This window comes from Dactylosporangium sp. NPDC005572 (genome assembly GCF_040605515.1).
In the GTDB taxonomy this organism is placed as follows: Bacteria; Actinomycetota; Actinomycetes; order Mycobacteriales; family Micromonosporaceae; genus Dactylosporangium.
This window is the reverse complement of record NZ_JBEXCY010000033.1, coordinates 1-56281: the sequence shown is the minus strand read 5'-3', so window position 1 is coordinate 56281 and position 56281 is coordinate 1. Positions and strand designations below refer to the sequence as shown.

Here is a 56281-nt window from a genome sequence, read left to right as displayed (position 1 = left end):
AGCCGGGGCCACCTTCGGTGCGAAGTTTCTCGCCCCGCGGATCGCCGCAGACGTCGACGCGGCGCTGATCGGCGAGCCGTCCGGCTGGACGCGGGACTGGGAGGGCATCCACCTGGTGTCCCGCGGCCTGTGCTGCTTCAAGGTGCGGGTGCGCGGCACCCAGATGCACAGCAGCCTCTCAGACCGCATGCCGTCGGTGAACGCCAACGTCGAAATGGCGCGCCTGATCCTGCAGCTGCGTGACGATTTTGCCGCAGCGCCCATCGCACAGCCACGCGACGGGATCCGCCCGACCGCCAACATCGCGGTCACGACCAGCGGTGGCGTCTTCTACGGCGTCGTACCGGGCGAGGCGGCGTTCGGCTGCGACCTGCGCATCGTGCCGGGCACGTCGGAGGCCGAGATCCGCGCATTCCTCGGCGACTGGGCGCAACGGATGACCGACGCCGGCCCAGCCCAGGTCTCCATCGAGTACGACGACGTGCTGAGCTGGATACCGAGTGCCTCCCTGGCCGCGAACCATCCACTGGCCGCGTCCGCCGTCGCGGCGACCCGTACCGTGCTGGGCACCGACGTCCCGCTGTCGAGCTTCCCCGGCACGACGGATGCGCCCTGGTTCGAGGGTGCAGGCGTGCCGACCCTGCCGTCGCTCGGCCCCGGCATCCTGACGTACGCCCACGGTCCCAACGAGTTCGTGAGCCGGGAGGCGATCCACGAGGCCGCCAGAATCTACGCGCACATCGTGCTCAGCTACTGCGGCGTCGCGCGGTGAGCCTCCTCGCCGACGCCCACGTACATTTCTTCGCGACCGGATACCCGGGCGACGGACGGTCCCCGGTTCCCGGGGCAGGTCAGGAGGTCGCCGCCTACGAACGGATCCGCACCAGCGCGGCCGTGAGCGACGTCCTGGTCGTCGGGTTCGAAGGGGCGGCCTTCGCGACCGGCAACAACGACTACATCCGGACCCTCGCAATCGAGCGCGACTGGATGCACACAACCGCCTACGTCGCGGCCGGAGGACGTCCGTCAGCGGCCATGGCCCGAGCCGTGTTCGCGGCGGGTCACATCGGGATCTCGATCTACGCCGCCGACATCCTGGCGGGCCGGATGATCCGTGACTGGCCGACCGAGTTCTGGGCCGAGTGCGACCGGTCGGGCGCCGTCGTGTCCATCAACGCGGTGCCGGAGGCGGTCGAGCAGCTGACCGGCCTGCCGAGCATGGCACCGAACTGCGCCTTCCTCTTCGCCCACCTCGGCCTGCCGGGGCGGTACGCGTTCGCGCCGACTGCGGAGGTGGCAAGGACGCGCCTGGAGCCGTTGCTCCGGCTCGCCGAGCATCCGAACTGCTTCGTGAAGATCTCGGGGTTGTACGCCGTCAGCGATCCCCGCACCGCCTATCCGCACGACGCGGCAACGCCGTTCGTCACCGCCTGCCTGCGGGACTTCGGCGCCGGCCGCTGCCTCTGGGGCTCCGACTTCGCGCCGGCGCTCGAGTACATCAGCTTTGAACAATGTCGCGACCTGCGGCAGTTGGGAAGCCTCGCTGCAGCTGACCGGCAACTGGTGATGGGTGACAACCTTCGGCGCCTGGTTGCGACGAGGCGGCGGTGAGCTCGCGTCCGCTGGCAGGCGCGTCGAGGAGGAGGAGAAATGCAGGAGTTCGATGGCCTGGCTGCCATCGTGACCGGCGGGGCATCCGGGATCGGGCTCGCCACCGCACGGATGCTGGCTGAGCGGGGCGCCCGAGTCGCGGTGCTGGATCTCAACGTCGACGGCATCGGCCCGGAGTTCCTCGCGTTGCAGTGCGACGTGGCCGACGACGCGGGGGTCACCGCGGCGGTCGCGGCGGCCGAACGGGGTCTGGGCCGGCTCGATGTCGTGATCAACAATGCCGGCATCGGCGCCCAGGGCGCGGTCGAGACCAACGACCTCGACGAGTGGCGGCGCGTCCTCGACGTCAACCTGCTCGGTGTGGTCCGCGTGGCCCGGGCCGGCCTGCCGGCCCTGCGCCGCTCACCGGCGGCGTCAATGGTCATCACCTCGTCGATGGCGGCCACGGTCGGCCTGCCACAGCGGGCGCTCTACAGCGCGACCAAGGGCGCCCTGCTCTCACTCACCCTGGCGATGGCCGCCGACCACGTACATGAGGGGATCCGGGTCAACTGCGTGGCTCCCGGCACCGCGGACACGCCCTGGGTCCAGCGCCTGCTGGCCCGGGCGGCCGATCCGGTCGCCGAACTCGCCGCGCTGGGGGCCCGGCAACCCATCGGCCGGTTGGTCAGCGCGCCGGAGGTGGCTGAGGCCATCTGCTACCTGGCCGGCCCGCGCTCCGCGTCGACCACCGGCACGGTGCTGCCCGTCGACGGTGGCGCCCAGAGCCTCCGCCTGCCGCCTCGGCACTGACCGAGGTGAATGGCCTGCCGAGCGACGCCCAGCCGGACCAGCCGCCCGCCCCCGTCTGCCGACGGTGTCAGAGGGTGCCCTCGCGGTTCATCCCGAACAGCTCCAGCCGGCCGTCGTCGTTGCGCTCCACTGCCACCGAGTGCAGCTCGCCGTCCAGCTGCGACCACGCGCCTGGCACGGCCGGCACGAGCGGACCGTAGGTGAACCGGGCGAGCCCGAGCGCCGTTGCGGCACCGAGCCCGCGGCGAATTCCGGACCGGCGATCACCGCACAGGGCGTAGGTGCCGGTCGAGGAATTTCAGCAGCAGACGCGCCAGCTGTACCCGATGGCCGGACAGTGCGTGGTCGGCGGGCAGGACGTCGTGTTCCAGTTGGTTCTCCGGGTGTGCGAGGTAGGCGTCGACGAGTGGTCGGTGGTGCACCTCGACCGGGGTGACGATGTGGTCCTCACCAGCGCCGACGAGCAGCACCGGGCGGTTGGCCAGCGACGCCGCGAGCCCGGTCAATGCCCAGGCCTGTCCGGCCGCCTCGATCTCCGCGACGAGCGCTTTCCCGCTGGTACCCCGTAGTGGCAGCAGTTCGCCGTCGAACATGTCGATGTAAGCCTCGCGTGCGACCGGATCGGCATGGCCGGCTCTGTCCACGACGCTGAGGTCGAACCCGGCGACCGAGGCGACCGCGACGATGGACGGGTCAGCGGCGGCGCTCATCAGGGCGGCGAACCCGCCGAGACTGTGGCCGATCAGGCACAGCCGGTCCGGGGCCAGCCGGTGGGCGCCCACGAGGGAGCCGTCGCGAACGGCGGCCAGCACTCGGCCGACGTCCTCCAGGACATGCCCCCACGACCAGGAACCGCCGACCCCCCACGATCCGCGGTAGTGGAACACCAGGGCGGCGTACCCCGCCCGCCGGAACGCCTGCGCCAGGTCGAAGTTGCGCTCGTTGCCAGGAAAGCCGTGCAGCATGATCACGATCGGATGCGGGCCGGGGCCGGCCGGAACGTGCAGGAGTCCCAGTAAGGTCTCACCACCGCTGTCGATGGCCAGCGCGGGCGTACTGGCGGGCGGGCGCAGGGCCTCGGCGGGATCGGTCACGAGCGGATCGAGGGACGTCGTCACGTCGTTGCCTCCAGTCGCTATTCGGCAGATCGAACCGATCGGTTCGATCGCGACACGGTAGCACGACATCGAACCGTTCGGTACCATCTCCCCGTGCCCGTGCCCGTGCCCGTGCCCGTGCCCGTGCCCGTGACGAAAGGCAGCCCTCTGCCCACGCCGACGTCGTGTGCTTTGACGCCGGATTGTCACTACGTCTGGAGGTGGACGCATGCGTCAGGTACTCGTCACAAACGTCACTCAGTACGCCGGCCCCGGCACTGTCCCGGTGTTGATTCGCGCCGGGTATCGGGTTGTCTGCCATGATCCGTCGTTCACCGATGAGGCAGCCCGCACCCGTTACGCGGCCACCTACCCGGGCGTGCACTGCGCTTCCTCGCTTCCGGGCGTTCGACATTCACCACAGGCGAGGTGATCGGCTTCACCGGTGGCTGGCCGTAAACCGTCGCTTTCCGCGCTTGAGCGCCAGCACGGGCAACCACACGACACTTCGGTACGTGACGATGCAGTGGCGAGGGCCAGGAACGCTTCGCGACGACATCATTTCGTGAATCGCATGTCCCACGCTGACGGTTCCCTCCGGACCCGGGGTCCCTGGCGTCACCATGAGCGTGGAGGAACGACATGACTGACGACGCGTGGGTACCGTCGGAGCCGGATGACGGGCGGCCAGGGTTCGACGAGTTCGTCCGGACCCGGACGGCGGCGCTGTGGCGCACCGCGTACCTGATGACCGGGGACCGGCACCATGCCGAGGACCTGTTGCAGATCGCGCTCGAGCGAGCCGCGGTGCGCTGGAACAAGCTCGACCGGCCTGAGGCGTACGTGCGCCGGGTGCTCTACACCCAGTCGGTTTCCTGGTGGCGCGGGCGGCAGCGGCGGGTCAAAGAGGTGCTGGTCGACGTCGTGCCCGAGTCGGCCGGTCCTCCCGGCGAGCCGGAGGTCCGGATCATGCTCGCGCAGGCGTTGCGTCGGCTGACTCCGAAACAGCGTGCGGTGCTGGTGCTGCGCTACTACGAGGACTACTCCGAGGAGGACACGGCCCGGCTGATGCGCGTGGCCGTCGGCACCGTGAAGAGCCAAACCCGGCACGCGCTGCGCCGCCTGCGCGAACTCGCCCCCGAACTGACCGGCCTGCTGGGCGACCCGGCCGGGCCCGAATCCCTGAATCCCAGGCCACACGAGGACCGAAACGACGACGCGGTGGTGACCCGATGACCCAGCTCGGACAGGAACTACGTGCTATCGCCGAGCGCCAACCCCCACCGACGATTCCCTCCGGCTTCTTCCACCGGGCCCGCCGACGCGCTCGGCGGCGCCGGTTGGCCGCCGTCGGCTTGGCCATGACGGCCGCAGCCGGTGTGGGCCTGGTGATCGTGACGGATGGTTACGCACAGCGGGAGCCGCTGCCCCACAGCGTCTCGGCACCGACGAAGCCGCTGTACGACCTGGTCGGCGCGGGTGCGGATGGCCCACTGGGCTGGCTGATACTCGCGGTCGTGCTCGTCCTGCTCTGCGTGCTGTGGCGGGAAGCGCCGCGCGTTGTCCTCGTCCGCCGGCTCGTGGCGGCGGCGTTGATCGGTGCGCTGCTCGTACTCGCCGCGCCGCCGGGCGTGGCGTTGTGGGGGGAGCCCCACGGCCGGATCGGGCTGCCCGACCGGCTGGCTGAACCGCGGTCCTGGACCTGGGCCGCTGATCTGCAGCAGTCGCCGCCCGGCCGGGTCGCGCTGGTCTTCAGTGGTCCGGCGACCCACGGCAACATCGAGGAGGGCCGGCTGGCGCTGCTGGCCGCTGACGGCGACCGTTACCGGGTGTTCGATGTGTTCACTGACTACCTGGAGCCCATCGGCGCGGAGAACGGTGAGGTCAACAGGAATCGGGCGCTCTCACCGGACGGGCGCTACCTGGCGAGCGGATATGGGGTCTACGACCTCAGCACCGGCCGGCGTGCCGCAGGCGTGCTGGCTGAGGCACCGGCCGGGTGGTCCGCCGACGGTCAGCGGATCGTCCGCAGCGTGCACGACCCGATGGACGGCTCGTTGCGGTCCGGCTGGCAGGTCTGGGATCTGCGGTCGGGCGCCATGCTCCGCGAGATCGCGGCCGAGCAGCCGGACCGCGGCGTAGGCGGCGTCGCGCTGTCGCCGGCCGGCGACCGGATCGCCGTCGAGCAGGGCGACCGCATCGTGATCTACCCGACCGAGGGAGGGACGCCGACATCCTGGCCGCGCGGGGACTGGCGCATCGGCGACAGCGCCGCCTGGAGCCGCGACGGCCGCCTGCTGGCCATGATCCGTCGAACCCAATGCGCGGGCTGTACGGCGCCGCTGCAGATCAGGTTCGTCGATGCCGAGACCGGAGAGACGGTCGACGGTGGGGAGTTCTCGCTGCCCGCCGATGTTGAGGTAGCGGTGCAGGGCTGGCGGGCACCGGACCAGCTGGTTGTCCAGGTCGGCGGGGCGGTGGAGGTGTTCACGCGCGGCACGCCGACACCGGCCCGGCTGCTTGACCTGCCGGCTGGTGTCACCCACATCGAGATCGCCACGGATCGGCTCACCGACCCCGTCCGCCGCGCGGGTCCGCCTACCTACGGCCCGCCAAACAACTTCCTATGGCTGCTGCTCGCGCCCGCGGCGCTGGTGGTGCTGCTGATGCTGGGCATACGGTGGTTGGCGCGCTTCCGGGCCGGGGACGGAGGTCCTGCTGGCGGTCGATGACATCGCCCACCGCTGGCCAATCGTCATCGACGGGTCTGCCCGATGAGCACGCCGACGAATCCGGCCGACCCTTCGGCGCCGCGTGGGTCGGCCGCCGGCCGACAGTCAACCGGCTTGCAGGGCGTCCCGGACCTGCGGGCTCGGCGGCGAGGTGACGGCCGGCGGTCGCCCGCGGACCGCGTCCCAGGCCGCCTTGCCGCTGGCGAAGTAGTCCCGCACCGCCTTGCTGGCCAGCAGGGTGGCGGCGCAGCCGCCGCAGCGAGCGGTCACGCCGTCGGTGTCGATGCCCACCTGCCGGCACAGCGTCACCGCGCGGGACAGGTGGTAGGCCTGGGTGACCACCAGGGCCCGGGTGACGCCGTAGACGTCCCGCGCCCGCACGCACGTGTCGTAGGTGTCCAGGCCGTACGGGTCGGCCACAATGCGGCGCGGATCGATGCCGAGGCCGGTCAGGTACGCGATCATCACCGCCGGCTCGTCGCCGGACTCGCCGCCGCCGTCGCCGGACACCAGGATCACCCGGGCGCGGCCACCGTCCACCAGCGCGGCGGCGGTGTCCAGCCGGCCGGCCAGGCGTGGCGCGGGCGTACGCCGGTCCGCCGCGACCTCGCCGCCGAGCACGATGACGACGTCCGCGGCCGGCGCATCCGCCTCGTCGTGCACGTGACCGCGCGCGGCGAGCTGGGTCCACAGCCATGGCCCGCTGGTGAGCAGCAGCGCGGCGGCCGCGCCGAGCACCACCCGCCGGCGCCACGAGCGCACCGGTTTCGCCTTCTCCTGCGCGTCCGTCATGCGGAACACCCTATTCGCCCCGTAATCAGGCCGCTTTCGCTGCCGCCTACTTCAGGACGCGGAATCGAAGATGCGTGACGTGCGGTGATCCGAGGAGTGCGGTTCGTTCCAGCTCGATGTGGTTGGAGCCCAGGTGGTCGAACAGCCGGGCACCCGCGCCGAGCAGGACGGGTACCAGCTGGATCTGCACCTCGTCGACGAGCCCGGCCCTGATGAACTGTTGTGCGGTGCGTGCACCGCCCATGACGAGGACGTCCTTGTCCCCGGCTGACGCTCGCGCCAGCTCAAGCGCACGTTCGACCCCGTCGGTGACGAAGGTGAACGCTGCGCTTTTCATGACCAGTTGTTCGCGGGGCTCATGGGTGAGCACGAAGCAGGGCACCGGGAACGGGGTGTCCGCCCACAGGTCGACGCCCACGTCGAAGGTTCGCCGTCCCACTACGACCGCCCCAGTCGCTGCGAACAGCTCCCGCGCCACCTGGGCGTCGACCCCGGTCGGTGACGTGGCGTCGGCGGCCACGGCCCGATCGGAGTCGCTGTCGAACAACCATTCGTGGAGCCGCTCGCCGCCGTCGCCCATGGGCCGCTCGACACTGATGTCGGGTCCGGCGCTGAAGCCGTCCAGTGACAGACTCACGCTGAGCACAACGTTTCCCATCAGGTTGTTCATAAACCGGACCGTAGAACGAGGACCGGTCCAGCGGTAAGGTCCAGTTCCGTGCCGATCGAGTGGGCCGGTTCGGGACCGTCTCACGCGATCGCGCGGAGGGTGCTCAGGCCGCGTCGTGGAAGACGAGGGCGAGCGTGTGCCGCTCGCCGGAGCGGATCGCGGAGACCCCGTGCCGCACCGGTGCCGCCGACCAGCCGCGGGCGGAGCGGACGGGGCGGTCGCGGGTGGTGAAGACATACCCGTGACCGTGCGGCAGGAGGGTGGCCGTGCCGCGGGACTGCGCCCGGGGCCGCTGCTCCAGCAGGAGGAACTCGCCGCCGGTGTGGTCAACTCCGGGCTCGTTGAGATTGATCACGACCTGGAGGGGGAAGACGAGGTCACCGTAGAGGTCGCGGTGCAGTGCGTTCCAGTCATGCTCGCCGTAGCGGAGCAGAATCGCCGTCGGCTTGGTCTGCCCGGCGTCGTGGCACATCTGCAGCCACTCGTCGAGGGTGTCCGGCCAAGGGGCGGGCCGGCCGAGCCGGGTCCACCAGTCACGGGCGATCGGCAGCAACCTCGGGTACAGAGCCTGCTTCAGCGCCTCGATCGGCTCGGGGTACGGTGCCGCGAAGTACCGGTACTGCCCTTCGCCGAAGCGGTGCCGGCCCATGTTGATCGTGCTGCGGAACAGCTCGTCGCGGTTGTACAGTTCGCGGATCCCTTTCGCCTCCTCGGGGGCGAGGAACTGCGGGAGCAGGGCGCCGCCGTACTCGTCGATCTCGGCCGCAACGGCGGCCCAGTCCGCGGATTCGACGCGTTCCCGCCAGGGGTTCGCGGGGGGCTTCGCCATGGTGGTCATGCTGCGACCTCGAGCTCAAGCAGGATGGCCTTGGCATCGACCCCGCCGACGTAGCCGCCGAGCGATCCGTCGGCGCGCAGCACCCGGTGACAGGGAACGACGACGGGCAGCGGGTTGGTCGCGCACGCGGTGCCGACGGCGCGCACGGCCCTGGGGTTGCCGACAAGCTCGGCGACCTCCCGGTAGCTGCGGGTCTGGCCGTATCCGATCTCCGGGAGGTACCGCTGGACGAGCTGCCGGAAGCCGCGCGAGAGGGACAGATCGAGCGCCAGGTCGAAAACCTTCCGGCGGCGGTCGAAGTACTCATCGAGCTCGCGCGCCGCGTCGTCGAGTCGCTTCGGTGCGCGCAGGATGCGGAGGCTGACCTTCTCGGCCAGGTTCTCCAGCACGCGGTCGTGGTCCTCGCGGGCGTAGGCGACGCGGATCAGGCCCTTCGTGGTCGCTGCGAGCAGCAGCTTCCCGACCGGGCTGTCGACGGTCGTGTACGCGACGTCGACGAGACCCTCGGCGTGCGCCTCGTGCTCGAGTCGGGCGTGCAGCCTTGCCAGGGTCTCGGGGTCGATGGGCGCCGACAGGGCGGTGAGGGCGTCATCGTTGCGGACGTCGCTCATTGGACTGCTCCTTTCGTGTTCGCGCCCGGGTAGTGCTTCCTGAGGGTCTTGAGTCCGTCGGCGGCGGCTCTTCGTGCCGCGTCGACGGTTCCGCCGAGGATCGCCGCGATCTCCGCATGTGACATGCCGGCGAGGTACCGAAAGGTGATCGCCTGCCGTTGCTTGCCGGGGAGACGGCCGACGAACTCCCAGAGATCGGTGTCGTCGGTGCCCGGGACTCCGATCGAGGTCGGCGCTTCCGGCAATGTCTCCACCGGCAGCGGGTCCCGCTTCGCGGCCCGCTGGACATCGATCGCCTTGCGGCGGGCGATGGTCACGAGCCAGGCCTCGACGTTCGCGGTCTCCGGAAGGTCCGGGTAGGCGCGCAACGCGGCGAGGAAGGTCTCCGACCATGCGTCGTCCGCGTCCTGCACCCCCAGGAGCGCACGGCAGACGCGCAGCACGGTGACGCTGTGCTGCGCGACCACTGATTCGAACGGCTGTTTCATGTTCATCCCAGGTGAAGACGGCGAAGGCGAGATTCGCTAGAACAATCGTCCGGCGCGCACCTGAGCGGGCTCCTCAAGCTCCAGCAGCGCCTGCTTCCGCTTGAGCCCGCCGGCGTAGCCGGTGAGGTTCCCATTCGCACCGACGACGCGGTGACACGGCACGAAGATGCACAGCGGGTTCGCGCCGACCGCCTGGCCGACGCGGTAGGCCAGGGACTTGTCGCCGAGCCGCTCCGCGATCTGTCCGTAGGTGGCGGTCTCACCGAACGGGATCTCGGCGACGATGCTCCACACGGCGCGCTGGAACGCGTCACCCGAGGCGTCGAACGGAAGGTCGAACGCGCGTCGGCCGCCGGCCAGGTAGTCGATCAGCTGTCCAGCTGCCTCGGCCAGTAGCGCATCCGCGGCCGTCGTCACTTCCTGCCCGAACGTCTCCTGCGCGGGCCGGCGGATGTGATGGCGGAAGTACAGGCCGGTGATCGCGTCGCCGCTCGCGACGATCGTGACCGATCCGAGAGTCGTTTCCACCAGTATGTGTCGCGTACTCATCGCGGTTCCTTTCTCTCTACGCCCTGTAGACGTCAGATCGGAGCCGAACGTGAGACGGCAGTTTCGACAGATAACCCGACGCCGAATGCCGCTGACGGGCGATAAGGCAATATTCGGTCGGTTCCAGGTCGAGATGACCCAAACGCCCTCAGGTGTGAGCCGTCATGCGGCCGAGACCTGGAAGGCTCCGGCCGGTAAACGATTCGGCCGCCGCGGCAACAGTAATGTGTGCTCCCATCCAACCTGTTGTCCGCGCGGCTGAGTCGGCGCCGGTTCGTCGGCGGCGCAGCGGTCGCCGGCGTGGCGCTGGCCGCCGGCTGCGCTCACGAAGATGACGACACCTTCGGCGCGGTCGGGCCGGCAGAGCAGTTCACGCCGCCGACGGCCAAGCTGTCCGGCACGCTGCGGATCCTTGCGTGGAGCCACTTCGTGCCGACGTACGACCGCTGGTTCGACGGCTTCGTCCGCCGGTGGGCCGGCCAGGTCGGCGTCGACGTCACCGTCGACCACATCGACCTGGGCCAGATCACGACCCGCGTAGCGGCCGAGATCTACGCCGGCCGGGGGCACGACCTCATCCAGTACGTGGCGCCGCTGCCGCAGTTCGAACCGGCGGTGCTGGACCTCACCGACCTCGTCCGGGAGGCCAACCGGCGGTGGGGTCCGCAGCTGGAACTGTGCCGGCGGTCGAGCTTCAACCCGGCGACGAACCGGTACTTCGCCTACGCGCCGGGCTGGGTGCCGGATCCCGGGAACTACCGGCGCTCGATGTGGTCGAAGATCGGCCTGCCCGACGGCCCTTCGAGCTGGGACGAACTGCTGCGCGGCGGGGCCGAGATCCGCCGCGCCACCGGCGTCCAGCTCGGGCTCGGCATGTCACAGGAGCTCGACTCGAACATGGTCGGCCGCTCCCTGCTGTGGTCGTTCGGGTCGTCCGTTCAGGACGCCGAGGGGCGGGTCACGCTCGACACGCCCGAGGCCGTGGCGGCGGTGGAGTTCATGACCCGGCTGTACCGCCAGGCCATGACCGACGAGGTCTTCTCGTGGATCCCCACGTCCAACAACCAGGGGCTGGTCGCCGGCCGGTTGTCGTACATCAGCAACTCGATCTCGGCCTGGCGTACCGCGCAGCGCTCCACGCCGGCGATCGCGGCCGACATCGACTTCCTTCCGGCGTTGGCCGGCCCGGCGGGTGCCGTGGCCGCGCACCACCTCGTGCACAACTGGGTCATCCCGAAGTACGCCACCGGGGCCGCCGCCGGACAGGAGTTCCTGTTGCACTACACCGCGAACTTCGCCGCCGCCACCTACTCGTCGATGCTGTACGACCTGTGCGCCTGGCCCAGCCGTACCCCGGAGCTCGCGACCTGGCTGCAGCGCGACCCGTTCCGCGCCGACCCGCCCGGCAAGCTCGGGCTGCTCGTCGACGCCGCACGGTGGAGCGCCGACCTGGGCCACCCGGGTACCGCCAACGCCGCCGTCGGTGACGTCGCCGGTAGCTTCGTCATCCCCGACATGTTCGCCCGCGCGGCGCGCGGCGAGGTCAGCGCCGCGGTCGCGGTCGCCGACGCCGCGGCGCAGGTCCGGTCCATCTACGCCAGGTGGCGGGCCCGGGGGCTGGTGGCCTGATGGGACACCACCTCTTCCCGCCGCGCGGGCGCCGCGGTCGCGATCGCGATCGCGCGCTGGCATCGCTGTTCGTCGTCCCGACCGTCGCCTACGTCGCCGCCCTGATCCTCGGGCCGATGGTTTTGGCCGTCGCGTTCGCCGTCTCGGACGTGACCGTCGCCGACCCGACCTTCGACTGGGCCGGCCTGGCCGGCATCGAACGCGCGCTGGCCGACCCGGTGTTCTGGCAGGCGTTGCTCAACACGTGCGTCATCACCTCGTTGACCACGTCGCTGGCGGTGGTCGGCGGGAACGTGGTGGCCCGGCTGATGCTGGCGCGGGTGTACGGACGCTGGCTGGTGCGGCTGTGCGTGCTGCTGCCCTGGGTCACCCCGGTCACCGTGTCATCGGTCGCGTGGTTGTGGATGCTCGACTCGGTCTACTCGCCGCTGGACTGGGCCGGTCGGCAGCTCGGCCTGCTCGGCGTGGGAGAGAGCGTCAACTGGCTCGGCCGGCCGTCGACGGCCATGGCATCGGTCGTGGCGGTGCAGGCATGGCGGCTCACGCCGCTCACCGCCGTCATCATCATGGCCGGGCTCGTGTCGATCCCCCGCAACATCTACGAGGCCGCGCGCGTCGACGGCGCCGGCCGCTGGCTGCGGGCCCGGTTCATGACGGTACCGCTGACCGCCCCGATCGTCGCGGTCGCGGGCCTGTTCTGTGCGGTGTTCACCTTCAGCGACATGGCGGTGGTCCGGGTGCTGACCAACGGCGGCCCGACCCACTCCACGGAGGTGCTTGCCACGCTGGCGTTCCGCCGGGGCATCGACGGCGGTGACGTCGCCCAGGGCGCCGCGGTGGCCCTGTTCCTGCTGCCCGTACTGCTGGCCGCGACGCTGACGATCCTCGGCCTGGTGCGCCGGATGGTGGCCCGGTGATCCCCGCGCGGCGCGCCGAGCGGGCGCGGCGGCGGCAACGGCTGGGTGGTGTGGCCGTGCACGCGGCGGCCTACGCGGCCGCGTTGCTGGGCGCAGGCCCGTTCCTGTGGAGCATGATCACCGCCGTGAAGCTCAACCGGGACCTGTACGACCCGGCGCACAGTCCCTTGTGGTTCAACGCCCCGCCGACCGCCGACCACCTTGCGTACCTGTGGCGGCACACGGCCTTCCCGACGTTCGCCTGGAACACCCTGTGGATCGGCGCGGCAGTGGTCGTGGCCACCCTCCTGCTCGCCACGCCGGCCGGCTATGCGCTCGCGCGGCTGCGGCGGCCATGGGCCGGCCGGCTCGGTATGGCGATCTTCCTCTGCTACCTCGTCCCGCCGAGCGTGCTGTTCCTGCCGCTGTCGCGGCTCGTCGCCGCCGCCGGCCTGCAGGACTCGGACTGGGCCCTGGTGCTGGTCTACCCGACGCTGACCGTCCCGGTGTCGGTCTGGCTGATGATGGGCTTCTTCAGCGCCATCCCCGCGCAGGTCGAGGAGCAGGCACTGGTCGACGGCTGTACCCGGTTCGCCGCCTTCCGCCGGGTCGCGCTGCCGCTGGCGGTGCCCGGGGTGGTCGCGGTCGTGGTGCTCAGCTTCGTGCTGTGCGCGAGCGAGTACCTGTACGCGATCGCGTTCGTCTCTCCCACCGCCGGGAAGGTCGTCTCGACCGGGATCCCCACCGAGCTGATCCGCGGCGACCTGTTCTACTGGCAGTCCCTACAAGGTGCCGTCGTGCTGGTCGCGGTGCCCGTCGGAGTGGTCTTCAACCTGTTGCTCAAGCGATTCGTCGCGGGGTTCACCGCGGGCGCGGTGACCGTGGCCTGACCATGCGGAGACGCCGGTGGCGGCTACGGCGGCGGCCCGATGCCGGTCCTCGGCGCCTCGGTGCTGCTTCCCGGCCGGTCATCGAAGATGATGTGGATGTTGACGTCGGCGCGGCTGAGCGCCCACAGGCCGATGATGTCGGCCAGCGCGAAGATCACCGCGGCGAGGATCGCCAGGACGATCCGCCGCCGGCGTTCCCGGCGCCTCCAGTCGGCCAGGGCGGCCGGGTAGCGGTTCGACGCGCCGTGGACCGAGGTGACGAGCGCGTCGAACACGTCACGGAGCTGTTCCTCGGCGACGCCCGAGCCCGCGGCCGAACCGGTTCCGGGTGCCTGACCGGGTCCTTGGCTGGGGGTAACGCCACTCATCTCCGCTCCTCCAGTAACCGCGTGAGCGTGGCCATACCTCGCGACGTGTGTGACTTGACCGCGCCGGCCGAGATACCCATTGCCGCGGCTATCTCCGATTCTCGCAGATCCAGCCAGTACCGCAGGACCAGCGCTTCCCGCTGCCGGGCCGGCAGTTGCTTGATCGCCTCCACCAGGGCACGTTGGTCGTCGCGCAGCAGCACCTCGGCCTCGGCCGACCCGACCGACTCGATCGCCGGCTCCGCGTGCCTGCGGGCCACCTGCAGCCGGCGCACCCGCATCCGCACGAGGTTGCAGACGACGGCGCGCACGTAGCTCAGCGCGGCGTCGTGGCTGCGTAACCGGTGCCAGCGGCGGTACAGCTCGTAGAACGCCTCCGAGACGATGTCCTCGGCCTCGCCTTCCGCGCCCAGCAGCACCGCCAGGCGCAGCAGCGGGGTGTGGTTGGCGTCGAAGAGCCTGGCCAGTGCGGCCTCGCGGTCCAGGTCGGCGAGGTTCACGCCGGTGGGGTCGAGGCCGGCCGGCGCCGGATCGGCGGCCGGTGCGGGCGGGCGTGACGAGACCTGCTGCGTCATGGGACCACCGCCCCGGTGGCGGTACCGTTGCCGAGCTCGCGGGCCACGCCGAGCCGGTCCAGCGCCGGGGTCAGCGCGGCAGCGACCGCGAGGTTGAGCACCAGCGCGGCGAGCGCGACGTACACGTGCACGCCGGCGAACGAGACGACCGAGGAGAAGCCGCCGGAGGCCACCAGCACGGTCCCCGCGACCATGCCGACGAGCCAGCCCACGAGCAGCGCGCCGCGGTGCGGCCAGCGGGTGAACAGCCCGAGCGCCACCGTGGGGAAGGTCTGCAGGATCCACACTCCACCGAGCAGTTGCAGGTTGATCGCGTCCTGGTCCGGCAGGCCGAAGATGAACGCCAGCGCCCCGAACTTCGCCACCAGCGACACCGCGCGGGCGACCTGGGCCTGGTGCTTCGGTGTCGCGGTCGGGTGGAAGTACTCGACGTAGACGTTGCGGACGAACAGCGTCGCCGCGCCGACCGACATCACCGCGGCGGGCACCAGTACCCCGACCGCGAGCGCACCGAACACCAGCCCCGCGGCGACCGGTGCGGCCAGCTCGCGCACCATCAGCGGCACCGCAGCCTCGGCGTTGCCGGGCCGGGCCTCGATGCCCGCGGCGAGCGCCGCGACGCCGAGCAGCGCGAAGAGCCCCAGCACCGCGGTCCATGCGGGCAACCCGATGATCGCCTTGCGGAGCTGGTCGCCGCTGGACGCGGCGAAGGACGCGGTCAGCACGTGCGGATACATGAGCAGCGCGAGCGCCGAGCCGAGCGCCAGCGTGGCATAGGTGGTGTAGAGCGAGGGGCTGAGCGCCAAGGAGGTCTCCGGTACGCCGCGTGCGGTGATGGCGTCCTCGGCGGCCCGGAACACGACCTGCGGCCCGCCGAGCCGGTCGAGCACGAGTACGACGATGCCGACGACCGTGGTGCCGACCAGGACCCCTTTGGCCACGGAGATGACGGCCGGCGCGCGCAGCCCGTTGCGGTACGTGGCGCCGGCCAGCACCGCGAACACCGCGACCAGCGTGAGGTCGCCCGCGATCCCGTCGGTGGGGTAGAGGCCGCCGGCTACCAGGACCGCGCGGATGCCGAGCAGTTGCAGCGCGATGTACGGCATGGTGGCGAGAATGCCGGTGAGCGCCACCGCGAGGGCGAGCAGCGGCGAGTCGTACCGGGCTCGAACGTAGTCGGCCACCGTCGTGTGGCCGTTGTCCTTCGCGACCTGCCACAGCCTCGGCAGGAGCACGAAGGCCAGCGGGTAGACGATCACCGTGTACGCGAGCGCGAAGAACCCCAGCGCCCCGATCCCGTACACCAGACCCGGCACCGCCGCGTACGTGTAGGCCGTGTAGATCGTGCCGCCGAGCAGGAACCAGGTCAGCACGGCCCCGAACTGCCGACCCGCCAGCGCCCAGCCGTCGAGTGTGGGCAGCTCGTCGCGTACCCGGAAGCGCCGCGCGGCGATCGCGAGCAGCGACGTACCGGCGACGACCAGCGTAAAGGCGGCGGTGCTGGCGGGATCGACCATGGGCACCCTCTCAGTCCTCTGTGTGTTGCGCAGGCTCTCGAATTGGTTGACACGAAACAAGAGGCAATCGGGCAGTAAACCGCGCGACATGGGTGCGCAACATTCAGGCATCGTCGACGACTGCTCGGGAGGCTGGGATGGCGAGATTCCGCACGGCAATCAGAGTCGCTGCCTACACCGGCCTGACACTGCCGCTCGTGGCCATCCTCTGGGTCCCGCTGTACGCGCGGACCACGCCCCGGCTGGCCGGGCTGCCCTTCTTCTACTGGTTCCAGTTCGCCTGGATCTTCCTCAGCGTGGCGCTGATGACAGCCAGTCATCTGCTGCTGAAGCACGCGGACCGTCGGGTCCGCACGCCGGGGACGCATCCAGGCGGACACCCCCACCCTGGAGAGCATGCATGAGCATCTTCACTCCGACGACCCGGGCCCGCCCGGGCCTGCGGTCCATCGTGATCTGGACGGCCGTGTCGATCGCCGGCGCGGTCGCCTGGGGAATCATCGCCCTGGCCCGCGGCGAGAGCATCTCGGCGATCTGGCTGGTGGTCGCGGCACTGTGCTCGTACGCGATCGCCTACCGGTTCTACGCGCGGTTCATCGCCCGGCGCGTGCTCAAGGTCGACGACCGGCGCGCCACGCCCGCGGAGCGGCTGGACAACGGCATCGACTACCACGTCACCGACCGCCGCGTGCTGCTGGGCCACCACTTCGCCGCGATCGCGGGCGCCGGGCCGCTGGTCGGGCCGGTCCTGGCGGCGCAGATGGGCTACCTGCCCGGCACCATCTGGATCATTGTCGGTGTCGTCTTCGCCGGGGCGGTGCAGGACATGGTGGTCATGTTCCTGTCAATGCGCCGGGACGGGAAGAGCATCGGTCAGATGGCCCGGGACGAGATCGGCCGCGTCGGCGGCGTCGCAGCCCTGGTGGCCGTCTTCTCGATCATGATCATCCTGCTCGGTGTCCTCGCGCTCGTCGTCGTCAACGCGCTCGCGAAGTCGGCCTGGGGCACCTTCTCCATCGCCATGACCATCCCGATCGCCCTGTTCATGGGCTTCTACCTGCGGGTGCTCCGACCGGGCCGCGTGGTCGAGACCAGCGTGATCGGCGTCGGCCTGCTGGTCTTCGCCATCGCCGCGGGCGGCTGGGTCCAGGACTCCAGCTGGGCCGGCGCGTTTACGCTCAAGCCCGAGACCCTGGTCTTCTGCCTGGTCGGGTACGGCTTCGTCGCGTCCGTCCTGCCGGTGTGGATGCTTCTGGCGCCGCGCGACTATTTGTCCACCTTCATGAAGATCGGGACGATCGCGCTGCTCGCGGTCGGCGTGCTGGTGACCGCTCCGGTACTGCAGAACGAGGCCGTCACCAAGTTCGCCTTCAGCGGCGACGGCCCGGTCTTCGCCGGCACGCTCTTCCCGTTCGTCTTCATCACCATCACCTGCGGGGCGCTGTCCGGGTTCCACGCCCTGATCTCCTCCGGCACCACGCCGAAGATGATCCAGAAGGAGTCGCAGGTCCGGCTCGTCGGCTACGGCGCCATGCTGATGGAATCCTTCGTCGCGGTCATGGCCATCATCGCCGCGTCGCTGCTGGACCCCGGGCTGTACTACGCGATGAACGCACCCGCCGGCGTGGTAGGCGCGACCTTCCAGAGCGCCGCGACGGCGGTGACCAACATGGGATTCACCGTCACCCCCGACACCCTGCAGGCCGCGTCCGCCGCCGTTGGCGAACCGACGCTCGTGTCGCGCACCGGCGGCGCGCCGACGCTCGCGGTCGGCATCTCCGAGATCTTCTCCGGCTTCCTCGGCGGGGCGGGGCTCAAGGCGTTCTGGTACCACTTCGCGATCATGTTCGAGGCACTGTTCATCCTCACCACGGTCGATGCCGGAACCCGGGTCGGCCGGTTCATGCTCCAGGACATGCTGGGCAACATCTGGAAGCCGATCGGCCGGGTCAGCTGGCTGCCTGGCGTGTGGCTGACGAGCGCGGCGGTCGTGGGCGCCTGGGGCTACTTCCTGTACACCGGTGTCACCAACCCTCTCGGCGGCATCAACCAGCTCTTCCCCCTGTTCGCCGTCGCCAACCAGCTGCTCGCCGCCCTGGCACTGACCGTCGTCACGGTCATCCTGGTCAGGAGCGGACGGCTCAAATGGGCCTGGGTCACCGCCATCCCCCTGGCCTGGGTCGCGGCCGTGACGATGACCGCCAGCTATCAGAAGATCTTCTCCACCGACCCGAAGCTGGGCTTCTTCGCCCAGCGCCAGCGCTTCGCCGACGCACTCGAACAGGGCAAGGTGCTCGCACCCGCCAAGAACCTCGATCAGATGCAACAGGTCGTCACCAACTCGACCGTGCAGCTCGTACTGTCGGTGCTCTTCGCGGTCCTGATCATCATCGTGATCGTCGACGGAGCCCGGGTATGCGTGCAGGCGGTGATCCGCGGCCGCGAACTCCCGACAACGGAGGTGCCCTTCGTCGAGTCGAAGATCCTCGCGCCGGCGGGCCTCTTCGCCACGGCGGACGAGCGCCGGGAGCTCATCGGGGCCGGCGGCGGGCGGAGAGACGGCGACTGATGAGCGTACGTCACCTGCTGGCGCGACTCTGGTGGTACATCCGAGAAGTCGCCGGCGAGAACAGCTACGACCATTACGTCGCACATCAGCGACAGCACTGCCGGGACGGATCGCCGCTGACCCGGCGTGAGTTCGAGCACCTGAAGACCGCGTCGCCGGTGCGCTGCTGTTGACCGACGCATGACAACGCGGCCGGCCGGTCGGATGCACGGACCGGCCGGCCGGTCAGGCGAGGTCCGGGACCAGGATCCGCAGCTTCCCGTCGGCCGTGGCGAGCAGGAGCTCGAGGAGCCCGTCGCCGTCCACGTCGGCCAGCACCGGGTTGTTCACGGCCGCCGGGAACTGTTTCCACCAGAGGATCTCACCGTCGCGCAGGCAGAGCAGGCGGCCGTCGCGGGTGCCGACGAGGAACTCGTCGCGCCCGTCGCCGTCCACGTCGCCGGCCGCCACCGCGCGTTCGGGCACGGTGGGACCGGTGTCGAGGTGCCAGCGTGGTACGCCCGTGGCCGCGTCGAGCGCGACGAACTCACCGTCCCGGGCGACCGCGCCGAGCAGCCACCGCCCCGGCTCGGGTGCGCGCGCCAACGCGGAGCGGCCGGGGAAGTAGCGCCACAGCTCGGTGTTGACCCGCCACACGGTCCGCCCGTCGAGGTCGACGAGTTCCAGGCCGTGGATGCCGTCCGCGCGCAGCAGGGCGGCGGTGCCGCCGTCGGGTGCGGGTATCGCGAGCGGGGTCGTGTAGGCGGCGGTCCAGTCGTTCTCCGCCCGGATCCTGCCGGTTTCGTCGTACAGCCGTAGCCGGCCGTGGTCGTCGGCGGCGATGAGCCAGACGTCGCCGCCCAGCGGCACCACGCCGGGTCGGCTCGGATGGCCGCCGTGCAGCGGGTCGGCGCACAGTTGGGTGCCGTCATCGGCGAACGTGGCCAGCGCGGCGGTGTGCACGCCGGTGTGCAGGTTCGCCAGCAGTCGGAAGGCGAGCCCGTACGGTATCAGCGCCAGGGCAGGCGGCGCGGGAAGCCGGATGGTCGTCGGCTCCGCACTGGTGCCGCCTGGTTCGCGGTGCACGATCACCGCCGGATGGTCGTCGTCCACCGCGGATACGACGAGCCGGTGGGTGCCGCCGTCGTCGCGGTGCAGCGCGGGCAGGCTGCCCGGCACCCGCCAGGCGTTCCCGAGCCGGCCGGGTTCGCCGCGCCCGGGTGTGGCGCCGGTGACCTCGCCGCCCGCCAGGTCGGTCACCACCTCCGGGCCGTGTCCGCGCGTCCAGACCAGGGGCTGGCAGAACCGGCCCGGTGCGGGTACCGGCTGACCGGCGGGGAGCAGGTCGGGGCCGCACCGGCTCACCTGACCGTCCACCGTGGACAGAATGAGCTCGCCCTCGTACCAGTCGGCCCGGGCGTACCGCGGCCCGACCAGCCGCCGCAGCGTGCTGCCGGTCCAGACGTGTATGCCGTCATCGCGCCGCACCAGCAGGCCGGCGGCGCCCGAGGCGTCGCGGACCTCGACCGGGCTGCGCCGGTCGGCGTTGAAGTTGACGTGCTCGGGCAGCACCGAGTCGGACGAGGTGACGAGCGCGGCGTCGGGCAGGGTGGCCAGGGTTTCCAGGGTCGTGCCGTCGACGAGCTCCAGCACGGTCCGGCTGCCCGGTCGGCGTGCGGACTCCCGGCTCACCACCAGTTCGGCGATCGCGTCGCCGTTGAGGTCGTGGCATCCCCAGAAGTACCGGCCCGGCAGCGCCGCCACCGCCCGCTCGGCGAGGCTGTCGCGGCCCGGTTCGGTCCGCGCGCCGGCGGGCAGGTCGAGGACGAGGGTCTGCCACCGGCCGTCCTGCCAGAGGCCGACGACGAGGTCGGGGCGCCCGGCCGTGCGCACGTCGGCGATCGACGTGATCTGCGGGCGCAGCTCGCGATGGTCCTCGGGCCAGTCCTTCTCCACGAAGTGGCCCCACGCGCGGTCGAGGCCGGCGGGGGAGTGGCCGGTCACCGAGACGTACTCCTCGACCTGGCAGCTCACCAGCACGATGCCGAGGCGCGCACCGCCGTCCAGCGGTACCGGCTGGAGCAGGCCGTACGGCCGGGCGCACGGGTAGTCGCCGGGGTCGGGCCGGTAGCTGGTGGCGAGCCGCACGGCGCCGGTGTCCGCGTCGAGGACCGCCTGGTACAGCCGTCCGTCCTCGCGCCCCAGTACGAGCGCTTCGGTGTCCGTGCTGGCATATCCGGTACCGCATCGGCTGGACAGCACGATCTCGGAGCGGCCCGTGCCGGTCACGTCCGCGACGGCGACGGTGGGGCCGAAGCCGGCGTCGTAGCTGTCCCCGTAGTCGACGTCCCACACCACGCGGGGGCGTGCCGGGTCGGTGAACTCTACACAGCGTCCCCGCGTCGAGTAGGTCGGGAAGCACACCCAGTTCAGGGCGCCGGGGGTGCCGAACACCTTGGACGCGCCCGGACCGGCGAGGTTGGCGCGCGCCTCGGTGGACCATTGCCATACCGGCTCGGCGGTGTCCAGGTCGAGTAGGACCACGGTGCGCTCGTCGGTCGTGACGAGCGCGTGCCAGCCTTCGGGCCGCCCGAACCGGCCGGCGTGCAGCACGCGGGTGACGCCGAGCGTGTCCGCGCGCCAGATCGGCGTGCCGTCCCAGCCGGTCGCGGCAAGCGTGCTGCCCGCCTGGACCAGCAACGCTGCGGCGCCGCGGACCCGGACGGTCCGCGCGAACCGCACGTCGCCGCCGGTGTCGAGATGCCACCGCTCGACGGGGGCCGCGTGGAAGCGGCCAGGCAGGTCGGTGCGGGCGAGGTTGCGTCCGTCGCCGCGCGGGGTCCACCATTCCCCGGCGCCCGCGAGGCCGGAGTCCGCCCGTCCGCCGTCGGCCACCGCACCCCCAATGTTGTCTTAAGACAGAGGTTAGGAGGTGGTGCTGCCGCTGTCCAGATCCCGGAAGCGCTGCCGGGCACGCTCCAGGATCGCCCGCATGCACTGCTCGGCGAGCTGGGGGTCGCGCGCCTCCAGGGCCAGCAGCAGCGCCTGGTGCTGCGTGTTCGTCTCGGCGTGGGTCAGTCCGGCGGCCTCGGTGAGCTGCCCGCCGCGGTGCCGCTCGGCGGTGAGCGCCTCGGCGAGCGCGTCCAGGATGGCCTTGAAGAACCGGTTGCGCGAGGCGCGGGCGATCGTGTCGTGGAAGGCCATGTCGAGCTCGACCCGGCGGGTCAGGTCGTCCTCGGCCGCGGCGAGCTCCGTCATGATCTTGCGAAGCTCGGTGATCTCCTCGGTCGTCGCCCGGATCGCGGCGAGGCCGGCGGCCTTGGTCTCCATCGCCAGCCGCAGCTCGAGGAGATCGTCGATGGCCTCCTCGTTGGCGTCGACGGCGAGCCGGAAATAGTCCTCGACGGCGACCGGCCGCAGCCCGCTGACCGTGGCCCGCTTGCCCTGGTGGGTCTCGACGACGCCCTGGTTGGTGAGCGTGCGCAGCGCGTCGCGGACCACCCGCTGGCTGACCCCGTAGCGCCCGGCGAGCTCCGACTCGGAGGGCAGCGGATCGCCGTCGGCCAACCCCTCGGTCTTGATGAGCTCGCGGATCTGCTCCGCGATCTGCGCCCCGAGTGGTACCCGGGTGTGCCGCCACTGCCCCTGCCGTGCCGACGCTCCGATGGTCACGCCGGTCACCCCTTCCCACCTGTGTTCGACCCTAGGTCCGATCTTGGTCCGCTCTCGCCGGACCGCTCGCCGGCCCGGATTCGTTGACTCACGTCAGATCGGGCGTTTCGGCGAGCTTCGGAGAACAGCGTAGCTGGCCGTGAAATAACCCGGAAACCTGAGGTATGACCTAGGGCCGAACTATGGTTGACTCTGACTGTCCGCCTGGCGCGCGGAACAGAGGGAGGGACAATGCGAGTCACCGGTGTCCGTCAGTGGATCGCCGACTTCGGGTTCTACAACGCCATCTACCTGCGGATCGAGACCGACGAGGGCGTGGTCGGCGAGGCCGAGGTGGCGATGCGGCGGCGAACCAGGTCGGTGTCGGCCCTGATCGAGGAGTTGTCCGAGTACCTGATCGGGCGCGACCCGACCCGGATCGAGCAGCACGCCGAGCGCCTGTACCGTGACGCGTTCCTCGGCGGCACCCTGCTCACGATCGGGATCAGCGCGCTCGACCAGGCACTGTGGGACCTCAACGGCCGCGCGCTGGGCGTGCCCGTGCACCGCCTGCTGGGTGGGAAGTTCCGCGACCGGGTTCCGGTGTACACGCATGCGAAGGCGGGCGGCTCGCCGGAGGCGATGGCGGCCGAGGTCAAGGACCGGGTGGACCGCGGCTTCAAGGCCGTGAAGACCACCCTGCCCGGCTTCTACGAGAAGGTGACCAGCGTCCGGCACGACCGCCCGGCGCTGATCCCGGCCCGGCAGACCGAGACGGAACTGCTGCCCACCTGGACGTTCGAGGTGATCGCGGAGTACTTCGCGGCCACCCGGGAGGCGGTCGGCCCGGACATCCACCTGATGCTCGACTGCCACGGCCGGCTCAACGTGGCCAACGCGATCCGCCTGTGCGAGGCGCTGGAGCCCTACAAGCTGACCTTCATCGAGGAGCCCGTACCCGCCGACCGGGTGGACTGGATGCTCGAGGTCAGCCGCCGCACGTCCACCCCGATCGCCGCCGGCGAGCGCTGGGGCAACCACTTCGGCTCGGCCCCGTTCATCGGCGCGCACTCGGTCGCCGTGGTGCAACCGGACGTGGGGATCTGCGGCGGCATCACCGCTGCCCGCAAGATCGCCACGTGCGCGGAGGTGCACGGGTTGTCGATCGCGTTCCACAACCCCTTCGGCCCGCTGCAGAGCGCGGCCACCTGGCAGCTGGCCGCAACGCTGCCCAACCTGCTGATCTCCGAGTCGATGCTCACGCCGAGCCAGCTGGAGTACTGGGACCGGTACACCGAGGACCCGCCCCGGGTGGAGGACGGCGAGTGGGTCGTCACCGACGCGCCGGGCCTCGGGCCGCGGCTGCGGGTCGAGGAGATCGTCAAGCACCCGTTCAAGCCCGAGCTCGACCAGGGAGGTACCCGGTGAACGCGCCGTACCAGCTGCTCATCCACTCCGGGCTGGTCGTCGACGGGTCGGGGAACCCCGGCTTCCAGGCCGCCGTCGGGGTCCGTGACGACCGGGTGTACGTGCTGCGCGGCGACGTGTCGGACGTGCCCGCCGATCGGCGGATCGACGCCCGCGGTCTGGTGGTGGCGCCCGGTTTCATCGACGCGCACTCGCACTCGGACCTGGTGCTGATGGTCGACGGGACGCTCGAGATGAAGGTGCGCCAGGGGGTGACCACCGAGATCCTCGGCGTGGACGGCCTCTCCTATGCCCCGTTCGACGACCCGGCCGACCTGGTGCGGTTCGTCCGGCTCAACGCCGGCATCGCCGGCCACCCGGACCTCGACTACTCCTGGCGCTCCGTGGCCGACCTGCTGGACCGCTACGACGGCAACGCCTCGGTCAACGTGGGGGTCTTCGTGGGCAACACGGCGCCCCGGATCAGCGCGCTGGGCTGGTCGGCCGCGCCCGCCGACGCGGTCGCCCTGGACCGGATGCGCGGCATCGTGCGTGACGCGATGCGCGACGGCGCGCTGGGCCTGTCCACCGGGCTGGACTACCCGCCGGGCAGCCACGCCGACACCGACGAGCTGGTCGAGCTGGCGAAGGAAGCGGCGCGCTTCGGCGGGATCTACCACACGCACGTCCGGTACGGACTGGGCGACACGTACCTCGACCCGTTCCAGGAGGCGCTGGAGATCGGCCGGCGGGCCGGGCTCCCGGTCCAGCTGACGCACTTCTCGCGTTCGTCGCGGGCCACCTACGTGGGTGGTGCGCAGCGGATGCTCGACCTGGTGGACGACGCGCGGTCGGACGGGCTCGACGTCACGTTCGACACGTACCCGTACGAGTGGGGCGGGACGCGACTGGTCCGGCTGCTTCCCGGCTGGTTGCAGGCGGACGGGCCGGACCTGCTGCAGGAGCGGCTGTCCGATCCGGCGCTGCGCGACCGGCTGCGCGCGGAGCTGCACGACAGCGCCGCGGTGCGGCAGTACGCCGCGAGCCGGCCGTTCGTCGACGTCCGGCTGGGCAACCTGAGCGACCCCGCGCACCTGCGGTTCGAGGGCTGGAACCTCGCCGAGGTGGTCACCGAGCTGGGCGGGGACCTCACCGGGACGCTGTGCGACCTGTCGGCCGCCAACCCGGGTGCCACGTTCACCAGGCCCAGCCCGCAGGCGATGACGCTGTGGAAGTTCGTCTGCCATCCACTCGGGATGATCGCCAGCGACGCCGTGCTCATCGGCGCATACCCCAGCCCCCGGGCGTACGGGTGCTTCGCGCGCATCCTGGGCGACTTCGTCCGGGAGGAGCGGCTGCTGTCGCTGCCCGAGGCGATCCGCAAGATGAGCTCGTTCCCGGCGCAGCGGCTCGGGCTGTCCGACCGCGGCCTGCTGCGCGACGGCATGAAGGCCGACCTGGTGGTCTTCGACCCGGCGACCGTCAACGCCCCGGCCAGCTACGAGCGCCCGCGCGAGCTGGCGCAGGGGATGTCCTACGTCGCGGTGAACGGCCGGCTGGTGCTCGACGGGGGCGTGCTCACCGGTGCGACGCCGGGGCGTGCGCTGCGCGGTCCGGGCGCGATCCGCTGAGCCGGGACCGGTCGTGACGGTGGCCGCGCCTCCCACGCCGGGCGGCGCGGCCACCGCCGGGGTCAGCGCCCGGCGAGCAGGCCGGCCAGGGTCTCCCGCTGGGCGGCGGTCAGCGGCTGCAACGGCGTCCGGCTGTAGCCGCCGTGCAGGCCCCGCATGGTCAGCATCTCCCGGTAGATCGCGAGGTCGTTGACCGGGCCGAGCGGCTGCCGCGTGTAGAGGTACTTGATCGGCAGGATGCGCGACCATGCCTCCCGTGCGGCGGGCAGGTCCCCGCGCTGCACGGCCTCCCACAGCGCGACCGCGTCCGGCGTGGCCACGTTGAGGATGCCGCTGACCCAGCCGTGCGCACCGCCGGCCATGCCCTCCAGCGGGGCCATGAAGCTGCCGTAGAACGTGCGGAAGCCGTCGTCGGTGGCCGCCCGTACCTCGTGGACCTGGTGCACGGTCGGGAAGGTGCTCTTCACCGCGTGTGCGACGCCCTCGTGGTACAGCGTGCCGATGTCCTCGGCGGAGAGCGGCTCGGTGCCGGAGTTGGCCGGGTTGTTGTAGATCATCACCGGGATGTCGGCGGCCCGGCCGACCGCCCGGAAGTGCGCCATCACCTCGTCGCGATGCGGTCGCTGGTAGTACGGAAGGATCACGATCGCCCCGGCGGCGCCGGCCTCGCCGGCCGCACGGGTCAGCTCGGCGGTCTCGGCGGTACCGAACGCGCCCGTGCCGGCGATCACCGGCACCCGGCCGGCGACCGCCTTGACCGCGACCTCGAAGAGCCGGCGGCGTTCGCGGCCGGAGAGCGACACGAACTCGCCGCTCGTCCCGGCCACGACCACGCCGTGCGCGCCCTGCCCGACCAGCCAGTCGAGGTGTGCGGCGGTGGCGTCCTCATCGAGGCGGCCGTGCGCGTCGAACATCGTCAGTGCGGCGGGGAAGATCCCGCCCCAGGTGGTGGTGGGTTGCATGACCGTCCTCTCGGTGGCGGCGGGGTGTCACGACCGGATCGGTCGACGCCGACCCCTACGGCGAATCACGGTAGCACCTATGACCTATGTCAAGGGACTTGACCGCCCCTACCTCTCGACCTAATGTCTGCGCTTATCAAGTGGCACTCCAAGGGAGGCGGGATGCGGCCCACGACAGCGTCTGTCGCGGTGTTGTTGCTGGTCGGCGCGGCTGCGCTGGCCGGTTGTAGCGGCTCCGAATCCGGCGGCAACGGCGCCGGCACCGAGATCACCATGTTGCAACCCGAGCCCAGCCAGGGCCTCGACCCCAATGTCGCTGCCGCCGATGCCTCGCGTATCCCGATGGCGATGATGTACGAGACGCTCACCGAGCGGGACGCCGACGGCAAGCTGGTCGGCGCGCTCGCGGAGAAGTGGGAGGCATCTGCGGACAACACCACATACACGTTCACGCTGAACGGCAAGGCGGGCTTCAGCGACGGCTCCCCGGTCACGGCGGAGGACGTCAAGTTCTCGTTCGAGCGGATGAAGACCGGCGACGTGATGAAGGGTCTGCTGTCCACCCTGACCACGGTCGACGTGGTGGACCCGAAGACGGTGAAGTTCACCCTGTCGGCCCCGTCGCGGATCTTCCCGGAGACGGTCAGCCGGCCGGGCAGCGCGGCGATCCTGTCGAAGAAGGCGGTCGAGGCGAAGGCGGACTACTTCACCTCGCCGACCGCGACCTCCGGGCCGTGGAAGCTCACGTCCTACATCCCGAAGGGCAGCGCGATCTTCGAGGTCAACACGAGCTACCCGACGCCGCCGAAGATCACCAAGATCCGGTACACGTTCTCGGAGGACCCCTCGGGGCACGCCGCCGCCATCGAGTCCGGCTCGGGTGACATCGCGAACATCGGATACACCGACGCCGAGCGGCTCAAGAAGAGCGGCGGATCGGTGCAGGTGCTCCAGTCCGACACGCTGGCCCCGCTGTTCTGGGGCTGGGACCGCACCAAGGCCCCGTTCTCGGACAAGAACGTGCGCCAGGCGGTCGCCTACGCGGTCGACCGGGAGGGCCGGCAGACCGCCTGCTGGTCGGGCACCGGCGGCGTCACCTACGGCAACATCCTGCGGCCGTGGGACCCGAACTACGTCGAGATCAGCACGTACAAGACGGCGGCCCGCGCGGAGTCGGTCAGCAAGGCCAAGGCGCTGCTGGACGCGGCCGGCTGGGTGGAAGGCTCCGGGGGCACCCGGACCGCCAAGGGCGTCGCCGGCGTCGCCGACGGCACGCCGTTCAAGGTTTCCGTCCCGTACGAGTCCAACTGGCCGGCGGCCGGGTGTCACGTGCAGGTGCTGCAGCAGAACCTGAAGGACATCGGCATCGAGGTGACCCCCGAGAAGTACGACCCGGCGGCGTACTGGGGCGACGTGGCCAAGGGCAAGTTCACCATGTACCACGGCGGAGCCGGCGCCAGCGGGGCGGCGGACCTGTACCAGAACTGGTTCCGCACCGGCGGTTCGCTCACCGCGCTGACCACCCACCTCGCCGACCCGGCGCTCGACGCGAAGATCGATCGCGCACTCGGCGCAGGTAGCACCGAGGACGCCAAGACCATTTTCAAGGAGTTGGAGCAGTGGCAGGCTGACGAGTTGCCGATGCTGGTGGTCGGCTACCAGTGGCCACAGGTGGCGGTCAGCAAGCGGGTGAAGAACTTCACCGCGCCGCTGGACGACGACTCGTACAGCCTGGTGCGCGCCAGCGTCGGCTGATCCGGTCTCGTGACGGATCGGTGGTGACCGGCACCGGCGCCGGCACCACCGATCCCTGGGAGGAGGGGGCGATGCTCCGGTACGCGATACGAAGGATCCTGCTCGCGGTTCCTTTGCTCTTCGGGCTCTCCGTGCTCTCGTTCGGCTACGTCCGGCTGATTCCGGGCGACCCCATCACCGCGATGCTCGGCGTGAACAGCAATCCCACGGTGGTGGCCCAGCTGCGCGAACGCTTCGGCCTGGATCGCCCGCTGCTCAACCAGTACGGGGACTGGCTGACCGGGATGGTCCGCGGCGATCTCGGCGTCTCCTTCCGCTCCCAGATGCCGATCAGCACGATCATCGTGGATCGCATCCCGGCCACCCTGCAGCTGGCCGGCGCCGCGCTCCTGGTGACACTGCTGATCGCGATCCCGGCCGGCGTCGCCGCCGGCATGCGCCCCGGCTCGCGGCTCGACTCGATGATCACGTCCGCGACGCTGTTCGGCCTCGCGGTGCCGGCGTTCTTCCTGGGCTCGCTCCTCATGCTGCTGCTGGCGCTGAAGCTGCGGCTGGTGCCGTCGCAGGGCTACGTGCCGTTCGCCGACGACCCGGCGCAGAGCCTGCGGCTGACCCTGCTGCCGGCGTTGACGCTCGGCCTCGCGATCAGTCCGTACCTGGCCAGGCTGACCAGGTCCGCGGTGGTCGAGGTCGCCCAGGAGCCGTTCGTTCCGTTCGCCCGCGCGAAGGGCCTGGCACAAAGGAAGATCTCCATCGGATACGTGCTGCGCAACGCGCTGCCCTCGCTGGTCGCGGCGCTCGGCTTGACGATCGCCTCGCTGATCGCCGGCTCGATCGTGGTGGAGGCGCTGTTCAACTGGCCCGGCATGGGCCGGTTGGTGGTCGGCGCGGTCACCGAACGGGACTACGCGATGGTGCAGGCGCTGGTCCTCATCTACGGCGCCCTGTTCATCGTGGTCAATCTGGCCGGCGAGCTGGCACAGGGCCTGCTCGATCCCCGGGTGCGGCTGTCATGACGGCCCCGGCCGCAGCGATCCTCGTCGAGCAGCCCCGGGTCGCGGTACGCCGCCGGGCGCCATTGCGGACCGTCGTCGGCGCCGCGCTCGGCCTGCTGGTGGTGGTCACGATCCTGCTCGGGCCGTGGCTGGTCGGCAAGGACCCGTACGCCATCAATATCGACAACCGGTTCGCCGGGCCGGGCGCGGCACACTGGCTGGGCACCGACGAGCTCGGCCGCGACGTCGCCAGCCGCATCGCGCACGGCGCCCGCTCCACCGCACTCATCGCGCTCGGCGCCGTCGCCATCGCCTCGGCCATCGCGATCCCGCTCGGCGTGCTGACCGGATTTCTCGGCGGCTGGCTGGACCTGGTCGTCACCCGGATCGTCGACCTGTTCTTCGCGATCCCCTCGCTGCTGGTCGCGATCGGGGTGGTCGGGCTCTTCGGCGCCTCGCTGACCACGACCGTGCTCGCGCTGGGACTCTCGTACTGGCCGTTCTACACCCGGCTCGTCCGCTCGGCCGTGGTGGGCATCCGGTCCCGGCCCTACGTCGACGCGGCCCGGGTGCTCGGCGCGTCCCGGCTCCGCGTCATCCGCACCGACATCCTGACCGGCCTGACGCCGCTGGTCCTGGTGCAGACGACCGTGCTGCTCGGGTTCGCCATCCTCGACGAGGCGGCGCTGGGCTTCCTCGGGCTCGGCGTGCAGCCGCCGCAGGCGTCGTGGGGATCGCGCCTGGCGGAGAGCCGCGAGTTCATGCTGTCCCATCCCGAGCTCGCGCTCGTCGCCAGCGTGCCGATCGTGGTCGCGGTGTTCGCCATCAACCTCCTCTCCGACGCGCTGCGCGACCGGCTCGACGAGCGGAGAGTGTCGTGACCGCCGCCGGCGCCGCGGCCGTGCTGGAGGTCAGCGGCCTGACGGTGGAGTTCTCCCTCGGTGGCGGCGTCGCGCGCGCCGTCGACGGCGTCGATCTGAACGTACGGCCGGGCGAGATCGTCGGCATGGTCGGCGAGTCGGGCAGCGGCAAGAGCGTGACGATGCTCGCGCTGCTCGGTCTCGTACCCCGGCCCGGCCGGATCGTCGCCGGCTCGGTACGCCTGCGCGGCAAGGAACTGCGCGATGCCGGCCGGCGGGAGCTGGCGAGCCTGCGCGGCCGGCAGATGGCGCTCATCCCGTCCGACGCCGGTGCCGCACTCAACCCGGTGGCCCGCATCGGCGTACAGGTCGGGGAAGGGCTCTCCGCGCACCTGCCCGAACTGCCGCGCGCCGAGCGGCGGGGCCGGATCCTCGACATCCTCGGCCGGGTCGGCCTGCCCCGCCCGGCGGACCAGGCGCGCCGCTTCCCGCACGAGCTGTCCGGCGGGATGCAGCAACGGGTCGCGGTCGCGATGGGCGTACAGCTCGGACCGGACCTGCTCATCGCCGACGAGCCGACCACCGCGCTGGACGTCACCATCCAGGCGCAGATCCTGCGGCTCCTGCTCGACGTGCGGGAGCAGTCGGGCACCAGCATCCTGTTCGTCACGCACGACATGACCACCGTGGCGGAGATCTGCGACCGGGTGCTCGTCATGTACGCCGGCCAGATCGTCGAGTCGGGCCCCGTCGTCGACGTGTGCACCGCGCCGGCCCACCCGTACACCCGGGCGCTGCTGGCCGCCGTGCCGCCGCTCGGTGGCGAGCCACCCGAACGGCTCACCACGATCCCGGGCTCGCCGCCGGATCCGCGGGCCTGGCCCGCCGGTTGCCGGTTCGCCGAGCGGTGCGCGCTGCGCGCGTCGATGGGCAACCCGTCCGAGTGCACCTCGAAGGCGCCGCCGCTCGTGTCCGTCGCCGACGGCCGGCGCAGCCGCTGCCACTTCAGCGAAGCGGAGGACGCATGACCGAGCCGCTGCTGTCGGTGAAAGGGCTGGTGAAGGAGTTCCACGGGCGTGGCGTCGGCGGCTCCCGGCCGGTCGTCCGGGCGGTCGACGACGTCTCCTTCGACGTGCACCCCGGCGAGGCGCTGGGCCTGGTCGGCGAGAGCGGCTCCGGCAAGACGACGATCGGCCGGCTCATCGTCCGGCTCGAGGAGCCGACCGCGGGCCGCGTCGAGGTGCGCGGGCAGGACGTGCGCCGGCTTGCGGGCCGGGGGCTGCTGCAGTACCGCCGCGACGTCCAGATGATCTTCCAGAACACCCAGGGCGCGTTCAATCCCCGGCGTACCGTGCGGTCGGTCCTCGCCGACGGTTTCCAGATCCACGGCCTGGCGTCGGGCCGGGAGCTCGATGCGCGCATCGGTGACCTCATGCGGCGGGTCGGGCTCAGCCCGGAGATGCTCGACCGGTACCCGCAGCAATTCAGCGGCGGGCAGCGGCAGCGCATCGGCATCGCCCGGGCGCTGGCCCTCGAGCCGGCGCTCGTGGTGGCCGACGAGCCGGTGTCGGCGCTGGACGTCTCGGTGCAGGCCCAGGTGCTGAACCTCTTCGCCGACCTGCGCCGGGACCTGGGGCTCTCGATGCTGTTCATCAGCCACGACCTGCGTGCGGTGTACTTCCTGTGCGAGCGGATCGCTGTGCTGTACCTCGGCCGGCTGGTCGAGATCGGGCCGCGGCGGACGCTGCTGGAGAACCCGGTGCACCCGTACACGCGGGCGCTGGTCGGTTCGATACCGGCCTTCCGCCCCGGCGGTGGCCTCACCCGCGACGTGATCCGCGGCGAGATCTCCGACTCCGAGCCGGTCCCGACGGGCTGCCACTTCGCACCGCGCTGCCAGCTGTGGCGGGAGCTGGACCGGCCGGCCAGGTGCACGCAGGAGCGGCCGCTGCTGCGCCCGGTCACCGGCGGCGGCCTCGCCGCCTGCCACTTCGGGGACACGCCGCCCGACGACCGGACCATCGACGCGGACACCGTCGCCGAAGGAGTTGCGGGAGGAGTGGTATGAGGATCGGCTGGATCGGTACGGGCCTGATGGGGGCGCCGATGGCGGCCCGCCTGATCGAGGCCGGGCACCAGGTCGGCGTGCACAACCGGACCCGCGCCAAGGCGGAGCCGCTGCTCGCCCTCGGCGCCGAGTGGGCCGGCTCCGTCGCCGGGGCGGCCCGGGACCGGGACGTGGTCGTCACGATGCTGTCGTACCCGCAGGACGTGGCGGCGGCGTACGAGGCGCCGGACGGCATTCTCGCCGCCGCCGCGCCCGGCACGATCGCGATCGACATGTCCACCTCGTCGCCCGGGCTGGCCCGCCGCCTGGCGGAGCTCGCCGCCGGCGGGCCGCTCGCCGCGGTACTGGACGCTCCGGTGAGCGGAGGCCCGGCCGGGGCGCGCGGCGGCACGCTGTCCATCTTCGTGGGGGGCGACGCCGGCGCGCTCGCCCGGATCCAGCCGCTCCTCGCCGTGCTCGGCACGACCGTGGTGCACCACGGCCCCGCCGGCAGCGGCCAGGCGGCCAAGCTGGTCAACCAGGCGCTGGTGGCCAACGTGACGCAGGGCATCTGCGAGGCGTTCGCCGCGGCCGAGGCGGCCGGGCTGGAGCCCGACCGGGTGCTGGAGTCCCTGCGGGTCGGGGTGGCCGGCTCGCCGCTGCTCGACTTCGCCTGGACCCGCCTCGCCGCGGGCGACCTGGAGCCCGGGTTCAAGGTGGCGCACCTGGCCAAGGACCTCCGGCTGGCCCTCGACGAGGTCGGCGACGCCCGCGAGCTGCCGGGAACGGCCCAGGTGTACGCGCTGTGCCAGGCGGTCGTCGACGCGCTCGGCGGCGACCGCGGCACGCAGGCCCTCATCACGACGACCAGGAACAGTAGAGGCACGCAATCATGCTGACCCTGCCCGGCCGGTACTACCGGCTCCACCCGTCCTTCGACAATCCGCTCGGCCACGCCGAGGAGCAGTTGGAGCTGGACCCGGCGCGCACCGGCTTTCTCATCGTCGACGCGTACGGCCGCGGCTTCGACGACGATGACGACGCGGGGGAGGGGCGGACCGGCATCTATACGCCCGACCCGGTGATCAGGCGGATCGTCCGCGAGCACATCGTGCCGGCCCGTGACGCCGCCCGCCGGGCCGGCCTGCCGGTCGTCCACGTCACCAACCACCTCTCGCCCGGCCTCGCCGAGAGCACCGAGTGGCGCAACCTCTCCATGCGTACGTGCGACGTGGACGTGCTGGAAGCCTGGCGGGAGCCCAACGACGTCCTGGTCTACTCCGACGTCGTCGCGCCCGGCCCGGGCGAGCCGCTGATCCGCAAGCAGATGTACAGCGGCTTCTACGAGACCACGCTGGACTCCACGCTGCGGGCACGCGACGTCAAGGATCTCGTGGTGGTCGGCTTCGACAGCCGGATCTGCCTCGGCAACACGGTCACCGAGGCGATGTACCGCGGGTACCGCGTCATCGTGCTGCGCGACTGTGTGCGCACCTTCGAGTACCCGGAGACCCGCGAGGGCGAGCTCGCCAACCTGCTGGCGATCCGGTACATCGAGTCGAACGTCGGGTACACGGCCACGTCGGAGGAGTTCATCGCATCCTGTGCCCGCCTGGTGCCCGGCGATGGGTGAGCCGGGGATCGTCGACTGTCACGTCCACGTCGGCCTCACCAAGTACCGTCCGGTCGAGGACTACCGGGACAGCATGCGCCGGTGCGGCATCGACCGGGCCGTGCTCGTGCAGTACCTCGGCAATGCCGACAACGCCTACCTGGAGCGGGTCGTCCAGGAGGATCCCGAGGTGTTCACCGGGATCGGGCTGGTAGACCCGGACGACCCCGCGGCACCGGGGCGGATCGACGGGCTGGCGCGGCGAGGTGTGCTCGGCGGGGTCCGCCTGCCGGCGCGGGTGCGTGGCGACGTCTGGAAGGCGATGGACGCGCACGGCCTGACGGCGAGCGTCACCGGCCCGTTCACCGACGTCGTCGACGACACGTTCCTCGACGTGGTGGACCACCACCCGGGCGTGCACTTCCGGCTGGAGCATCTCGGCTGGCTGCGGTTCGCCGACGACCCCGCACCGTACCCCGGGTTCCGGCGGTTCCGGCGGCTGGCCGAGCGGCCGAACACGTCGGCCTCGTGGTCGGGCTTCTTCCTCAACGCCGCCACCCCGTACCCCTACCCGGACGCCGTACCGTACCTGCGGATGTGCCTGGCCGCCTTCGGTGCCGACCGTCTCATGTGGAGCGGCGACTGGAACCGGGCCGGCGGTACGGACGCCGACTACGCCGCCGCCGTCGCGCACGTGACCGACCACATGACGTTCCTCGGTCCGGACGAGCGGGACCGGGTGCTCGGCCGCAGCGCCGCCACGATCCTCGGGAGGCCATCATGGGTGTAGGAATCCTCGGCCCGGGCGCGATCGGCGCCTGTCACGCCCGGGCGGTCCGGGCCGCCGGTGGCCGGATCGTCGCGGTGGCGGGCCCGAAACCCGAGGAGAACGCCGAGTTCTCGGCCGAGCACGACATTCCCCGCTCCTATGTGGACACCGACGGGCTGCTGGCGGACGACGAGATCGACGCGATCATCGTCGCCGCGCCGAGCCCGGTACACGCCGCGTTGAGCGTCGCCGCGCTGCGTGCCGGCAAGCACGTTCTGTGCGAGATCCCGGCCGGTGTCTCGCTCGCGGAGGCCGAACTGGTGGCGCAGGTCGCCGCGGAGACCGGCCGGCACGTGGCGATGGGCCACACGCTGCGGTTCTGGGCGCCGCACCTGGAGGTCCGCGCCCGTGTGGAGCGCGGGGAGCTGCGGCTGCGCCACATCATCGCCCGCTCGCTGCAGCTGCGGCAGAGCAACGTCGGCTGGACCGGGCGGACCCGGGACTGGACCGACAGCGTGCTCTGGCACCAAGGTGCGCACCTCGCGGACACGGCACTGTGGCTGCTCGACGCGACCGAGGCCAAGGTGTACGGCGGCTGCGGCCCGGACTGGCCCGGCAGCGGCGGCCCGATGGACGTCGGCGCGGTGCTCGTCACCCCGTCCGGTGACATGGCCACGCTGTCGTTGTCCTACCACTCCCGCGAACCGGTCAGCGACTACGTGCTGATCGCGGAGGACCAGACGTTGCACATCAATGACGGCCGCCTCTACGGGCCCGACGGCGTCATCGTCGACTCGGCCGGTGTGGCGGCCACCCAGGACGCGGCGATCGAGGCGCAGGACGCTGATTTCCTCGCCGCCGTCGCCGAGGGTCGCACCCCGCGCTGCACGGTGGCAGACGTGCTGCCGGCGATGCGGGTGCTTGACGCCTTGGAGCACGCCTCGTAACCGAGAAGACAAGGAGTTCGTATGCGCCGACTCGTCTTCCATTTCTCAACCTGTCTCGTGGTGGCAGCAGCCGCCGGCCTGGCCGGCGCGGCACCGGCGGCGGCGAACCCGCCCGCAGTAGGCAATGTCATCGTCCTCTCCGGCGGCACGGTGCTGCCGGTCAACAAGGTGACCGGCAGCACGACGGTCAGCGCCGTCGGATTCGAGCTCACCGGCGGCACGCTGCGCGCCGTCGACCAGTCCGGCACTCAGCTGTGGACGGCGAGCACCACCGGATACGGCCCGTACGGTGGGTTCGACTACGACGGCGACGGATGGCCCGACGTGTTCGTCGTGGTTTCCGCACTGACCGGCAACATGTGTGGCACCACCCCGGAGCAGACCACGACGCTGTACTTCTACAGTGGACGGACCGGGGTGCGGCAGACGCCCCTGTCGCCGCTCACCGACCTCTGCTGGAACTTCGGCAGCACGATCTACCCGACCCGCCAGTGGACCGAGATGGGTGTGCTGTGGGGCGGCACGACGAGCAAGATCGCGGTGTCGCCGTACTATGCCGGCACCTCCTGGTTCTTCGGCTTCAACGGCACCTCGTTCACCACGGACGGGGCGCTCTACTTCCCGTCGACGTCGTCGTACGACGGCACGTACACCAACGCGCAGCTGAACACCTACCCGACCGGGACGAAGTACATCACCAACTCCCACGTTGCCAACGGGCTCATCACCAGCGTGTCGGGGCAGCAGCGGCTCGTGTTCTGGACGTCGGGACGGGTCGTGCAGTATGCGGTCGGGGCGTTGAGCGCGAGCCAGCTCGCCGCCGACCGGCCCTACCTGACCGGTGGCCGTACGGACATCGCCGGGCGTAACTACGGCGTCGTCGCCGTCGACCCCGGCAACGCCGACAAGGTGGTGCTGGTCTCCGGTACCAGCAACTATTCCCTGTACCTGGACCGGCTCTCCGGCACGATGAGCCGCGACCCGTGGGGCGGCATCGAACGGCACGTCTCGGTCTACAGTCTCGGCGGCAACACGATCGACGACCGGTTCTACTCGTACGCACACGACAACAGCGACGGCAACAAGTACGAGAACCGGGTGTCGTACCCGGCGAATCCGTTCGTCCGTACCGGGGGCACGTCCCGGATCGCGTACAACGTCTACAGCGGCGGGCACTGGTACCTGCACATCTCCGATCCCGGCGCGACGACCGACCGCTACGCCATCAAGGACCAGTTCCTCTGGGACATCGCCGACGTCGACGGCGACGGCGTGGACGACTGGCTGGTCTCCCCGACGCGGGATCCCGGCGAGCCGGATGTGCCCGGCTACTACTTCCCGAAGTGGAAGACCAACATGTACCACTGGACGGAGTCGACCGCGACGCTGACGAACTTCCGTAGCGAGACCGGGTACATCCCGCACTTCCAGGAGATGTTCAACCGGGCGACCGCCACCTCCAGCGACGGGTACCTGACGCCCGCGCAGACGTACATGGACGGCGGCCAGCTCAAGCTCATGATGATCAACAGCGCGGGTGCCGTCTCGGCCCGCTGAACCGGCCGTGCCCCGCCCAGGCGTTCTGGGCGGGGCACGGCGACAGCCGCCACCGGTCACGCGGACCGGCGAAACCGATGTGACACAACACCTGTACGGCAAGGCAACAATCGCCGGGTCTACTTCTGTTCAACTAGGGTTCCCCGTAGTGGACAGAGGTGGGTTGCCGTGGCGGACCGGTACGAAGCGCTGAAAGGCCTCACAGACCAGCACCAGACCCGATTCATCCTGGCGACCTTCGTCGACCTCGACGGCAAGCCGTGCGCCAAGCTGGTGCCGGTCGAGGCGCTGGAGGCGCTCGCCACCGAGGGTGTCGGTTTCGCCGGCTATGCCGCGGGCGCGCTCGGCCAGCAGCCCTGCGACCCCGACATCATGGCGATTCCCGACCCGGCCAGCTTCGCCGCGCTGCCGTTCCTGCGCGACGGGCTCGCCATGGTGCACTGCGACCCGCACGTCGAGGGCAGCCCGTGGCCCTACGCGCCACGCGTCATCCTCCAGGCCGTCCTCGCCGACCTGCGGGAGAAGGGCTACGCCGCGCATGTCGGCGCCGAGATCGAGTACTTCCTGCTCAACCGGGACGTGAGCGGTGGCCTGCGCACCGCCGACGCCGACGACCGGGCCGCCCAGCCCTGCTACGACGCTCGCGGCGTGACCCGCATGTACGACCACCTCACCGCGGTCTCCACCGCCATGAACGGCCTCGGCTGGGGCAACTACGCCAACGACCACGAAGACGCGAACGGCCAGTTCGAGCAGAACTTCACGTTCGCCGACGCGCTCACCACCGCCGATCGGGTGATCACCGCCCGCTATCTGATCCAGATGCTGGCAGAGCAGCGCGGCATGCTCGCCACCTTCATGCCGAAGCCGTTCACCGACCGTACCGGCAACGGCCTGCACCTGCACATGTCACTGTGGTCCGGGGCCGAACCGCTCTTTCCGGACGACGCCGACCAGCGCGGTCTCGGGCTCTCCGAGCTGGCGTACTACTTCGTCGGCGGGGTCCTGGAGCACGCGCCGGGCCTGCTGTCGGTGCTCGCGCCGACCGTCAACTCCTACAAGCGGCGCGGCGCCGTCTCCACCAACTCCGGTGCCACCTGGGCGCCGAACCGGGCCAGCTACGGCGGCAACGATCGCACCCACCTGATCCGCGTCCCCGACCGCAACCGCATCGAGGTGCGCGGCGGCGACGGCTCCGCCAACCCGTACCTGGCCATCGCCGCCCTGCTCACCGCCGGCCTCGACGGCATGGAGCGCAAGGTCGATCCCGGCGACCCGTCCGGCCCCGGGCAGCACCCGGCCGGCGCCGTCCCGCTGCCGATCACGCTCCTGCACGCCGTCGACGCGCTGCACGCCGACCCGATCGTGCAGCGCGCCCTCGACGCCGCCGGTCCCGGCGTCGCCGGCTACTTCGCCGACCGCAAGCGCGACGAGTTCCTCGTCTGGCACAACACCGTCACCGGCTGGGAGACCAACCGGTACCTGACCGCCGTCTAGCACGCACCGAAGGAGGTACCGACATGTGCGGAATCGTCGGCCTGCACCTGCGCGACGACGTGCTGCAGCCCCGGCTCGGCGCGCTGCTGCGCGGCATGCTCCACCAGGTCTCGGAGCGCGGCCCCGACTCGGCCGGCATCGCCGTCTACGGCGACGACACCCTCGCCCCGCAGGGCCGCGCCACCGTCGCCCTGCTGGGCACGACGGTCGCGGAGGCGCAGGCGGCCGTCCAGGGCGTGACGGCGGTCGAACGCGGGGGAGTGGTGCTCCTCAGCGCCGCGATCCCGACGGCGCTGCTGGCCGCGCAGGTCCGGGCGGCCCTGCCGCATGCGCTGATCGCCGGTCGCGGCCCCGGTCTCGCCGTGCTCAAGGGCGTCGGTCATCCGATGGCCGTGGCCGATCGCTTCGGCCTGGACTCGATCACCGGCTACCAGGCCGTCGCGCACACCCGGATGGCGACCGAGTCCGCCGTCACGCCCGAGGGCTGCCACCCGTTCTCCGTCGAGGACGGCGTCTGCCTCGTGCACAACGGCTCATTCGCCAACCACGCCACGATCCGCCGCGAGCTGATCGGCGACGGCGTCACCTTCGACAGCGACAACGACTCCGAGGTCGGCGCCCGGTTCCTCGCCCACCGGCTCAGCCAGGGCGACGACGTGGAGAAGGCGCTGCGGCTGCTCTGCGAGCGCTTCGACGGTTTCTACACCCTGCTCGTCTCGACCGCCGACAGCTTCGCGGTGGTGCGCGACGCCGTCGCCTGCAAGCCGGCCCTGATCGCCGAGACCGACCGCTGGGTCGCGATGGCCTCCGAGTACCGCGCGCTCGCCGCGCTGCCCGGCATCGAAACCGCCCGCGTCTTCGAACCCCAGCCGGAGGAGGTCTACTCGTGGACACGCTGACCGTCGACCTCGACCGTTCGCCGGTACGGGAAGCGAACCGCACCCTCCGCGAACTGACGGACGGTGCCGCGGTCCGGCTGGCGAACCCGATGGGCCGGCACAACCTCGCCGTCGGCCTCGACGCCGACGTCACCGTCACGATCGACGGCGCGGCCGGGTACTACGCCGGCGGCCTCGGCAAGCGCGCCACGGTGATCGTCAACGGACCGGCGGGCTGGGGCGCCGGCGAGAACCTGATGTCCGGTCTGGTGCATGTCAAAGGTGACGCCAGTCAGAGCGCCGCGTCCTGCGCACACGGCGGCACGGTCGTGGTCGACGGCGACGCCTCACTGCGTGCCGCGATCTCGCTCAAGGGCGGCACCCTCGCCGTCGGTGGCGACGTCGGGCCGTACTGCGCCTTCCTCGCCCAGGCCGGCACCGTCCTGATCGGCGGCGACGCCGGCGCCCACCTCGGCGACTCCCTCTACGAGGCGGTCATCTACGTGGCCGGGAAGATCCGCAGCCTCGGCACCGACGCCCGGGTCGAGGAGCTGACCGAGACCGACGTCGCCCGGGTGCGCGAACTGGCCGCCCGCTGCGGCTTCGACCACATCGATCCGGAGAACGTCACCCGGGTGGCGTCGGCCCGCCAGCTCTACCACTTCGACACCCATGCGCACGACGCGTACTGACCGGGAGGCCCCGTTGGACAACCACACCTTCTCCCCGGGCGTGCAGGCCGACATCCGGGAGCGGGCCCGCCTCGGCCGCTACGCGATCCGCGGGATGGGCGCCCGCCGCGCCGTGCCCAGCTTCGACGACCTGCTCCTGCTCACCGCGAGCGCCTCCCGGTACCCGCTGGAGGGCTACCGGGAGCGCTGCGAGACCCGCACCGTGCTCGGCGCCAGGAACGCCCGGGAGCCCGTCGTCCTCGACATTCCGATCACCATCGCCGGCATGTCCTTCGGCTCGCTCTCCGCGCAGGCGAAGGAGGCACTCGGCCGCGCCGCCTCCGAGGTCGGCACCTCCACCACCACCGGTGACGGCGGCATGACCCCCGAGGAGCGCAAGAGCTCCAAGACCCTGGTGTACCAGTGCCTGCCGTCGCGGTACGGATTCAATCCGGACGACCTGCGGGCGGCGGACGCCGTCGAGATCGTCCTCGGGCAGGGTGCGAAGCCCGGCGGCGGGGGGATGCTCCTGGGCCAGAAGGTGGGCGAGCGGGTCGCCGCCATGCGTACCCTGCCCGAGGGCGTCGACCAGCGCTCGGCCAGCCGGCACCCGGACTGGACCGGCCCCGACGATCTGCGCATCAAGATCGAGGAGCTGCGCGAGGCGACCGACTGGCGGGTCCCGATCTACGTCAAGGTCGGCGCCACCCGGACCTTCCACGACGTCCGCCTGGCCGTCGCGGCCGGCGCCGACGTGGTGGTCGTCGACGGCATGCAGGGCGGCACCGGCGCCACCCAGGACGTCTTCATCGAGCACACCGGCATCCCGACGCTCGCCGCGGTCCGCCAGGCCTCCGACGCCATCGAGGGCAACCCGGACGTCAAACTGATCGTCTCCGGCGGTATCCGCTCGGGCGCCGACGTCGCCAAGGCCCTCGCCCTCGGCGCCGACGCCGTGTCGATCGGGGTCGGCGCGCTCATCGCGCTGGGCTGCAACGACACCGAGTACGACGGCCCCGGCGGCACCCGGCTCGACGCCCGCCCCGGCTACCTGTCGCTGGCGACCGCCGCCGGATCGTGCACCGCCTGCCACACCGGCGGCTGCCCGGTCGGCATCGCCACCCAGGACCCGGCGCTGACGGAGCGCCTCGACCCGGTCGAGGGCGGCCGCCGCGTCGCCAACTACCTGCGCGCGTTGACCATGGAGACCACCATGCTGGCCCGCGCCTGCGGCAAGTCCGACGTACACCATCTGGAACCGGAAGACCTCGTCGCGCTCACCGTGGAGTCCGCCGCCATGGCCCGGGTGCCGCTGGCCGGCACCGACTGGATCCCCGGCCTCCCGGAAGGTCGGTGAGGTGCGGTGTCCGCGGTCGAGGTGGCGGTGATCGGCGCCGGGCTGATGGGGGCGGCGACGGCCTGGGCGTTGGGCCGTCGCGGGGTGTCGGCGGCGCTCTTCGAGGCGCGGGAGTTCGGGCACCCGGCGGGCAGCTCGCACGGTTCGGCGCGGATCTACCGGCGGGCCTACCCGGATCCGCTGTACCTCCGGATGACCGGGCTGGCGGGGGAGCTGTGGCGGGAGCTGGAGCTGGCCTCGGGGGCACCCGTGCTGCGCACGACTGGTGGCCTGGACTTCGGGCGGCGCCGCGATCCGGCGGCGATCGCGGCGCGGCTCGCCGAGGCCGGCGTGCCGCACGAGCTGATGCCCGCGTCGGAGGCGTCACGGCGCTGGCCCGGGTTCGCGTTCGACGGGCCGGTGACGTATCACCCGGAGGCGGGTGTTGTCGACGCCGATCTGGCGGTGCGTTCGATGATGTCGGAGGCCGCGCGGGCCGGGGTGCCGGCGTCCGCGAGCACGCCGGTGCGGCGGATCGAGCCGCTGGCGGGCGCTGGTGTGCGGCTGCACCTGGCCACGGGCGGCAGCCAGGTCGCCGGGCGGGTGGTCGTGGCGGCCGGGGCCTGGATGTCCGACCTGCTCGGCGGGTTGACGCCCCTGCCGGAGCTGACCGTGACGCAGCAGCAGGCCTTCCACTTTCCCCGGCGGGACCCGACCGCGGAGTGGCCGATCTTCGTGTACAAGGGCGACGACACGGCCACCTACGGGTTGCCGGGCGGGCGGGACGGCGGGCCGGGCGGAGCGGTCAAGGTGGCCGAGCACGCGGACGGGTCGGTGACCACCGCGGACTCGCGCGACGGCGTGGTCTCGCCGGCCAGTCGCGCGCGGGTGACCGACTACGTACGGCGCCGCTTGCCGGGGCTCGTGCCGGAGCCGTTCGCGGAGACCAGCTGCCTCTACACCAAGACGGCGAACGAGGACTTCGTGCTGGATCGGGCGGGTGACGTGGTCGTGTGCTCGCCGTGTTCGGGGCACGGGGCCAAGTTCGCGCCGCTGATCGGGGAGATCGCGGCGGATCTGGCGATGGGGAAGGCGCCGTTCGACCCCAGGTTCACGCTGGCCGCGCACGGTGCGCCGGCGTCACTATCCTGATCACATGCGCGATACCGACGACGCGGATCCGGCAGCCTTCGCCGAGGGGGCGCTGGAGCAGACGATCGCGCTCCGGGTCCGCGAGTACCGGCAGGCGGCCGGACTGTCGATCGCCCAGCTCGCCGGCAAGATCGGGCTCTCCAAGGCGATGCTGTCGAAGATCGAGAACGCGCAGACCTCATGCAGCCTGACCACCCTCGGCCGGCTCGCCGGCGGCCTGGGGATCCCGGTGACCGCGCTCTTCCGGGGCGTCGACACCGAGCTGGAGGCGGTCTTCACCCCGGCCGGCAGCGGGGCCGAGATCGTCCGGCGCGGGACCCGGGTCGGGCACCACTACCTCCTGCTCGGCGGCCTGCGCGGGGTCCACAAGCGGATGGAGCCGGTGCTCGTCACGCTCACCGACTCCAGCGAGGTCTTCCCGCTCTTCCAGCACCCGGGCACCGAGTTCCTCTACATGCTGGAGGGCGTGATGGTGTACGGCTACGGCGACACCCGGTACACGATGCGGCCGGGGGACGCGCTGCAGTTCGACGGGGCGGGGCCCCACGGGCCGTCGCAGCTGGTCGAGCTGCCGATCCGGTTCCTGTCGATCACCGGCTACCGGGACCAGGACCGCGACGGCTGACCGGCCCACGCACGCGGCAGTGATTTTCGCAGTCCGATACCGCGGGAAATCGATCAGCAATATTGCGGGTCACCGGCCGAAACGAGGCTTGAGTGCACTGCTGGGCAACAGCGGTTCATGCGATGATACTCAAGGAGCCTCTACAGTGGACACTGGTAGTACCGCCTGGTTGCTCGCGAGCACCGCGCTCGTCTTGCTGATGGTCCCCGGACTCGCCCTCTTCTACGGCGGCATGGTCGGCGCCAAGCGAGTCGTCAACATGGTCATGATGACCTTCGGGGCCGTGGCCGTGGTCTGTTGCATCTGGGTCGTCTACGGCTACCAGTTCGCCTTCGGCGACTCCATCGGCGGTGGCGGCATCCTCGGCCTCGACACCGGCAACTTCGGCCTCGGTGGGCTGCTCAAGGGCGACGAGGCCGCCACCATCCCGCCGGCGCTGTTCGCCGTCTTCCAGATGCTCTTCGCCGCGCTGACCACCGCGCTGATCGCCGGCGGCGTCGCCGACCGGATGAAGTTCGGCGTCTGGCTGGCCTTCACCGCCGTCTGGGCGACCCTGGTGTACCTGCCGGTCGCACACTGGGTCTTCGCGTTCTCCAGCGACACCGTCACCGGCGGCTGGATCGCCAACAAGATCCAGGCCATTGACTACGCCGGCGGCACCGCCGTGCACATCAATGCCGGTATCGCCGCCCTCGCCGTGGTGCTCGTCCTCGGCAAGCGCACCGGCTGGCCGAACACCCCGCACAAGCCGCACAACCTGCCGCTGACCGCGCTCGGCGCCGGCCTGCTCTGGTTCGGCTGGCTCGGCTTCAACGGCGGCTCCGCGCTGTCGTCCGGCAACTCCGCCGCCGTCGTCGTGCTGAACACCGTCGCCGCCGGCGCGGCCGCCGGCCTCGCCTGGATCGCCTTTGAGCGGATCAAGGGCGGCGCCATGACCTCGCTCGGCAAGTCCTCCGGCATCGTCGCCGGTCTGGTCGCCATCACCCCGGCCTGCGGCGCGGTCAACCCACTCGGCGCGCTCGTCATCGGCGTCATCGCCGGCGCGGCCTGCGCATTCGCCGTCAACCTGAAGTACAGGTTCGGCTACGACGACTCGCTCGACGTGGTCGGCGTGCACCTCGTCGGCGGCGTCATCGGGACGCTGCTCATCGGCTTCCTCGCCACCGCCGACGCCCCGAACGGTCGCGACGGTCTCTTCTTCGGCGGCGGCCTCGGCCTCCTCGCCGACCAGGCCATCGCGGTCGTCGCCGTCCTCGCCTACTCCTTCGTCCTCACGTGGGTCATCGCGAAGCTCTTCGACGTCGTCGTCGGCCTGCGCGTCCCGGCCGAGGTCGAGCGGGAGGGCATCGACAGCGTGCACCGCGAGTCGGGCTACGACCTCCACGGCGCGGACCTGCCCGAGGTCGTCGAGGAGGAGCGCACCCCGGAGCCCGCAGCCGCCTAGCCTCACCTCAGATCGTGGTCCCGGCGCACTCCGCCCACTCCTCCCGGGTGGAGACCCATGCGCCGGGACCCGCTTCCACGTCGCGGCGGCGGCACAGAGCCTGCACGGCGTGTTGACGCGATCAGGAAAGCTCGTCCAGGAACGTACATTGCAGCCCGGACAGAACCAGCCCGCCACGGTCCTCAGTTCCAGGCGCGTGTCCTCGACCGCCAATCGGACAACGCGTACTGCCCTCTTGACCGGTTCATCACGTTTCCGCTCAGCCGCGATCCGAGCGCCGTCATTGGCGGGCGCATTCAAGCGCTCTTCGCACCGTTCGCGCGTCCGCGCAGCGAAGTGTGGTCAGGTATGAAAGCGTTGTGAGTGACATCGACCGCGTCGTCGGCGCGCTGCTGACGGCCATGGCCACCCTCGAGGACCTCGCTGAGCTCTACTCGCACGAGCACATGGCCATCAACGCACTGGAAGGGATCGCCTACCAACTCGGCCAGATGAGCGACGAGGAGCGGCGAGACTTCGATGCGGCCATCTCGCGCATCGCGGACGCACGTGACAAGGACGAGGCCGGAACCGGTGAGTGGATCCGTAACGTGTTGCGCAGCCTGGGCCTGCCGTAGCAGGTCAGCAAAGTCAGGTGCACGGATCTGCTGTTGAGCGGACGTTGAAGTCAGGCGAGAGTCCAGGCCCCCGGCCATGTCTACGCCAACGGTCCGGCGCCGATGCCGAACCTGGTCAGTAGCATGCTCGCATGCTGGATTTCAGTGACGGCAAGGCCGGGGCCGGGAACCTCGAGGTCGGTTGGCACGCGGGCTGGCCGTCGGCCAAGCACGATCCCGCACCCGAGATCCAGGTGCACGCCTACGACCCGAACACGATGATTCTGCGGCAGAACAAGTCGGTCAGCCACGAGGCCCCTTTCATGTTCCTGCTGTTCGGCAACTCGCAAGCGCTGTTGCTGGATACCGGCGCCACCGCCGACCCGTCATACTTCCCACTACGCCGGACGGTCGACGAGCTGATCGCCGCCTGGCTGGCCGACCATCCCCGCGACGGCTATGGTCTGACCGTCGGCCATACCCACGGCCACGACGACCATGTCGCGGGCGACGGACAATTCGCCGATCGACCAGACACCGTTGTGGTGGGCAGATCTGTGGCCGACGTGATCGAGTTCTACGGCCTGGACTCGTGGCCCGGCGGCGCGGCGACCCTCGACCTCGGCGGACGAGTCCTGGACGTGCTGCCTGGGCCTGGGCACCACAGATCGGCCACCGTTTTCTACGACCGGTACACCCAGTTGCTGTTGACCGGAGACTCGGTGTACCCCGGACGGCTCTACGTCGAAGACTGGCCTGCGTTCACCGCCACCATCGACCGGCTGCTGGACTTCTGCGCGACCCGATCGGTCAGCCACGTCCTCGGTTGCCACATCGAAATGACCATGACACCAGGCAAGGACTACCTCATCGGGTCGACATACCAGCCAGATGAACCGCCGCTACAACTGACTGTCGACCACCTGCGTGCGCTGCGTGACCTGCTCGCCAAGGCCGGTGGCGATCCCGGCGCTCCACCGTTCGGAAAAAGAATCGGGACCTACCCTCACGACAACTTCATCGTCTGGCGCCTTTGAGCGGTGGTGCTCGCTCATCTAGCGCGACGGCATCCTCATTTGCCGCCGATCGTGTACGCGGCTTGCTGATGTCGTGACGATGCGTGATCGCCGGTCCGGCTTGCATTTGGCCTTGGTGAATCGGGAGTGATCGAGGCGGACCGACATGCCACGATCTGTTTCGTGAGCAAGCCGGGGTGGGACAACGGTGCATGGCAGCAGATCCGGGACGATGAGCGGTTCTGGACGCCATTCGATGCCCGCTTCCGCTTTCGGGCGGGGATGGACCCTGACACCTGGCCGGCGATCAGGGAGCCAGCCGGTTCGTTGACGTTCGACCTCAGTGTCGTCTTCGGGCGTGCCGGTGGTTTCGCAGCGGACGAGGACGCGTTGAACGAACAGGTTCTCTCGGCCATGAGGGCTGTCTTTCCTGCTGACGTTCCGCTGGTCGGTCTCGACTGGCAGCACCCGTCCTACTGGTTCTGGCCTCATCGGCAAGCCGTCGAAGGAGAGCCATAGCGGATCCCGCCCTTCCCCAACGGCGACTACCACGCGTTCATCACGCAGGACCTCGAGCAGGGAACCTTTGGCCATCCCTGGGAGCAGACGATCTGTGTGTTCGGCAGCAACTTGACTGAAGTGCTTGTCCCGGCACTTGCCGTGTGGCTCCCTGTGAAGCGCAGGAACTGATTCGCCGAGTTGGCCGCTCGCTGCGCTGAGTGCCGCCGCACGCTCATGCCGCTGATAGAGCACGACTCAGTGCTCGATGCACTTCCAGCTCTTCCTGAACGTGTCCGCGACCCGGCTGATCGCTTGCCTTGGCGTAGATCAGCGTTGGAGGACATTGACATGAGGCCAACTCCACCACGTCACGCGATCGTCCCTCGGCCTGACGACGATCATGGCGTCCAGATCTGCCGCCGACCGTGCGCGGCCATTGGGGGCGGCCGCTACGCTCCTACCGAACATCCCGGCTGAGCATGTCCACGCTGCTGGCGACCCGCTCGCGCTGGCTCGCCTGTCTGAACCCCCTCGCCGACCACGTATGGCCACGAACGCATAAACACACGAATTGGCCATCGGGCGGTCGGACCCACGCTCGCCGACAGACGAAGTCCCGAAGTTGCCGACGAAGCCACGACCGCAGGGTTCGCGGATTGCCCAGGCCCGCAACTCCTCCAAAGCACCAGGGCAGAAACTGTCGGTGGTGGTCTCTATGCTGCTGTCGCTGGTTCACGACACGGGGAGACAACATGCGAACGCCACCACTGTTACCGGTGCTGCTTCTTGCCACGACGGTCGGCCTGACCACCGGATGCACCAGAGAGCCGGGCAACACAACGGCCACGAGCGCGGCGGCCGCACCGAGCGCCACCGTTGACGTGAAAGCCAACACCGAGGCGGTGTGCAATGCGGTGGTGGCCGCCTACAAGGCAGAAGAGGGCCAGCTGCTGCCGCTCGGCAGTGCGATGGCCAAGGCGTCGCTCAGCCATGACCAGCCGCAGATCGCGAAGGTCAAGGCAGATGCCGAGGTCGTGCTCAGCAGGCTGGACAAGGTGATCGACGCCGAGCTGGCCAAGGCCGCCGATCCCGCGGCGAAGGCAGCGATCAAGCACTACTCGGTGATCTACGCGGACACCTGGCGCGCCGACAGCTATGCCACCATTGACCCCATCGACCAGATGGACAAGGCCAATGCCGCGGTCAAGCCGTACTGCCCGGCCTTGAAGATGTAGATCCTGCCGGTCATCGCCGACAGGACCATTGCGGCGGCATGATCGCGTGTCCGCTCATAGCCGCGATCCGGGGCGCCAGGTTCAGACCATAAGCTGGACGGCGCGGCCGTGCTGGTGACTTACGGTCACGGCTGCGCAGACGGGTGACCTCTGGGTGGGACCGTCTTGGTCAGCGTGGCGAAGCGATGGCCATCGCCGTGGCGAGAACCCTGACGACATCATCAACCTCAGCTTGCCAGGGTGGGCCGGTGCGGCAGAGCCCGCCGGTCACCGGCCCGCGGATCGCAGGCGCCCGGCGCGGGTCTTCGCGAGGTTGCGGACCCGCTTCGTGCGGGCGACCTCGCCCAGCACCGTCAGTACCACGGCCGAGTCGGCCTCCTCGACCACCTTGCGCTGGAGCCAGTTGGAGGCGGCCGCCAACGCCTCGCGGTCCACCGACGCGCCGGACTGCAGCGCCTTGAACAGGCCCCACTCGCGCACCCGCCGCGCTACGAACCCGTCGGCACCCACCGCGTCCAGCAGCGGCTCCGCCCACGCGGCAAGGGACGCCGCCGAGCCCAGCAGTTCGGCCCGGCTATCCACCAAGGACGTCAGCACCGACTCCGCCATGAGCCGGTCGGGCTCGGCGAGCAGGGTCGCGATCAGCGCCGGGTCGTCACCGGGCCTGCTCTCCCGCACGGCGGCGCTGAGCTGGTCAAATCGGGCGTGCCCGTCGGTCGGATCATCGTTGGGGGTCATCCGGTGAGGGTACCGGCGCGCACACCGTCCGCCACCGCGCCGGGTCCGGGCGGGTCCGTCCGGCGCGCCCAGGGCGGCGAGCACGGCGCCGCAGGCGTCGGGCAACTGCCGATGAGCGCGCGGTGCGTTCAGGAGATGACGCCGGTTGGTCCATAGACAATGTTCGGATGGAGTTGCGTCCCGAACTCTGCCCGCCGGTGGTCCCACCGCAGCGCATCGCAGAGCTGTGTACCGCCGTAGAGACCATCGAAGGGCTGCTGGAGCGCGGCGAGTCGGCCGACGCGGCGATCGCCGCGTTCAACGCCGACACCGACCATGCCTACACCGCCTACGACTTCCTCACCTACTGGAAGTCTCGTGACGTCGAGGATTTCGCGCTCGAGGCCGCCCGACCCGTATGGCCGAAGGTCGAAAACGTCACCCGCGAGGAACTGATCGAGATCGTCCGCCGGATACAGGCCGCCGACGACGACACCGACTACTACGTTCTCTTGCTGCACACCAACGTCCTACACCCACGAGTCACCAGCTTGATCTTCTATCCGCCACCGGAGCTGGCCAACGCGACACCGGAGGACATCGTCGACGCAGCCTTGAGCTACCGACCCATCGCGTTGTGATACAACGCCGCAGCGCGCGCTCATGCCGCCGTTGGCGCGCCAGGACCGAGCAGCCATCGTCACGGAAGGCCACGGCTCACAGTGCACGAGCAAGCCGCCCATCGGCACGGCGCGATCACCATTCGCCTGCGATCGGGGCGAGCATTGCCTCGTAACCGCCGCGATCGGTGCCGAGCCGGCCGCCGGACAGCACCGTCTCCCTGCCGTCGATGATCTCGATCGTCGCCGACCGCTTGTGCGGGTCCATCCCGATGATGACCTGTCCCACCAGCGCTTTCTCCTCGCGTGAGCCGGGGCTGACATCAGCGAGGAGGGCAACGCTACTTCGAGCTGGGCAGACCCCTCTGGAGCCACTCCACGCCGCGGTGACCGGCGGGGCGCACGCCATGTCTGAGCCACACCCAGACATCAAGTGGGCAGCCGAATGTGAGAGCTACCCCGCCGATCACCTCGACCAAGCCTGGCCGGGCTGCCGCGCGGCGGAACTTGCTCTTCTGCCGCAGGTCTCGCGCGGCTGGGACGGCGATCGTCACGCTTCGTGGCGGCGGTTCAGCGTGTCGAGCTACGGCCGAGGTGCTCGCTCGTGCCGATAAGCGCGCACTCGGATCATGCTGCGTGAACGCCGGCCAGGCCGTCGGGTTCGATCGTAAAGTTCACAGCGACGGCCACATCCTCATCGCCAGCGGCAAGACCGAGGCCAGGAGGACACGGACACCGGTTCTACACCACTGGCGTTGCGCCAGCTTCGTTCGTCTGAGGAACCGTCGGAACGGGTTCGTGAGGGCATCCCATCGGGCGGTAGGGCGGTACGGTCCGTGTTCCGAAGGTCATGCACGATACGGACTGTGCGTATTGAGCGTTTCGAGTTCTCCGTTGATTCCGTCGAGGCCGTCCCGGACGGGTGGCGGCTGGAGGGCGAGCCGGGTTATCACCCGCGGCACCGGGCGCGGCCGGGTGAACGCTTCTGCCTGGCCTGTGAGGAGCATGGCCGGCGGCAGCGCGACGTGGAACTGATCGTCGTCGACCTCACCGAGTCGTATGCCATCGTGAGCGGCACCGGCGGTGACCTGCTCCGGCCGGACGACATCGTGTCCGGTGAGCGCTCCGTCGCGGACCTCGCCGAAACGCGGCGGACGCCGGCCGAGGCTGCCGCGCATCTGGCTGAAATCCTGGATCTGCCGCCCCTGGCCGATTCCGCCGGGAACGGCAAGGACTGGTCGGCGGTGGAGACCGAGCTCGGCGTCACACTGCCTGGCGACTACAAGGCATTCATCGACGCCTACGGCCCGGGCTCGGTCGATGACCATGTCCACGTGTGCGCCCCCGAGGCAGCCGAGGAATGGGCGGACCTGGTCCGGCAGAACTCCTACGCGCACGAGTGCGTCGGCGCGGAGTTCTTCGGGCGGGGCAACTGGCGGCGGGACTGGCATCTGGGTGACGCGTCGCATTGGAACCCGGACCGGGAAGACATTCCCTCATGGTTCGAGCTCGGCGACGACCTGATCTCCTGGGGACACACCGGGAACGGCGACTTCCTCTTCTGGCACGTCAAACCTGGCACGGCCCCCGACAACTGGCCCGTCATGCTCAAAGAGGAAGGACCGCTCTGGGAGCAGTACGGAGCCGGATTCGCCACCGCACTGGCCGACCTGCTGACCGGCGATATCCAGTCGGAGTATCTGAGCCGCTGGCTGGGCGGTCCGCACTCCTACGGCTGGCTCCGTCCATGAGAACGGGGCCCAGATGTGCGCGACTTCTGGGCCCAGGTAGGTCGGTCCCAGAGGCCCTGCGCCCATTCGCCGGTCATGAACACGGGCTGGGTCAGCACCTGGGCGCCCGCGTGCTGAACGCGCATAAGAAGCCCTAAGTCGGGTGAACCGATGCGACCTTCGTACGTGTACGCCAGCAGCAGCCCTCGGGGTTCCGCGTAATCGCAGAGCCAGTCCTCGAACCGTGAGGGCACCTGACCGACGAGTGCCCTGCCTGCCAGCGTGACTTGCGGCCCGGTGGACGCGTCGACAGCAACGGCTGCAAGCTTGGAGCCGGCGTAGTACGTCCTCACACCGAGGTCCCGGAACCAAGCATCCGGGAAGCTTCTGCCCGCAGGATCGTGATTGATCATGATTGGGGCGGTGTCGAGTGCGCGGCAAACCTGTTCATGGCCTACTCCGAAGCGCAGGGGGCCGACTGCGACGAGCGGTGTGAAGGCCCACTGCTGGCTTTCCGCGTCCGCCTTGACATCCCACACGGCCACGATGATCCCAGCCCGCTTCCTCGAGCGCTGCCAGGGCTCGGGCAGCGCCGAGGTTGGCGACTCGACCGTGTTGGGCTCGCCGGCCGACATTCCATCCTGGGTGGGTCCTGAACTCACGAACACAAGAAACGGACGTCGGCCGACGGGCCCCGAGCTCGCCTACAAACGGGTCCCGAAGTCACGGACGAAGCCATACGGCCGCTGATCGGCCGCGGCCATGGCCTTCAGAGCGGGGACGGTGACGCGGCGGGCCCCCGGTGATAGCAGGTCCGGTGCGACGCGCACATCTGCCGCCGACCGGGCGCGATCATCGACCGCCGGTCCTGACAGCGCGTGACCGGTACCAAGTGGCGCCCGGCTTCCTGTACTGGCACCCCTCTGTGTCAAGAGGCGGCAAGCAGCGGTGTTCTAGAGTGAGTTCTGGCGGGTCCGGGAAGTGGCTTGTCCGAAGTGCTGGCTGTCGGGATTGAGCCGGCCGCGCTGGATTGCAGAGTCGCTCCCGTTTGCCCTCCCGGGCCCGTCTCGTGGCGTTGCATGTCTCGGATCATTTGCTGGTAGACCACGTTGGAGAGTCGGCGTTTCAGGGCGCGCATGGCTTCCATCGGGCTCTTGCCCGCGGCGAGTTTGCGGCGGTAGTAGGCGCGGCCTTCGGTGTCGTTGCGCAACTGGACGATGGCCATGATGTGCAGGACCCGGTTGATGCGCCGGTTCCCGGCCCTCGACAGCCGGTGGCGGCGATGGTCGCCGGAGGACGCATCGAGGGGTGCGGTGCCGTTCCAGGACGCGAAGTGGTCCCGGCTGACAAAACGGCTGACGTCGCCGATATCACCGAGGAGCCGGGCGGCGCCGGACGGGCCGATGCCGTTGAGTTGTTGCAACGTGCTGCCGGTCGAGGTGACGAGCTCGGTCAGCTGCTGATTGGCGGCCTTGATCTTCTTGTCGATGACCGCGACTTCGGTGATCAGTTCCGAGGCCAGCTGCCTGCGAGTGCGTCCGACGATGTCGCGGGGCCGGACCGTGTTGAGCAGAGCCCGGGCTTGCGGCGCAGACAGAAACTGCTTCGCCCCACCCGGAACGAGTTCGAGCAGCAGATGGTGCAGCCGGCTCAGCGCCTCGGTCCGAGCCCGGCCCAGGCCGTCACGCCGGTCGACGAGCAGCTTCAACGCGACCGTGACGTCGTCGACGACAACCTGCCGCAGCCCGTCCGCGCGCAATGCGGCCACGGCGATGCAGTGCGCGTCGGCCGCGTCTGTCTTGCGGCCCTGCGCGGTGTCGAACAACCGGGCCCGGGCAGACAGCTTCGCCGGCACGTCAAGCACGGTTTCACCGTCGGCGACCAAACGTTGGGCAATGTGCCGGCCGATACCGTTGCAACCCTCGACCGCCCAGACCCGGTCTTTGTGCTGCCGGCCCAGCTTGAGCATCGCGGCGTAGCCGTCACGGTCGGTGCCGAACCGGCCTTGCGCCAGAACCTTCTCCCGAGCGTTGATGATCTCGATGGTGGCGGACCGCTTATGCGGATCCATGCCGATGATGACGTGTCCCATGCAGTGTGCTTCTTCCTCGATCCGACGATCTGACGTCGGCGTGGAGGGCAGCGCTTCTTCGAGCTGGGCACACCCCTCTGGAGCCTCTCCGCGCCGCGGTGATCGGCAGGACGCATGCCAAATGAGAGCCACACCAAAGCACAGCGGGCAGCCGATGAGAGAGCGACCCTGCCGATCACCTCGACCAAGCCTGGCCTGGCTGCGGTCGTGCCACCAGTAGATAAGAAGCCGATGAGCGTGCGTGGCCGTGTCCTATTCGACGAGACGGTTCCGTAGACGTGCACCCGGTTCCTCGCCGTAGAGCAGTTCGAGAGCCCAGGTGGTCTCAAGCGGGTCGATAGGGTCACGAAGGGCGCGCAGGACGACTGGGTGGTCGCATCCGGCGGTTGATAGCTGATCAGCCAGTTCCATCGGATCTAGATCGTCTCTGGTGGAGGTACTGGTTCGTAGAGCGGGCACCGATCGCCAGCGGGGGTCGATGGTCGCGCGGTAGGCGGCCACGACGTCGTTCATGAACGTTGCCCACTGCGGGAACGGAAATTCGCCACTGTCCGGGCTTCGGATGGTGAGCGAGCCCCAACCGTTGTTCTCGGCTTCCGTCAGTGCCCAGCCCTCGGCGCTGGACGTCCATCGGTAACCAGATCTCAACTCACGGCAATCCCAGTGATCGAGCTGATAGGCAAGGCGCTCCGGCAAGGTGGGGCCGAACCGCGGCTCGGGCAACGGCGGCCCTTCAGTGAGCAGGTCCAGCGCGACAGCAAGCATCGGCCGGGCAGCGCGGACCTCCTCGTCGGTGGTCAACGGCGTGAAGCGCGACAACAACGCGAGCAACGGACCCGGATGTCGCAGCTGTACGTCGCGCAAGGCTGCCAGCCGAGCGATGTACTCCAGCTCGAGCCATCGGAACGTCCATGGGAGAAACTGGGCGCAGTCGTCGTCGTAGCCCAGTTCGGGCAGCAGTTCATCGCCCTGACGGAGGAAGAGCGTCATCAGGTTCGGGTTCTGCAGCATCCGAACCTCCAACGACATCGCACCAGCAGTCAGGAGCACAAGCTCCGTCGCAAGTTCGGGTGGATCGTCATCGAAGTCCTCCCAGGGCCGGTCGAGATAGCCGTCCCAGAATCCGTAGTCCAGCACGATCCGCCGGATCAGATCACGCCCCGCGGAGATCACCACAGAGCGATCTTCGCCGTACCAGGGACGGGTGTCGAGTGACCAGCGCCGCCATCCGGATCTGTAGCCGCGATGAGGCTCGGCGCAATCCCGGTGCTTGTTGCTGAGGGTCCTCGACACGAGGCTTGCGTTCACTCCCAGAGGTCGTCTCCGTCGTTGCCTGACGGGTCTGTCTGGAGGAGTGACTCGTGCAGACCGGATATCGTCCGGCCAGTCAGGGCCCGTCGCCATCGGTTTCCATCAGGGACCATCCCGGACCTTGGGTGCGACCTTCCAGTCAATCCCGGCGTCAAGCATTCCGACCATGGCGACCATAGCGTCATATGCGCCAGCTCGAGCCACCAGCAACACGTCGTGCGGGTTCGCCCCGTTTGCCAGCAACCGCCGGGCAGGCTCCATCTGCTGGAGGGAGTCGGGTTCCATCCATGGGCCGATGACATCTCGCCAGAGTCGACGCAAGATCAGGAACCGGGCCATCTGAGCGAGGTTCTCACTGAGCTCCGACCTGGCCCAGTCCTGAGGCTCGTGCGCTCCTCGCTGTTCAAACAACTCCGCCAGGGCCATTGCGCGATCGCGCTGATCTGCCGGAAGAGCATCCAGCCACTCATCCCACGTGGGCCACGAGTTCACCGAACGATCTTCCCAGCACGAGTATCAGCCGACAACGCCTGCGACGGTCCATGCGCGCTCGCGCGGCGATCGAACCGAAGACCGTCACGCTCCGTGGTGGCCGCAGTTCGGCTGTCGGCACACGCTCGTGCCGAGAACAGGTCTCTGCTGCCGCAGGCCGCCAGACGTTCGATCGAACGCGACGTAGATCCATTGGGACACGGCACCGTTCCGGCGTCCCGCCACGCGTCTCGGAGTTCGGGCGGGATTTCAGAACTCGGTGCGATGATCAACGGTGTGACATCCGATCGTGGTGAGCCGTCCGTAGTCCGCATGTCGATCAGCGGACATGGTGAAGCGGACTTCTCGCTTGCCGTCGAACCCGAGGGCATGACGTACTACTTCCCGCCGGAACAGGCGCTGATCCTGCTGTTTCGTGGGTCGGACGCGATGGATTTCGAGGTGGTCCACGGACCCGATGCATTGACGATCTGGCGCCCGGGCAACACGGAGGTTTGGGCCGGACCGGTTGGCGGCCCGCTGGAGCAGATCGGCGGACGCCGCGACAACCCGTTCCCGGTACCGGACGGATCCGACCCAGCTACCTGGTAACTCGCGCCGGACGGCGGCGAGGCCAGTTCCGTCGCCATCTGGATTTGCCGCGATGAGACTCGCAACCCAGCGTGACGGCTGGTGAGTCGTGGCACCCGCAAGAAGCCGATGAGCGGATGCAGTCCCGCCTGAACGAGCCTTTCACGTGATCGCGAGCAGGACCGCCTGGTTGTTCGCTGCGGCGGCCCGGTAGAACTCCTGCAGCGAGGCGAAGTTCGGTGCGAGGAACGAATCGAAGGCGTCGGCGCCGTCGGCCCAGACGTTCGGGTAGATGTCGGCGGCCACCATCGCGGACACGTCGAAACGGCCGCGCAGCGTCTCAACATCCAGTGCGTCGAGCGCGGCGGCGACCATGAGGACGGTCTTCGGGCTAAGGATCCGAGCCGGGCCGTACCCCGTGTCCTCACCGATCTCCGCACCGCCGAGCACGGCTGCGCCAGCCCCCTTACCCACCTCCCAGGCCGTGCCTGTGAGCAGGAAATGGATGCCATGCCAAGACTTGTCCAGATCCAGCTCAGGATCAGGCAGTTCCGCGTCGGCATCGTCGAGGTCGCCGTAGAGCAGCGCGTCTACCGTCGCCGGGTCGTCACGCACCGCTCGCAGCTCATCGTCCGACAACCGCCGCCCAATCAACTCCATACCCACGAAGAACTCCGCTCCATCTCGCTGCGTTCCACTGTCGCGGCGATCGTCCTGCCCACCTGTCGATGATCGGGCAAGCTGTTCCGCAACGCACGCACATGCCGCCGGCCGCGCGCTGCTCGTGGAATTGTGGTCACGCTCGGCTCTGTTCCTCTGCACCCTGCTTCTTCTGAACTGCCCGGCGAAGGGCTGCGGTTCAGGCCGGATCGGGCCAGATCCCGGGACCGGCGGTCGGGTCGCTGAAGATCGTTCCGTTCGGCGCGGGCCCGCGGCGGGCCCGCGCGACGGCCAGTTGGTTGGCGATCATGCGCGGACCAAGGTCATGCGTGATGCGCTGGA

The 56281-nt window shown here is 70.1% G+C and carries 56 protein-coding genes and 1 pseudogene (1 of these 57 cut by a window edge); 37 read left to right on the top strand and 20 right to left on the bottom strand.

The window, feature by feature from the left end; all coding sequences use genetic code 11:
• The 3 genes in view from ABZS66_RS18880 to ABZS66_RS18870 are tightly spaced (at most 39 nt apart) and all read left to right on the top strand, a layout consistent with a single transcriptional unit that may run on beyond the window.
• Positions 1-772 carry the 3' portion of a M20/M25/M40 family metallo-hydrolase gene (locus ABZS66_RS18880; RefSeq protein WP_354759207.1) on the top strand. It extends 482 nt beyond the left edge of the window, so 772 of the gene's 1254 nt are visible here — the last part of the coding sequence; its start codon lies beyond the left edge, outside the window; it ends in the stop codon at positions 770-772.
• Positions 769-1611, top strand: coding sequence for an amidohydrolase family protein (locus tag ABZS66_RS18875; RefSeq protein ID WP_354759205.1), 843 nt, complete (start codon positions 769-771; stop codon positions 1609-1611). Before ABZS66_RS18880 ends, ABZS66_RS18875 begins: the two co-directional genes overlap by 4 nt.
• Positions 1612-1650: 39 nt before the next feature.
• On the top strand, positions 1651-2403 hold the full coding sequence (locus ABZS66_RS18870) for an SDR family oxidoreductase (RefSeq protein ID WP_354759203.1): 753 nt from the start codon (positions 1651-1653) through the stop codon (positions 2401-2403).
• A gap of 263 nt (positions 2404-2666) precedes the next feature.
• On the opposite strand, the gene ABZS66_RS18865 is transcribed toward ABZS66_RS18870, so the two are convergent.
• Positions 2667-3521 (bottom strand): alpha/beta fold hydrolase, encoded by an 855-nt coding sequence (locus ABZS66_RS18865; RefSeq protein WP_354759201.1) that lies wholly within the window; start codon positions 3519-3521, stop codon positions 2667-2669.
• Between the two features lie 621 nt (positions 3522-4142).
• Here ABZS66_RS18865 and ABZS66_RS18860 point away from each other — a divergent pair.
• Both ABZS66_RS18860 and ABZS66_RS18855 read left to right on the top strand, forming a co-directional pair.
• Positions 4143-4736 (top strand): SigE family RNA polymerase sigma factor, encoded by a 594-nt coding sequence (locus ABZS66_RS18860; RefSeq protein ID WP_354759199.1) that lies wholly within the window; start codon positions 4143-4145, stop codon positions 4734-4736.
• Positions 4733-6232 (top strand): hypothetical protein, encoded by a 1500-nt coding sequence (locus ABZS66_RS18855; RefSeq protein ID WP_354759197.1) that lies wholly within the window; start codon positions 4733-4735, stop codon positions 6230-6232. The genes ABZS66_RS18860 and ABZS66_RS18855 overlap by 4 nt, the downstream gene beginning before the upstream one ends.
• Positions 6233-6337: 105 nt before the next feature.
• Here ABZS66_RS18855 and ABZS66_RS18850 read toward each other — a convergent pair whose 3' ends face one another.
• From ABZS66_RS18850 to ABZS66_RS18825, 6 genes are all read right to left on the bottom strand, one after another.
• Positions 6338-7024 (bottom strand): ElyC/SanA/YdcF family protein, encoded by a 687-nt coding sequence (locus ABZS66_RS18850; RefSeq protein ID WP_354759195.1) that lies wholly within the window; start codon positions 7022-7024, stop codon positions 6338-6340.
• Positions 7025-7070: 46 nt separating this feature from the next.
• The gene (locus tag ABZS66_RS18845) at positions 7071-7682 is read right to left on the bottom strand and encodes a dihydrofolate reductase family protein (RefSeq protein WP_354759193.1); all 612 of its coding nucleotides are present in this window, start codon (positions 7680-7682) and stop codon (positions 7071-7073) included.
• 115 nt (positions 7683-7797) lie between these two features.
• Entirely contained in the window at positions 7798-8523 is a 726-nt protein-coding gene (locus ABZS66_RS18840; RefSeq protein ID WP_354759191.1) for a 2OG-Fe(II) oxygenase, read from the bottom strand.
• A 5-nt stretch (positions 8524-8528) separates the two neighbouring features.
• Positions 8529-9143: a methylated-DNA--[protein]-cysteine S-methyltransferase gene (locus ABZS66_RS18835; protein WP_354759189.1), complete on the bottom strand. Its 615-nt coding sequence runs from the start codon at positions 9141-9143 to the stop codon at positions 8529-8531.
• Positions 9140-9631 (bottom strand): sigma-70 family RNA polymerase sigma factor, encoded by a 492-nt coding sequence (locus tag ABZS66_RS18830; protein WP_354759187.1) that lies wholly within the window; start codon positions 9629-9631, stop codon positions 9140-9142. Before ABZS66_RS18830 ends, ABZS66_RS18835 begins: the two co-directional genes overlap by 4 nt.
• 36 nt (positions 9632-9667) lie before the next feature.
• The gene (locus tag ABZS66_RS18825) at positions 9668-10180 is read right to left on the bottom strand and encodes a methylated-DNA--[protein]-cysteine S-methyltransferase (protein ID WP_354759185.1); all 513 of its coding nucleotides are present in this window, start codon (positions 10178-10180) and stop codon (positions 9668-9670) included.
• Between the two features lie 246 nt (positions 10181-10426).
• Between ABZS66_RS18825 and ABZS66_RS18820 the strand changes: the two genes are divergently transcribed.
• The 3 genes from ABZS66_RS18820 to ABZS66_RS18810 are packed head-to-tail and all read left to right on the top strand — an operon-like array spanning position 10427 to position 13595.
• Complete coding sequence (locus ABZS66_RS18820) at positions 10427-11809, top strand: extracellular solute-binding protein (protein WP_354759183.1); 1383 nt, start codon at positions 10427-10429, stop codon at positions 11807-11809.
• Positions 11809-12726, top strand: a complete 918-nt coding sequence (locus tag ABZS66_RS18815) for a sugar ABC transporter permease (RefSeq protein ID WP_354759181.1) — start codon at positions 11809-11811, stop codon at positions 12724-12726. The genes ABZS66_RS18820 and ABZS66_RS18815 overlap by 1 nt, the downstream gene beginning before the upstream one ends.
• Complete coding sequence (locus ABZS66_RS18810) at positions 12723-13595, top strand: carbohydrate ABC transporter permease (protein ID WP_354759179.1); 873 nt, start codon at positions 12723-12725, stop codon at positions 13593-13595. Before ABZS66_RS18815 ends, ABZS66_RS18810 begins: the two co-directional genes overlap by 4 nt.
• A gap of 23 nt (positions 13596-13618) precedes the next feature.
• Here the strand turns inward: ABZS66_RS18810 and ABZS66_RS18805 are convergent, their stop codons facing one another.
• From ABZS66_RS18805 to ABZS66_RS18795, 3 genes are read right to left on the bottom strand one after another with little or no spacing between them, the layout of a single operon-like run.
• Positions 13619-13963, bottom strand: a complete 345-nt coding sequence (locus ABZS66_RS18805) for a hypothetical protein (RefSeq protein WP_354759177.1) — start codon at positions 13961-13963, stop codon at positions 13619-13621.
• Positions 13960-14538 carry a sigma-70 family RNA polymerase sigma factor gene (locus tag ABZS66_RS18800; protein ID WP_354759175.1) on the bottom strand — a complete coding sequence of 193 codons (579 nt, stop codon included), beginning with the start codon at positions 14536-14538 and terminating at the stop codon, positions 13960-13962. The genes ABZS66_RS18805 and ABZS66_RS18800 overlap by 4 nt, the downstream gene beginning before the upstream one ends.
• Positions 14535-16055, bottom strand: coding sequence for a sodium:solute symporter (locus tag ABZS66_RS18795; protein ID WP_354759173.1), 1521 nt, complete (start codon positions 16053-16055; stop codon positions 14535-14537). The genes ABZS66_RS18800 and ABZS66_RS18795 overlap by 4 nt, the downstream gene beginning before the upstream one ends.
• A gap of 137 nt (positions 16056-16192) precedes the next feature.
• Here ABZS66_RS18795 and ABZS66_RS18790 point away from each other — a divergent pair, with 137 nt between their 5' ends.
• The 3 genes from ABZS66_RS18790 to ABZS66_RS18780 are packed head-to-tail and all read left to right on the top strand — an operon-like array spanning position 16193 to position 18797.
• Positions 16193-16459 carry a DUF3311 domain-containing protein gene (locus tag ABZS66_RS18790; protein WP_354759171.1) on the top strand — a complete coding sequence of 89 codons (267 nt, stop codon included), beginning with the start codon at positions 16193-16195 and terminating at the stop codon, positions 16457-16459.
• Positions 16456-18624, top strand: coding sequence for a carbon starvation CstA family protein (locus ABZS66_RS18785; RefSeq protein WP_354759169.1), 2169 nt, complete (start codon positions 16456-16458; stop codon positions 18622-18624). The genes ABZS66_RS18790 and ABZS66_RS18785 overlap by 4 nt, the downstream gene beginning before the upstream one ends.
• Complete coding sequence (locus ABZS66_RS18780) at positions 18624-18797, top strand: YbdD/YjiX family protein (protein WP_354759167.1); 174 nt, start codon at positions 18624-18626, stop codon at positions 18795-18797. Before ABZS66_RS18785 ends, ABZS66_RS18780 begins: the two co-directional genes overlap by 1 nt.
• 52 nt (positions 18798-18849) lie before the next feature.
• Here the strand turns inward: ABZS66_RS18780 and ABZS66_RS18775 are convergent, their stop codons facing one another.
• Both ABZS66_RS18775 and ABZS66_RS18770 read right to left on the bottom strand, forming a co-directional pair.
• Positions 18850-21498: a PQQ-binding-like beta-propeller repeat protein gene (locus ABZS66_RS18775; RefSeq protein WP_354759165.1), complete on the bottom strand. Its 2649-nt coding sequence runs from the start codon at positions 21496-21498 to the stop codon at positions 18850-18852.
• A gap of 30 nt (positions 21499-21528) precedes the next feature.
• The gene (locus ABZS66_RS18770; RefSeq protein WP_354759163.1) at positions 21529-22275 is read right to left on the bottom strand and encodes a FadR/GntR family transcriptional regulator; all 747 of its coding nucleotides are present in this window, start codon (positions 22273-22275) and stop codon (positions 21529-21531) included.
• Positions 22276-22506: 231 nt separating this feature from the next.
• Between ABZS66_RS18770 and ABZS66_RS18765 the strand changes: the two genes are divergently transcribed.
• Both ABZS66_RS18765 and ABZS66_RS18760 read left to right on the top strand, forming a co-directional pair.
• On the top strand, positions 22507-23682 hold the full coding sequence (locus tag ABZS66_RS18765; RefSeq protein ID WP_354759161.1) for a mandelate racemase/muconate lactonizing enzyme family protein: 1176 nt from the start codon (positions 22507-22509) through the stop codon (positions 23680-23682).
• Complete coding sequence (locus ABZS66_RS18760) at positions 23679-25292, top strand: D-aminoacylase (protein ID WP_354759159.1); 1614 nt, start codon at positions 23679-23681, stop codon at positions 25290-25292. Before ABZS66_RS18765 ends, ABZS66_RS18760 begins: the two co-directional genes overlap by 4 nt.
• A 62-nt stretch (positions 25293-25354) precedes the next feature.
• Here ABZS66_RS18760 and ABZS66_RS18755 read toward each other — a convergent pair whose 3' ends face one another.
• Positions 25355-26254, bottom strand: coding sequence for a dihydrodipicolinate synthase family protein (locus ABZS66_RS18755; RefSeq protein WP_354759157.1), 900 nt, complete (start codon positions 26252-26254; stop codon positions 25355-25357).
• 162 nt (positions 26255-26416) lie between these two features.
• On the opposite strand from ABZS66_RS18755, the gene ABZS66_RS18750 reads away from it, so the two are divergent.
• The 21 genes and pseudogenes from ABZS66_RS18750 (at position 26417) to ABZS66_RS18650 (ending at position 47747) form a co-directional block, all read left to right on the top strand.
• Positions 26417-28009: an ABC transporter substrate-binding protein gene (locus ABZS66_RS18750; RefSeq protein ID WP_354759155.1), complete on the top strand. Its 1593-nt coding sequence runs from the start codon at positions 26417-26419 to the stop codon at positions 28007-28009.
• A 23-nt stretch (positions 28010-28032) separates the two neighbouring features.
• Entirely contained in the window at positions 28033-29025 is a 993-nt protein-coding gene (locus ABZS66_RS18745) for an ABC transporter permease (RefSeq protein ID WP_354759153.1), read from the top strand.
• The gene (locus ABZS66_RS18740) at positions 29022-29885 is read left to right on the top strand and encodes an ABC transporter permease (RefSeq protein WP_354759151.1); all 864 of its coding nucleotides are present in this window, start codon (positions 29022-29024) and stop codon (positions 29883-29885) included. The genes ABZS66_RS18745 and ABZS66_RS18740 overlap by 4 nt, the downstream gene beginning before the upstream one ends.
• Positions 29882-30892, top strand: a complete 1011-nt coding sequence (locus ABZS66_RS18735; protein ID WP_354759149.1) for an ABC transporter ATP-binding protein — start codon at positions 29882-29884, stop codon at positions 30890-30892. The genes ABZS66_RS18740 and ABZS66_RS18735 overlap by 4 nt, the downstream gene beginning before the upstream one ends.
• The gene (locus ABZS66_RS18730) at positions 30889-31932 is read left to right on the top strand and encodes an ABC transporter ATP-binding protein (RefSeq protein ID WP_354759147.1); all 1044 of its coding nucleotides are present in this window, start codon (positions 30889-30891) and stop codon (positions 31930-31932) included. The genes ABZS66_RS18735 and ABZS66_RS18730 overlap by 4 nt, the downstream gene beginning before the upstream one ends.
• Entirely contained in the window at positions 31929-32810 is an 882-nt protein-coding gene (locus ABZS66_RS18725) for an NAD(P)-dependent oxidoreductase (protein ID WP_354759145.1), read from the top strand. The genes ABZS66_RS18730 and ABZS66_RS18725 overlap by 4 nt, the downstream gene beginning before the upstream one ends.
• Positions 32804-33544 carry an isochorismatase family cysteine hydrolase gene (locus ABZS66_RS18720; RefSeq protein WP_354759143.1) on the top strand — a complete coding sequence of 247 codons (741 nt, stop codon included), beginning with the start codon at positions 32804-32806 and terminating at the stop codon, positions 33542-33544. Before ABZS66_RS18725 ends, ABZS66_RS18720 begins: the two co-directional genes overlap by 7 nt.
• A complete protein-coding gene (locus ABZS66_RS18715; protein ID WP_354759141.1) occupies positions 33537-34313 on the top strand; it encodes an amidohydrolase family protein in 777 nt (258 codons plus the stop codon). Before ABZS66_RS18720 ends, ABZS66_RS18715 begins: the two co-directional genes overlap by 8 nt.
• Positions 34304-35239, top strand: a complete 936-nt coding sequence (locus ABZS66_RS18710; RefSeq protein WP_354759139.1) for a Gfo/Idh/MocA family oxidoreductase — start codon at positions 34304-34306, stop codon at positions 35237-35239. Before ABZS66_RS18715 ends, ABZS66_RS18710 begins: the two co-directional genes overlap by 10 nt.
• 21 nt (positions 35240-35260) lie before the next feature.
• On the top strand, positions 35261-36796 hold the full coding sequence (locus tag ABZS66_RS18705) for a hypothetical protein (protein ID WP_354759137.1): 1536 nt from the start codon (positions 35261-35263) through the stop codon (positions 36794-36796).
• A 168-nt stretch (positions 36797-36964) separates the two neighbouring features.
• On the top strand, positions 36965-38293 hold the full coding sequence (glnT, locus tag ABZS66_RS18700) for a type III glutamate--ammonia ligase (RefSeq protein WP_354759135.1): 1329 nt from the start codon (positions 36965-36967) through the stop codon (positions 38291-38293).
• 23 nt (positions 38294-38316) lie between these two features.
• A complete protein-coding gene (locus tag ABZS66_RS18695) occupies positions 38317-39192 on the top strand; it encodes a hypothetical protein (RefSeq protein WP_354759133.1) in 876 nt (291 codons plus the stop codon).
• Positions 39180-39863: a hypothetical protein gene (locus ABZS66_RS18690; protein ID WP_354759131.1), complete on the top strand. Its 684-nt coding sequence runs from the start codon at positions 39180-39182 to the stop codon at positions 39861-39863. The genes ABZS66_RS18695 and ABZS66_RS18690 overlap by 13 nt, the downstream gene beginning before the upstream one ends.
• Positions 39864-39876: 13 nt before the next feature.
• Positions 39877-41199: an FMN-binding glutamate synthase family protein gene (locus ABZS66_RS18685; protein WP_238011648.1), complete on the top strand. Its 1323-nt coding sequence runs from the start codon at positions 39877-39879 to the stop codon at positions 41197-41199.
• 6 nt (positions 41200-41205) lie between these two features.
• The gene (locus ABZS66_RS18680; RefSeq protein ID WP_354759129.1) at positions 41206-42330 is read left to right on the top strand and encodes an FAD-dependent oxidoreductase; all 1125 of its coding nucleotides are present in this window, start codon (positions 41206-41208) and stop codon (positions 42328-42330) included.
• 4 nt (positions 42331-42334) lie between these two features.
• The gene (locus ABZS66_RS18675) at positions 42335-42955 is read left to right on the top strand and encodes an XRE family transcriptional regulator (protein ID WP_238011646.1); all 621 of its coding nucleotides are present in this window, start codon (positions 42335-42337) and stop codon (positions 42953-42955) included.
• A 145-nt stretch (positions 42956-43100) separates the two neighbouring features.
• Positions 43101-44399 (top strand): ammonium transporter, encoded by a 1299-nt coding sequence (locus ABZS66_RS18670; RefSeq protein WP_354759127.1) that lies wholly within the window; start codon positions 43101-43103, stop codon positions 44397-44399.
• 359 nt (positions 44400-44758) lie between these two features.
• Positions 44759-45016 (top strand): hypothetical protein, encoded by a 258-nt coding sequence (locus tag ABZS66_RS18665; protein ID WP_354759125.1) that lies wholly within the window; start codon positions 44759-44761, stop codon positions 45014-45016.
• Between the two features lie 131 nt (positions 45017-45147).
• Positions 45148-46032: an MBL fold metallo-hydrolase gene (locus ABZS66_RS18660; protein WP_354759123.1), complete on the top strand. Its 885-nt coding sequence runs from the start codon at positions 45148-45150 to the stop codon at positions 46030-46032.
• Positions 46033-46158: 126 nt separating this feature from the next.
• Positions 46159-46701: pseudogene (locus ABZS66_RS18655) on the top strand (DUF2716 domain-containing protein).
• Between the two features lie 563 nt (positions 46702-47264).
• Positions 47265-47747: a hypothetical protein gene (locus tag ABZS66_RS18650; RefSeq protein ID WP_354759121.1), complete on the top strand. Its 483-nt coding sequence runs from the start codon at positions 47265-47267 to the stop codon at positions 47745-47747.
• 267 nt (positions 47748-48014) lie between these two features.
• On the opposite strand, the gene ABZS66_RS18645 is transcribed toward ABZS66_RS18650, so the two are convergent.
• Complete coding sequence (locus ABZS66_RS18645) at positions 48015-48485, bottom strand: hypothetical protein (protein WP_354759119.1); 471 nt, start codon at positions 48483-48485, stop codon at positions 48015-48017.
• Between the two features lie 167 nt (positions 48486-48652).
• Between ABZS66_RS18645 and ABZS66_RS18640 the strand changes: the two genes are divergently transcribed.
• The gene (locus ABZS66_RS18640; protein ID WP_354759117.1) at positions 48653-49105 is read left to right on the top strand and encodes a bacteriocin immunity protein; all 453 of its coding nucleotides are present in this window, start codon (positions 48653-48655) and stop codon (positions 49103-49105) included.
• A 115-nt stretch (positions 49106-49220) separates the two neighbouring features.
• Here ABZS66_RS18640 and ABZS66_RS18635 read toward each other — a convergent pair whose 3' ends face one another.
• Positions 49221-49373, bottom strand: a complete 153-nt coding sequence (locus ABZS66_RS18635; RefSeq protein ID WP_354759116.1) for a hypothetical protein — start codon at positions 49371-49373, stop codon at positions 49221-49223.
• 736 nt (positions 49374-50109) lie between these two features.
• On the opposite strand from ABZS66_RS18635, the gene ABZS66_RS18630 reads away from it, so the two are divergent.
• Complete coding sequence (locus ABZS66_RS18630) at positions 50110-50835, top strand: SMI1/KNR4 family protein (protein ID WP_354759114.1); 726 nt, start codon at positions 50110-50112, stop codon at positions 50833-50835.
• On the opposite strand, the gene ABZS66_RS18625 is transcribed toward ABZS66_RS18630, so the two are convergent.
• The 4 genes from ABZS66_RS18625 to ABZS66_RS18610 form a co-directional block, all read right to left on the bottom strand.
• Positions 50814-51449: a hypothetical protein gene (locus tag ABZS66_RS18625; RefSeq protein ID WP_354759112.1), complete on the bottom strand. Its 636-nt coding sequence runs from the start codon at positions 51447-51449 to the stop codon at positions 50814-50816. The genes ABZS66_RS18630 and ABZS66_RS18625 overlap by 22 nt on opposite strands.
• Positions 51450-51742: 293 nt before the next feature.
• The gene (locus ABZS66_RS18620) at positions 51743-52906 is read right to left on the bottom strand and encodes an IS110 family transposase (RefSeq protein WP_354759110.1); all 1164 of its coding nucleotides are present in this window, start codon (positions 52904-52906) and stop codon (positions 51743-51745) included.
• 252 nt (positions 52907-53158) lie between these two features.
• Positions 53159-54082: a hypothetical protein gene (locus tag ABZS66_RS18615; protein ID WP_354759108.1), complete on the bottom strand. Its 924-nt coding sequence runs from the start codon at positions 54080-54082 to the stop codon at positions 53159-53161.
• Positions 54083-54319: 237 nt separating this feature from the next.
• Complete coding sequence (locus ABZS66_RS18610; protein WP_354759107.1) at positions 54320-54709, bottom strand: hypothetical protein; 390 nt, start codon at positions 54707-54709, stop codon at positions 54320-54322.
• Positions 54710-54973: 264 nt separating this feature from the next.
• Between ABZS66_RS18610 and ABZS66_RS18605 the strand changes: the two genes are divergently transcribed.
• Complete coding sequence (locus ABZS66_RS18605; protein ID WP_354759106.1) at positions 54974-55300, top strand: hypothetical protein; 327 nt, start codon at positions 54974-54976, stop codon at positions 55298-55300.
• Positions 55301-55441: 141 nt separating this feature from the next.
• On the opposite strand, the gene ABZS66_RS18600 is transcribed toward ABZS66_RS18605, so the two are convergent.
• On the bottom strand, positions 55442-55939 hold the full coding sequence (locus ABZS66_RS18600) for a YfbM family protein (RefSeq protein WP_354759239.1): 498 nt from the start codon (positions 55937-55939) through the stop codon (positions 55442-55444).
• Positions 55940-56281 lie beyond the last annotated feature (342 nt).

Coding starts and splice junctions, on each gene's coding strand:
- ABZS66_RS18725 (WP_354759145.1), top strand. CDS start 31,929: ATGAGGATCGGCTGGATCGGTACGGGCCTGATGGGGGCGCCGATGGCG.
- ABZS66_RS18790 (WP_354759171.1), top strand. CDS start 16,193: ATGGCGAGATTCCGCACGGCAATCAGAGTCGCTGCCTACACCGGCCTG.
- ABZS66_RS18795 (WP_354759173.1), bottom strand. CDS start 16,055: ATGGTCGATCCCGCCAGCACCGCCGCCTTTACGCTGGTCGTCGCCGGT.
- ABZS66_RS18755 (WP_354759157.1), bottom strand. CDS start 26,254: ATGCAACCCACCACCACCTGGGGCGGGATCTTCCCCGCCGCACTGACG.
- ABZS66_RS18780 (WP_354759167.1), top strand. CDS start 18,624: ATGAGCGTACGTCACCTGCTGGCGCGACTCTGGTGGTACATCCGAGAA.
- ABZS66_RS18835 (WP_354759189.1), bottom strand. CDS start 9,143: ATGAGCGACGTCCGCAACGATGACGCCCTCACCGCCCTGTCGGCGCCC.
- ABZS66_RS18695 (WP_354759133.1), top strand. CDS start 38,317: ATGTGCGGAATCGTCGGCCTGCACCTGCGCGACGACGTGCTGCAGCCC.
- ABZS66_RS18815 (WP_354759181.1), top strand. CDS start 11,809: ATGGGACACCACCTCTTCCCGCCGCGCGGGCGCCGCGGTCGCGATCGC.
- ABZS66_RS18765 (WP_354759161.1), top strand. CDS start 22,507: ATGCGAGTCACCGGTGTCCGTCAGTGGATCGCCGACTTCGGGTTCTAC.
- ABZS66_RS18840 (WP_354759191.1), bottom strand. CDS start 8,523: ATGGCGAAGCCCCCCGCGAACCCCTGGCGGGAACGCGTCGAATCCGCG.
- ABZS66_RS18800 (WP_354759175.1), bottom strand. CDS start 14,538: ATGACGCAGCAGGTCTCGTCACGCCCGCCCGCACCGGCCGCCGATCCG.
- ABZS66_RS18650 (WP_354759121.1), top strand. CDS start 47,265: ATGCGAACGCCACCACTGTTACCGGTGCTGCTTCTTGCCACGACGGTC.
- ABZS66_RS18710 (WP_354759139.1), top strand. CDS start 34,304: ATGGGTGTAGGAATCCTCGGCCCGGGCGCGATCGGCGCCTGTCACGCC.
- ABZS66_RS18645 (WP_354759119.1), bottom strand. CDS start 48,485: ATGACCCCCAACGATGATCCGACCGACGGGCACGCCCGATTTGACCAG.
- ABZS66_RS18870 (WP_354759203.1), top strand. CDS start 1,651: ATGCAGGAGTTCGATGGCCTGGCTGCCATCGTGACCGGCGGGGCATCC.
- ABZS66_RS18825 (WP_354759185.1), bottom strand. CDS start 10,180: ATGAGTACGCGACACATACTGGTGGAAACGACTCTCGGATCGGTCACG.
- ABZS66_RS18730 (WP_354759147.1), top strand. CDS start 30,889: ATGACCGAGCCGCTGCTGTCGGTGAAAGGGCTGGTGAAGGAGTTCCAC.
- ABZS66_RS18620 (WP_354759110.1), bottom strand. CDS start 52,906: ATGGGACACGTCATCATCGGCATGGATCCGCATAAGCGGTCCGCCACC.
- ABZS66_RS18675 (WP_238011646.1), top strand. CDS start 42,335: ATGCGCGATACCGACGACGCGGATCCGGCAGCCTTCGCCGAGGGGGCG.
- ABZS66_RS18715 (WP_354759141.1), top strand. CDS start 33,537: ATGGGTGAGCCGGGGATCGTCGACTGTCACGTCCACGTCGGCCTCACC.
- ABZS66_RS18785 (WP_354759169.1), top strand. CDS start 16,456: ATGAGCATCTTCACTCCGACGACCCGGGCCCGCCCGGGCCTGCGGTCC.
- ABZS66_RS18830 (WP_354759187.1), bottom strand. CDS start 9,631: ATGAAACAGCCGTTCGAATCAGTGGTCGCGCAGCACAGCGTCACCGTG.
- ABZS66_RS18860 (WP_354759199.1), top strand. CDS start 4,143: ATGACTGACGACGCGTGGGTACCGTCGGAGCCGGATGACGGGCGGCCA.
- ABZS66_RS18855 (WP_354759197.1), top strand. CDS start 4,733: ATGACCCAGCTCGGACAGGAACTACGTGCTATCGCCGAGCGCCAACCC.
- ABZS66_RS18625 (WP_354759112.1), bottom strand. CDS start 51,449: ATGTCGGCCGGCGAGCCCAACACGGTCGAGTCGCCAACCTCGGCGCTG.
- ABZS66_RS18845 (WP_354759193.1), bottom strand. CDS start 7,682: ATGGGAAACGTTGTGCTCAGCGTGAGTCTGTCACTGGACGGCTTCAGC.
- ABZS66_RS18705 (WP_354759137.1), top strand. CDS start 35,261: ATGCGCCGACTCGTCTTCCATTTCTCAACCTGTCTCGTGGTGGCAGCA.
- ABZS66_RS18605 (WP_354759106.1), top strand. CDS start 54,974: ATGATCAACGGTGTGACATCCGATCGTGGTGAGCCGTCCGTAGTCCGC.
- ABZS66_RS18740 (WP_354759151.1), top strand. CDS start 29,022: ATGACGGCCCCGGCCGCAGCGATCCTCGTCGAGCAGCCCCGGGTCGCG.
- ABZS66_RS18805 (WP_354759177.1), bottom strand. CDS start 13,963: ATGAGTGGCGTTACCCCCAGCCAAGGACCCGGTCAGGCACCCGGAACC.
- ABZS66_RS18720 (WP_354759143.1), top strand. CDS start 32,804: ATGCTGACCCTGCCCGGCCGGTACTACCGGCTCCACCCGTCCTTCGAC.
- ABZS66_RS18850 (WP_354759195.1), bottom strand. CDS start 7,024: ATGACGGACGCGCAGGAGAAGGCGAAACCGGTGCGCTCGTGGCGCCGG.
- ABZS66_RS18660 (WP_354759123.1), top strand. CDS start 45,148: ATGCTGGATTTCAGTGACGGCAAGGCCGGGGCCGGGAACCTCGAGGTC.
- ABZS66_RS18750 (WP_354759155.1), top strand. CDS start 26,417: ATGCGGCCCACGACAGCGTCTGTCGCGGTGTTGTTGCTGGTCGGCGCG.
- ABZS66_RS18640 (WP_354759117.1), top strand. CDS start 48,653: ATGGAGTTGCGTCCCGAACTCTGCCCGCCGGTGGTCCCACCGCAGCGC.
- ABZS66_RS18600 (WP_354759239.1), bottom strand. CDS start 55,939: ATGGAGTTGATTGGGCGGCGGTTGTCGGACGATGAGCTGCGAGCGGTG.